The 57671-nt window shown below is 70.4% G+C and carries 45 protein-coding genes (2 of these 45 only partly in view); 20 read left to right on the forward strand and 25 right to left on the reverse strand.

The genetic code is table 11. The features are described from left to right. The 8 genes from ACFPMG_RS20165 to ACFPMG_RS20200 all read right to left on the reverse strand — a co-directional run. Positions 1–579, reverse strand: partial view of a hypothetical protein gene (locus ACFPMG_RS20165; RefSeq protein ID WP_376996916.1) — the 5' portion only. It extends 147 nt beyond the left edge of the window; only the first 579 of its 726 coding nucleotides appear in the window; the start codon lies at positions 577–579; its stop codon lies beyond the left edge, outside the window. Then, the gene (locus tag ACFPMG_RS20170) at positions 576–1040 is read right to left on the reverse strand and encodes a hypothetical protein (protein ID WP_376996917.1); all 465 of its coding nucleotides are present in this window, start codon (positions 1038–1040) and stop codon (positions 576–578) included. Before ACFPMG_RS20170 ends, ACFPMG_RS20165 begins: the two co-directional genes overlap by 4 nt. 1 nt (position 1041) lies before the next feature. Then, complete coding sequence (locus ACFPMG_RS20175) at positions 1042–1425, reverse strand: hypothetical protein (protein ID WP_376996919.1); 384 nt, start codon at positions 1423–1425, stop codon at positions 1042–1044. A 14-nt stretch (positions 1426–1439) separates the two neighbouring features. Then, positions 1440–4526 (reverse strand): ABC transporter substrate-binding protein, encoded by a 3087-nt coding sequence (locus tag ACFPMG_RS20180; protein WP_376996921.1) that lies wholly within the window; start codon positions 4524–4526, stop codon positions 1440–1442. Positions 4527–4731: 205 nt separating this feature from the next. Continuing rightward, positions 4732–6096, reverse strand: coding sequence for an HlyD family type I secretion periplasmic adaptor subunit (locus tag ACFPMG_RS20185; protein WP_376996923.1), 1365 nt, complete (start codon positions 6094–6096; stop codon positions 4732–4734). Then, positions 6093–7775 carry an ATP-binding cassette domain-containing protein gene (locus tag ACFPMG_RS20190; protein ID WP_376996925.1) on the reverse strand — a complete coding sequence of 561 codons (1683 nt, stop codon included), beginning with the start codon at positions 7773–7775 and terminating at the stop codon, positions 6093–6095. Before ACFPMG_RS20190 ends, ACFPMG_RS20185 begins: the two co-directional genes overlap by 4 nt. After that, on the reverse strand, positions 7772–9184 hold the full coding sequence (locus ACFPMG_RS20195; RefSeq protein ID WP_376996926.1) for a TolC family protein: 1413 nt from the start codon (positions 9182–9184) through the stop codon (positions 7772–7774). Before ACFPMG_RS20195 ends, ACFPMG_RS20190 begins: the two co-directional genes overlap by 4 nt. 134 nt (positions 9185–9318) lie before the next feature. Beyond that, positions 9319–17028 (reverse strand): hypothetical protein, encoded by a 7710-nt coding sequence (locus ACFPMG_RS20200; protein WP_376996927.1) that lies wholly within the window; start codon positions 17026–17028, stop codon positions 9319–9321. Between the two features lie 685 nt (positions 17029–17713). Between ACFPMG_RS20200 and ACFPMG_RS20205 the strand changes: the two genes are divergently transcribed. From ACFPMG_RS20205 to ACFPMG_RS20235, 7 genes are all read left to right on the forward strand, one after another. After that, complete coding sequence (locus ACFPMG_RS20205; protein WP_376996928.1) at positions 17714–20197, forward strand: TonB-dependent siderophore receptor; 2484 nt, start codon at positions 17714–17716, stop codon at positions 20195–20197. A gap of 30 nt (positions 20198–20227) precedes the next feature. Beyond that, positions 20228–20968 (forward strand): cobalt ABC transporter substrate-binding protein, encoded by a 741-nt coding sequence (locus ACFPMG_RS20210; protein ID WP_376996930.1) that lies wholly within the window; start codon positions 20228–20230, stop codon positions 20966–20968. Next, on the forward strand, positions 20965–21261 hold the full coding sequence (locus ACFPMG_RS20215; RefSeq protein WP_376996931.1) for a DUF3649 domain-containing protein: 297 nt from the start codon (positions 20965–20967) through the stop codon (positions 21259–21261). The genes ACFPMG_RS20210 and ACFPMG_RS20215 overlap by 4 nt, the downstream gene beginning before the upstream one ends. A gap of 13 nt (positions 21262–21274) precedes the next feature. Next, positions 21275–22897: a PepSY-associated TM helix domain-containing protein gene (locus ACFPMG_RS20220; RefSeq protein ID WP_376996932.1), complete on the forward strand. Its 1623-nt coding sequence runs from the start codon at positions 21275–21277 to the stop codon at positions 22895–22897. A 2-nt stretch (positions 22898–22899) separates the two neighbouring features. After that, a complete protein-coding gene (locus ACFPMG_RS20225; RefSeq protein ID WP_376996934.1) occupies positions 22900–23187 on the forward strand; it encodes a DUF3325 domain-containing protein in 288 nt (95 codons plus the stop codon). Positions 23188–23331: 144 nt separating this feature from the next. After that, a complete protein-coding gene (locus ACFPMG_RS20230) occupies positions 23332–25398 on the forward strand; it encodes a carbon starvation CstA family protein (protein WP_376996935.1) in 2067 nt (688 codons plus the stop codon). Positions 25399–25464: 66 nt separating this feature from the next. After that, positions 25465–25668: a YbdD/YjiX family protein gene (locus tag ACFPMG_RS20235; protein WP_014197888.1), complete on the forward strand. Its 204-nt coding sequence runs from the start codon at positions 25465–25467 to the stop codon at positions 25666–25668. Between the two features lie 138 nt (positions 25669–25806). Here ACFPMG_RS20235 and ACFPMG_RS20240 read toward each other — a convergent pair whose 3' ends face one another. Then, a complete protein-coding gene (locus tag ACFPMG_RS20240; protein ID WP_376996937.1) occupies positions 25807–26334 on the reverse strand; it encodes a cyclase dehydrase in 528 nt (175 codons plus the stop codon). 14 nt (positions 26335–26348) lie between these two features. Continuing rightward, positions 26349–27521: a zinc-dependent alcohol dehydrogenase gene (locus tag ACFPMG_RS20245; protein WP_376996939.1), complete on the reverse strand. Its 1173-nt coding sequence runs from the start codon at positions 27519–27521 to the stop codon at positions 26349–26351. A gap of 365 nt (positions 27522–27886) precedes the next feature. Here ACFPMG_RS20245 and ACFPMG_RS20250 point away from each other — a divergent pair, with 365 nt between their 5' ends. The 5 genes from ACFPMG_RS20250 (at position 27887) to ACFPMG_RS20270 (ending at position 31537) form a co-directional block, all read left to right on the forward strand. Continuing rightward, a complete protein-coding gene (locus tag ACFPMG_RS20250; RefSeq protein WP_040134628.1) occupies positions 27887–28564 on the forward strand; it encodes a GntR family transcriptional regulator in 678 nt (225 codons plus the stop codon). Between the two features lie 62 nt (positions 28565–28626). Then, positions 28627–29418, forward strand: coding sequence for a transporter substrate-binding domain-containing protein (locus tag ACFPMG_RS20255; RefSeq protein WP_376996941.1), 792 nt, complete (start codon positions 28627–28629; stop codon positions 29416–29418). 79 nt (positions 29419–29497) lie between these two features. Continuing rightward, complete coding sequence (locus ACFPMG_RS20260) at positions 29498–30169, forward strand: amino acid ABC transporter permease (RefSeq protein WP_137143492.1); 672 nt, start codon at positions 29498–29500, stop codon at positions 30167–30169. Then, complete coding sequence (locus ACFPMG_RS20265) at positions 30166–30825, forward strand: amino acid ABC transporter permease (protein WP_376996943.1); 660 nt, start codon at positions 30166–30168, stop codon at positions 30823–30825. Before ACFPMG_RS20260 ends, ACFPMG_RS20265 begins: the two co-directional genes overlap by 4 nt. Then, positions 30803–31537, forward strand: a complete 735-nt coding sequence (locus tag ACFPMG_RS20270; protein WP_376996945.1) for an amino acid ABC transporter ATP-binding protein — start codon at positions 30803–30805, stop codon at positions 31535–31537. Before ACFPMG_RS20265 ends, ACFPMG_RS20270 begins: the two co-directional genes overlap by 23 nt. A gap of 170 nt (positions 31538–31707) precedes the next feature. On the opposite strand, the gene ACFPMG_RS20275 is transcribed toward ACFPMG_RS20270, so the two are convergent. Next, positions 31708–32463 (reverse strand): SGNH/GDSL hydrolase family protein, encoded by a 756-nt coding sequence (locus ACFPMG_RS20275; protein WP_376996947.1) that lies wholly within the window; start codon positions 32461–32463, stop codon positions 31708–31710. A 255-nt stretch (positions 32464–32718) separates the two neighbouring features. Between ACFPMG_RS20275 and ACFPMG_RS20280 the strand changes: the two genes are divergently transcribed. Both ACFPMG_RS20280 and ACFPMG_RS20285 read left to right on the forward strand, forming a co-directional pair. Then, on the forward strand, positions 32719–34212 hold the full coding sequence (locus tag ACFPMG_RS20280; RefSeq protein ID WP_376996949.1) for a hypothetical protein: 1494 nt from the start codon (positions 32719–32721) through the stop codon (positions 34210–34212). After that, the gene (locus tag ACFPMG_RS20285) at positions 34209–34712 is read left to right on the forward strand and encodes a hypothetical protein (protein WP_376996951.1); all 504 of its coding nucleotides are present in this window, start codon (positions 34209–34211) and stop codon (positions 34710–34712) included. The genes ACFPMG_RS20280 and ACFPMG_RS20285 overlap by 4 nt, the downstream gene beginning before the upstream one ends. 5 nt (positions 34713–34717) lie before the next feature. Here the strand turns inward: ACFPMG_RS20285 and ACFPMG_RS20290 are convergent, their stop codons facing one another. The 7 genes from ACFPMG_RS20290 to ACFPMG_RS20320 all read right to left on the reverse strand — a co-directional run bounded on the left by ACFPMG_RS20290 (position 34718) and on the right by ACFPMG_RS20320 (position 43310). Continuing rightward, on the reverse strand, positions 34718–36805 hold the full coding sequence (locus ACFPMG_RS20290; RefSeq protein ID WP_376996952.1) for an NAD(+) synthase: 2088 nt from the start codon (positions 36803–36805) through the stop codon (positions 34718–34720). 158 nt (positions 36806–36963) lie between these two features. Continuing rightward, a complete protein-coding gene (locus tag ACFPMG_RS20295) occupies positions 36964–38658 on the reverse strand; it encodes a methyl-accepting chemotaxis protein (protein ID WP_376996953.1) in 1695 nt (564 codons plus the stop codon). Between the two features lie 30 nt (positions 38659–38688). Further along, positions 38689–39675: an ornithine cyclodeaminase family protein gene (locus tag ACFPMG_RS20300; protein WP_376996955.1), complete on the reverse strand. Its 987-nt coding sequence runs from the start codon at positions 39673–39675 to the stop codon at positions 38689–38691. Continuing rightward, positions 39672–40520: an alpha/beta hydrolase gene (locus tag ACFPMG_RS20305; protein ID WP_376996956.1), complete on the reverse strand. Its 849-nt coding sequence runs from the start codon at positions 40518–40520 to the stop codon at positions 39672–39674. Before ACFPMG_RS20305 ends, ACFPMG_RS20300 begins: the two co-directional genes overlap by 4 nt. Before the next feature lie 35 nt (positions 40521–40555). Then, complete coding sequence (locus ACFPMG_RS20310; RefSeq protein ID WP_014197869.1) at positions 40556–41326, reverse strand: ABC transporter ATP-binding protein; 771 nt, start codon at positions 41324–41326, stop codon at positions 40556–40558. A gap of 90 nt (positions 41327–41416) precedes the next feature. Next, complete coding sequence (locus ACFPMG_RS20315) at positions 41417–42421, reverse strand: ABC transporter substrate-binding protein (RefSeq protein WP_200528063.1); 1005 nt, start codon at positions 42419–42421, stop codon at positions 41417–41419. A gap of 67 nt (positions 42422–42488) precedes the next feature. Further along, positions 42489–43310, reverse strand: a complete 822-nt coding sequence (locus tag ACFPMG_RS20320; protein ID WP_376996958.1) for an ABC transporter permease — start codon at positions 43308–43310, stop codon at positions 42489–42491. A gap of 157 nt (positions 43311–43467) precedes the next feature. Between ACFPMG_RS20320 and ACFPMG_RS20325 the strand changes: the two genes are divergently transcribed. After that, positions 43468–44142 (forward strand): GntR family transcriptional regulator, encoded by a 675-nt coding sequence (locus tag ACFPMG_RS20325; protein WP_376996960.1) that lies wholly within the window; start codon positions 43468–43470, stop codon positions 44140–44142. A 22-nt stretch (positions 44143–44164) separates the two neighbouring features. Here ACFPMG_RS20325 and ACFPMG_RS20330 read toward each other — a convergent pair whose 3' ends face one another. Beyond that, positions 44165–44341, reverse strand: coding sequence for a hypothetical protein (locus ACFPMG_RS20330; RefSeq protein WP_188261687.1), 177 nt, complete (start codon positions 44339–44341; stop codon positions 44165–44167). A 99-nt stretch (positions 44342–44440) separates the two neighbouring features. On the opposite strand from ACFPMG_RS20330, the gene ACFPMG_RS20335 reads away from it, so the two are divergent. After that, positions 44441–44920 carry a VOC family protein gene (locus tag ACFPMG_RS20335; protein ID WP_376996961.1) on the forward strand — a complete coding sequence of 160 codons (480 nt, stop codon included), beginning with the start codon at positions 44441–44443 and terminating at the stop codon, positions 44918–44920. A 20-nt stretch (positions 44921–44940) separates the two neighbouring features. Here the strand turns inward: ACFPMG_RS20335 and ACFPMG_RS20340 are convergent, their stop codons facing one another. Continuing rightward, positions 44941–46368, reverse strand: coding sequence for an MFS transporter (locus ACFPMG_RS20340; RefSeq protein WP_376996962.1), 1428 nt, complete (start codon positions 46366–46368; stop codon positions 44941–44943). Between the two features lie 111 nt (positions 46369–46479). Here ACFPMG_RS20340 and ACFPMG_RS20345 point away from each other — a divergent pair, with 111 nt between their 5' ends. The 4 genes from ACFPMG_RS20345 (at position 46480) to ACFPMG_RS20360 (ending at position 52569) form a co-directional block, all read left to right on the forward strand. Next, entirely contained in the window at positions 46480–47388 is a 909-nt protein-coding gene (locus tag ACFPMG_RS20345; RefSeq protein ID WP_376996964.1) for a LysR family transcriptional regulator, read from the forward strand. Between the two features lie 102 nt (positions 47389–47490). Beyond that, a complete protein-coding gene (locus tag ACFPMG_RS20350; RefSeq protein WP_376996965.1) occupies positions 47491–49062 on the forward strand; it encodes an ABC transporter substrate-binding protein in 1572 nt (523 codons plus the stop codon). 10 nt (positions 49063–49072) lie between these two features. Next, on the forward strand, positions 49073–50020 hold the full coding sequence (locus ACFPMG_RS20355; protein ID WP_376996966.1) for an ABC transporter permease: 948 nt from the start codon (positions 49073–49075) through the stop codon (positions 50018–50020). Between the two features lie 8 nt (positions 50021–50028). Continuing rightward, the gene (locus ACFPMG_RS20360; protein ID WP_376996968.1) at positions 50029–52569 is read left to right on the forward strand and encodes a dipeptide ABC transporter ATP-binding protein; all 2541 of its coding nucleotides are present in this window, start codon (positions 50029–50031) and stop codon (positions 52567–52569) included. A gap of 5 nt (positions 52570–52574) precedes the next feature. Here the strand turns inward: ACFPMG_RS20360 and ACFPMG_RS20365 are convergent, their stop codons facing one another. From ACFPMG_RS20365 to ACFPMG_RS20385, 5 genes are all read right to left on the reverse strand, one after another. Next, a complete protein-coding gene (locus ACFPMG_RS20365) occupies positions 52575–53447 on the reverse strand; it encodes an IclR family transcriptional regulator (RefSeq protein ID WP_376996969.1) in 873 nt (290 codons plus the stop codon). Positions 53448–53532: 85 nt separating this feature from the next. Next, positions 53533–54453 carry a 4-hydroxy-tetrahydrodipicolinate synthase gene (gene dapA, locus ACFPMG_RS20370; RefSeq protein WP_376996971.1) on the reverse strand — a complete coding sequence of 307 codons (921 nt, stop codon included), beginning with the start codon at positions 54451–54453 and terminating at the stop codon, positions 53533–53535. A 49-nt stretch (positions 54454–54502) separates the two neighbouring features. Continuing rightward, the gene (locus tag ACFPMG_RS20375) at positions 54503–56287 is read right to left on the reverse strand and encodes an ABC transporter permease subunit (protein WP_376996973.1); all 1785 of its coding nucleotides are present in this window, start codon (positions 56285–56287) and stop codon (positions 54503–54505) included. 1 nt (position 56288) lies between these two features. Beyond that, positions 56289–57419, reverse strand: coding sequence for an ABC transporter ATP-binding protein (locus ACFPMG_RS20380; protein WP_376996975.1), 1131 nt, complete (start codon positions 57417–57419; stop codon positions 56289–56291). A gap of 133 nt (positions 57420–57552) precedes the next feature. After that, on the reverse strand, positions 57553–57671 hold the end of the coding sequence (locus tag ACFPMG_RS20385; RefSeq protein WP_376996976.1) for an ABC transporter substrate-binding protein. 964 nt of this gene lie beyond the right edge of the window; 119 of the gene's 1083 nt are visible here — the last part of the coding sequence; its start codon lies off the right edge, out of view — the gene reads right to left on this strand; the stop codon is at positions 57553–57555.

The following is a 57671-nucleotide window of genomic DNA, read 5'->3' on the forward strand; positions in this document are numbered from 1 at the left end:
CCGCCCGGACGGCGCGAGGTAGCCGGGCATGGCGCCATCGGGCGGTTCGCAGGCGCGCGGGCTGGGATGGCTGGCCGCGGCGCGCTCGCCTACGACGATGCGGTGCAGGGCGGGGCGGCGGGCGGTCGCCTGGGCGTCGTCGGGGAAGCCCAGCGCCAGCGCCGCGAGATAGACGGCGGCCAGCCCACGGTCGGCCTTGTTGCCCTGGCGGATCAGGTCGTCGGCCTGCACAAACAGGGTTTGCAGCGTGGCGTTCGCGCCGAACAGGCGGCTGGAGACCACGGCGTCGGCGGGCCGCGTCTGGGCCAGCGCGCGGTCGGCCAGCATGGCCATGGCGAAGACCGCCTTGACCACCGTGCCGTGCGCGCCCGGCCCCTGGGAGACGGCGGCGCCGCTCATGCCATGGAGCGTGGCGGTCAGCCGGTCGGCCACCGTCCCCGCCGGGGCCTGCGCGTCGGCGCAGCCGGCGAGCAGGTCCTCCTGGAAGGCGCGGAACAGGGCCAGCGTGCCGGCGGGCTTGGCCCCCGCGGGGGGCGCCTTCGCCGGGTTGGCTTGCGCCAGGGCGGGTTGGGCGGTCACGGCGTTCCCTCCGTCAGCGGGGCCACGGTGAAGGTGTCCCGTCCCAGCCGCACATCCAGGGCGCCGGCGCCGTCCAGCGCCTGCCGATGGGTGCCGGGTGCGCCGTACAGCGCGTAGACGAGGGTTTGGGTTGGGGTAGTGGCGAAGGGCGGCAGGCTGTGCAGCAGCACGCTCTGGCCCGGCACCATCTCCCAGGAGGCGATGGCGATGCGGTTTCCGGCCTCGGCGCTCAGCGTCTCGCGGTCGCGGAACCAGCCCGCGGCGTCAAGCCCGGCCAGCCGTCCGGCCAGCGCCGGGTCGGCCACCCGCACCACGTCGACGGCGACCGGGCGTCGCCCGTTGGCGTCGGGCTCGGCGACGATGCGCAGCACGGGCATGTTCGCGCGCCCCGTACCGGGGGCCGGGGCGCTCGCGGCGCAGCCGGCGAGCGTCAGGGCGAGAAGCATGGCGAGGCGCTTCATGTCAGCCACCGCCGCCGGGCGCCGACTGGCCGGCACAGACGTAGCCCGCCGGGGTGTGGCGGTACCAGTTGCCGGTCGCCTCGGCGCAGGGGGCGAGCACGCGGTCGTTGCGCTGCGGCTGCGCCGCCGGCGAGGGTGTGGCCGGTGCGGCGTCCACCTCGCGGGCACCGGCCGGACGGTTGGTGACGACGAAGCCGTCCTCGTCCTCCTCCACGATCATCACGTAGCGGGCGCGCTTGGCGGGGTAGCGGATGCCGACGTCGTAGTCGCCGTCGGCCACCTTCTCCAGGATCGCGCCGGGGCGGTCGCTGCCGAGCGGCGCGCAGCCCGTCCCGGCGAGCAGGACCGGCAGCAGCGCCGTCGCGGCGATCAGGGTTCGCATCATCGGAATGTTCCTGCTCATGCCGGAATCGCCCGGCGCTGGGCGTTGGTGGCGACCGCTGCGGGGCCGGCGGCCTCCATCAGGTCGGGCGGGGTCGGCTCGATGCCGGCCTCGGCCAGCGTGCGGTAGACGGACCGCCAGACCAGCTCCGGCACGACGAAGCTGGCGTCGTAATCCTCGACCCAGAAGAACAGGTTGTACTTGCACAGCCATTGCCCGTTGACGCCGCGGATGCCGTCGTAGCGGACGAAGGGCGGGCCGCCGGTGGCGCTGGGCATCACCTTGTCGGCGTTCTGCAGGGCGGTGGTCAGCAGGCCGCCCATCCGGCCGGGGTCGTGGCGGGCGTCGGCGTAATATTCCAGCTTCATCGACACCCGATCGACCGCGCTGAAATTGATGACGGTCGCCTCCGACACCTTGGCGTTGGGCATGGCGACGATGAAGCCGGCGACGTTGCGGATGCGCACCGTGCGCCACGTCATGTCGACCACGACGCCGCGCACCAGATCGGTGATCTGGATGCTGTCGCCGATCTGGAACGGCCGCTCGATGTTCAGGACGATGCCGGAGAAGACGTTGGCGATGTTGGCCTGGATGGCGAGGCCGATGACCATGCCGACGAGGCCGGAGGCGGCGAGCAGGCTGGTGATCGGCTGCTTCAGCACGAAGGCGATGATGCCGCAGCCGGCGAAGCCGAAGACGATCAGGGTGGAGAAGCGGCGGACGATGCCTGGGATCTTGCGCTGGGTGCGGATCTCCAGCGGGGTCCAGACGAAGCGCTCCAGCGTGCGGTCGACCAGGATGGCCGGCACGATCCACCACAGCACGTCGACGCCGTTCACCACCATGGCGATCCCGCTCGGCGGCAGCGTCGCCACCGCTTGGTCCAGCGCGATGTTGCCGGCGGACATCAGCAGCAGCGGCCAGGACAGGATGCGCATGAACAGCGTCTGGATCTTCCAGAACTGGCCGCGGTCGCGGCGGTCCATGAAGGCGGCGAAGACCGCCAGCACGGCGCTGAAGATGGCGATGTAAACGAAGAAGTCGCGGTGGATGAAGTCGCGCGCCGCCGGGGAGTCCGGTGCCGCGACCACGCCGAAATCGACGCGCGAGAAGTCCGGCTGCGGGCGCCCGAAGCCGACATAGTTGGGATCGCCCTCGCTGCCGACCGAGGCGACGTCCTGCGAGATCCAGGCGCGCGACAGGCGCCAGCCGGGCGACGGCGCCAGCACCCGCTTGGCGCGGAGCTGGTCGAGCAGGGTGGAGCTTTCGCTCTCGCCCTCCAGCGCGCGGCGGAAGCGGTCGGCGAGGCCGGGATCGGCGGCCGACGCGGTCTCCGCCGCGGCCATCGCCTTCAGCTTCTCCACGAAGTCGTTGGTGTCGACCAGCGACATGCCGAGCACGTCGGTGACGAACATCACCGTGTTGCGGTTCTGCGTCCGGTGGCGGAAGCTGACGCCGACCGTCTGGCTGCCGTAGGGCGGGCGCTGGTCGAAGACGTTCAGGGCGAAGCGCCCTTCGATCCGGTAGGCGACGTAGGTGGTGACCTCGCCGCGTTCCTCGCGGTAGGGCTTACCCAGCTCGACCGGCTTGACCGCGTTGGTGAAGACGACGTCCGCCGGGTTGAAGGCGCCGCGGTAGCGGAACCAGATCGTCAGGTTCAGCGTCGCCTCGTTGGCGTCCGGGTTCAGGTCGCGGATTTCATGGAGCTGGACGCCGGTGTAGATGACGTCCGTCTTGTACATGAAGCGGTCGTTGACGTAGAGCGCCCGGCCCTTGGTGACCTCCTCCAGGAAGTTGGAGACGCCGGCCTCGCGGATCGGCTGGAGCTGGGTCAGCGCCGCCACCGGGTTCAGGCCGTTGTAGGAGGCCATCATCACCGGCAGGGTCGCTTGGCCGCGGCTGTCGAAGGTCCAGGTGCCGACCGTGCCCTGGAAGGCGGTCTCGGCGCGGTCGTGATCCGCGATGGCGCGACGCAACGCCTCGCCGTCCGGCTTGCCGGTGGTGACGTTGGTCTTCGCGATGGCTCCGGCGATCAGGTCCACGCCGTCTGCGCCCAGCGCCGCCGCCCAGTCGGGCACCGCGTTGAAGCGCTTCACATACTGGCCGTAGAAGCGCTGCGCCCGCTCGTTCGCCGTGTCGAACAGCACGGGCGAGGACACCAGCAGGCCGTGGCCGTAGGCTTCCGGGGTCAGCGCCTTGGGGTTGGCCTGCGCCTGGGCGACGATCTCGGTGCGGAAGGCCGACGAGGCCATCTCCGAGCTGCCGGCGATCAGGTTGCGCACCCCGGCGTCGCGCAGCGCCACCACCACCCGCGCGCTGTCCACCGCCGACCCGATGACGACGACGGCGCCGGTCGGCATCTTCTCCTTGACCGCCTGGGCCAGCGCCGGCAGGGCGGACGCACCGCCGCGGCCCGGCGCGAAGGTCCATTGGCCGACCAGCTTGGTGCCGAAGCGCTGGAGGATCGCGTCGAACTGCCCGGCCTGCGATGCCGCCTGCTCGCTGTCCTCGCGGACGATGGCGACGGTCGGCTCGCCGACCACGTTGCGCACGTAGTTGGCGAGGAAGCGCGTCTCGTGCGTGCGGTCCAGCGTGATGCTGAACAGCCAGGGGCTCGGGGCGGCGTCGGCCGGGCGGACCAGCGGGCGCGGGGCGATCAGCGGGATCTGCCGCTGGGCGTAGATCGCCGTGGCGCTGTCTGCGGCGTCCGGCGTGTGGCCGATCACCGCGAGGACGGAGGGATCGTTGGAGACGCGCCGGGCGATCTCCAGCGACTTGCCCTTGTCGCCCTCGTCGTCGATGGGCTTGACCACCACGGGACGGCCGGCGATGCCGCCCGCCGCGTTGATGGTGTCGGCGCGCAACGCCGCTCCCTTGCGCAGGGCCAGCCCCAGCGCCGCGTCCGGCCCGCTGAGCGGCCCGACGACGGCGACGGTCAACGGCTCGCGCGCGCTGTCGCCGAGGAAGCCGGCGCGGACGACCAGGGAAACCAGCACGGTGACGAGCATCGCCGCCGCCAGGATCAGCGCGAAGCGCGCCTTTTTGGTCAGGTGCGACCAGCGCAGCGGCGGCCGGGAGCGGGGCTGGAGCGAGCTCAGCATGGGGTGTCCGTTTGGCGGTGGGCGGTCGTTTCCCTCTCCCGCCCCGGGAGAGGGAAGGGGCCCGCGAAGCGGGAAGGGTGAGGGTGAATGCAAGGATCGGGCGGTCGCGCCGTTGGACGACCCTCACCCTCCCCATGCTTCCGCATGGGGCCCCTCCCTCTCCCGGGGCGGGAGAGGGAAACGATGGCAGTCGGACCGGCCATCCTCATTGCTCCTGCATCGCGTGCTGGAGGCCGTTGAGGACCGGCGAGAACACGTAATCGAGGATGGTGCGCCGCCCGGTCAGGATGCTGCAGGTCACGCGCACGCCGGGGAACAGCTCGTAGGTCTTGCCGCCGTAGTCGAAACGGGTCACCGGCAGCTCGACGCGGACCTTGTAGTAGGACTGCTTGTTGGCGTCGAGCAGCGTGTCCGGGCTGATCGTCCGCACCCGCCCCTCGATGTGGCCGAAGCGCGAGGCGTCGCCGCCGGCCAGCGTCACCACCACCGGCTGGTCGGGGCGGACATAGCCGATGTCCTGCACCGGCAGACGGGCGTCCACCACCAGCTTGCCGTCGCGCGGCACCAGCTCCACCACCGTCTCGCCGGCCTTGACGACGGCGCCCTTGGTGGAAACGGCCAGCGTCTTGACGATGCCGTCCATGGGTGCGCGCAGGCTGCTGCGGTCCAGACTGTCCTGGTAGCGGGTCAGGCGCTGCGACAGCTCGTCGTGGTTGCGGCGGGCCTCGTCGAGGGCGTTGCGGCTCTCCTCCTCGTACTTGCGGCCGATCCACACCAGCTTGCTGCGCGCCTCGGCCAGCGCCGCCTCGGCCTGGGCCAGCGTGGCGCGGTCCTCGGCGATGGCGCTGCTGACGCGGGCGTCGTCGCGCAGCAGCTCCAGATGCTTCATGCGGTTGGTGATCTCGCGCTTCAGCAGGGTCTCGCTGATGGAGAGCTGCTCGCGGATCAACCCCTGCGCCACCTGGGAGCCGCCGATGCGCGCCCGCACGGCGGCCACCTGCTGCTCGCGCTGGGCGATGTCCTGGCGCTGGATGTCGAGGTCGGAGGCCAGCCGGTCGCGGCGGGCGCGGAACAGGTCGCGGGTCTGCGCCACCAGATCGGGCCGCTCGCGCAGCAGCCGCTCGGGGAAGTCGATGGCCTCGCGGCGCCCGACCTCCGCCTCCAGCCGCGCGGTGTCGGCGGACAGCGAGCCGAGGCGCAGCTTCAGCTCCTCCAGGTCGGCGCGGATCTTGGTCTGGTCCAGCTCGACCAGCGTCTGGCCGGCGGTGACCGAATCGCCTTCCTGCACCAGGATGTCGCGGACGATGCCACCTTCGAAATGCTGGACCGACTGGTTGTAGGACAGCGGCACCACGTCGCCCGGCGCGCTGCTGGAGACGTTCAGCTCGGCGATGGCGGCCCAGCCGAGTGCCGCGAGGAAAGCGGCGATGCTGACCGCGAACAGGCCGTCGCCGAAGCGGCTTTCCGTGTCCGCGGGTTCCGTTCCAAGAAGGGGAGTGGGAATGGCGGGCGGCACGGACGCGGCGGGGCCGGCGGCGAGCTTTCGGGTCAGCAGGGGAAGCGGCTTCATGGCGTCACCAGCCCCGCCGCTTCGCGGGCGGCCACTGTGCTGTTCGGTTGGTCGAGGTCGAGCACCAGCGAGGCGCCCTGGAGGATGCGCGGGTCGTGGGACGCGATGATCACCGTGTGGCCGCTCCGCGCCAGCTCGATCAGCGTGCGGTAGACGGTGGCGGTGCCTTCCGAGTCCAGCCCGTCGGTCGGCTCGTCGAGCAGGATCAGGCGCCCGCCGACCGCCAGGGCGCGGGCCAGCGCCAGCCGGCGGCGGTGGCCGGTCGGCAGCTCGTGGCCGAAGTTGCGCAGCGGCGTGTCGAGGCCCTGGGCGCAGTCGGCCACCGTGCGGTCGGCCCCGGCGCGGTGCAGGACGGCGTGAAGCTCCGTCTCCGACAGGCGTGGGTTGGCGAGCAGCAGGTTCTCGCGGATCGTGCGGTTGAGGAACACCGGCTCCTGCGGCAGCAGCCCGATCTGCTGGCGCCACCAGGAGGGGGCGAATTTGCGGATGTCCACCCCGTCGGCCAGCACGGCGCCCTCCTGCGGGTCGGCCAGACCGGCGATCAGGCGGATCAGCGTCGATTTGCCCGAGCCGTTGCGCCCCTTCAGCACCAGGATGTTGCCGGCGGGCACCGACAGGGTCAGCCGGCGCAGCAGCGGCGTGACGCCGCCCGGCGGGGTGAAGGTCAGGTCGCGCAGCTCCAGCGTGCCGGCGTAGCGGGGCAGGCTGGTGCCGCCGGTCGGCTCGACCGCGGTGCGGGCGAACTGCTCCAGCCGGACCTGCGCCTGCCGGGCCATCGCCAGGGACTCGCCGATCTGGGCCAGCCGGGTGAAGGGGGCCAGCGCGCGGCCGACCAGCAGGTTGATGCCGATCAGCGACCCGACGTCCAGCTCGCCGCGCACCACCAGGACGGCGCCGGTGGCGATCACCGCGACGCCCTGGAGCGCCTGGAGGCTCTGCGCCGCCGACTGGGCGCGGCCCTGGCGCATCGACATGCGCTCGCGGACCACGCGCAGCGCCTTGGCCGCGCGCTGCCAGTCGCCCAGCAGCGGCTTGGCGCCGCCGAACAGGGCGACCGCGTCGCGCCCGACGATGGCGGTGGTGACCAGCCCCTGGGCGTCGGCGCCGGCTTGGGCGAGGTCGCGCCCGACCGCGCGCATGTCCGCCTGGGCCAGCAGCCCGGCGGCGATGGCCAGCAGCGTGAAGAGGAGGCAGATCGCCGCCAGCGGCCAGGAGATCAGCGCCACCACGAGGATGAAGCCGAGCGCGAAGGGCAGGTCGAACAGCGTCGCGAGGTTGGCGGAGCCGAGCGCGGAGTCGATCTGCTCCGGCGCCCGCAGCGCCTCACGCCGGGCCGCGTCGCCCTCCGCCGATCCGGCGCCGCTGCGCGCGGTCATCAGGATGCCGAAGGCCCCGGTGGTCAGACGCTCGTGCTCGGCCCGCCCGATGCGCCCGGCGATGCCCAGCCGGACGTGGCGGAACAGATGCTCGAAGGCGATGGACAGGACGACGCCGACGGTCAGCGCCGCCAGCGTGGAGTCGACGCCGTGCGTCACGTAGCGGTTCAGCACCAGCATCGTGTAGAAGGACGAGGCCAGCCCGAGCAGGTTCGCCGCCAGCGACGCCGCGAAGACGCGGGCGGTCAGCCGCAGGTTGGCGCGCAGCCGCAGCACCAGAAGCCCGATGGCGCCGCCGCTCATCGCTGGTCTCCCGTGCCGCGCCGGGCCGGATCGCGTTGGGCCGGATCGCGCCCGCCCTGGTCGCGGAAGGCGCCGCGGCCCGGCGCGGTCAGCTTCGGCATCGGCTTGGTCTGGATGTCGGTGGCGTTCAGCCGGCCCATGGCGGCGAGCAGCCGGTAGCCGGCCAGCACCAGTTCCGTCTCCGCCGCCGCGGCGTCGCTGCGCGCGTTGATCAGCGTCGTCTCCCCCGACAGGATGTCGATCAGCGACCGGGTGCCCAGCTCGCGCTCCGACCGCGCCACGTCGAGGAAGCCGGCGGCGAGGCTCGCCTGATCGTTGAGCAGTTGCACCTGGGCGCGGGCGCTTTCCAGCCGGTTCCAGCTGTTGCGGACGGTCTCCAGCACCGTGCGCTCCTGGTCGGCCCAGGTGGCGTCGGCGGCCCGCAGGTCGGCCTCGGCCAGACGGATGCTGTTGAGCGCGGTCAGGCCGGTGTTCAGCGAGAAGGTGACCTGGAGCTTGAACAGCAGCTCGTTCTGCCGCCCAGACTGGCCGGCGACGTCGCGCTTGATGTTGTGTTCCACGAAGCCGTCGATCCGCGGGTAGAGGGTGCGGCCGCGCACCGAGGTCACCGCCTCCTGCGCCGCCGCGGTGGTCAGGGCCAGTTCCTGAAGGCGCGGGTTGTGGCGGCGCGCCTCCTCCACCGCCGCATCCATCGAGACGGGCAGGCCGGCGCGGGTCATCGCCAGGACCTGGGCGTTGCTGACCTGGAAGGGGACATGGCCGAAGAAGGCCTGGAAGCGGCTCTGCGCATTCTGCGTCGCCTCCTCCGCCGCGACGCGGCGGGCCTGGGCGCCGGCCAGCTGGCTCTTGGCCTGGAGAACGTCGGTGGAGAAGCCGAAACCCTCCTGAAGCCGCACCTCCTCAAGCCCGGTCTGGCGGCGGATGTTGTCTTCGGACTGGCGGGCGAAGGCGAGCAGCTGATGGGCGCGGACGAGGCTGGCGTAGGCGGTGAGCCCCTCTACCAGCAGCTCCTGCCGGGTGCGCTCCACCGCGATGTCGGCGCGGACCAGCGTCACCTGGGCGCGCCGTATGTCGGCGTTGGTCGCGTCGAAGTCCCAGATCAGCTGCGTCGCCCGCGCCGAAAACTGCGAGGCGTTCATGTCCGTGTTGGGCAGGCCCGCCGGCTTGGTCGTGCTCTCGCGCCCGCCGTTGGCCGACAGGCTCAGCGTCGGGAACCAGCCGCCATGGCTGACCCGCAGGGCGTTGCGGGCCCCGTCGGCGGCGGCCTCCGCCCCGCGCAGGCGGTCGTGGGTCTCCGTCGCCTTGCCGATCAGCGCCACCACCTCGTCGCGCGGAGCTGCAACTAGAGATTGTGGCGCTCCGGTCAGGAGCGGAAGCGCAACCGTGGCGATAAGACAAAGCTTGTGCATGAGGGTCCTGGAGATCGCCGCATGTCTAAGCCATTCGGCTTACAGCGATGATGATCTTAGTCGAGAACTCTCATACTCATTTAGGACAAAACAGTATCCAAATACCTAAAAATGCGTCGAATTCTGTCGGTCGCTCATGAATTTTCTGCGACCGGCACAATCGTCGATGCATGGGTTGTGGTGTGGTGTGTATCCGCGGTGTGAAGCGCCATCGCCCAGTCTCCGTTGTGCGCATCAAGACTGTTTTGCACAACCGGAGCAGTGTCCGGCAGGCCCAGGCCGGAGGAGAGAAGTGCTGCGTAATCGAAGCGCCCGTGGTCAGCCTGAGGCGCTGCGGCCAGCGGCTGGCTGTGCAACTGCGCCGCGACGGTGGCCTGCGCGTCGAAGGCGACGCCGGCCACCAGCCGGCTGCTGCCGTCGGCCATGGTCATGCTGGTGGTGCCGAGGATCTGGTTGCCGGCCAGAGTCGTGTCGGTCGGGGTGGCCGTGGTGGCGATGGAAAGGATGCCAGCGTCGGCCAGCGTGCGCAGCTCGCCCGGCTGGCTCACCCCGTCGCCGTCGGCGTCCTGCCAGACCTGGAGCGTGGCGAAGCTCTCGTCCGCGGCGTCGATGCGCCCGTCGCGGTTGCTGTCGAGCGAGGCGAGCGCCTCCAAGCTGCTGTTGAAGCCTTTTCCGAAATGTTCCGACACCAGCTCGCGCCCGTCGTCGATCTGCCCGTTGTGGTTGTCGTCGCGCACCAGCAGGGCGTTGCCCTTGCCGACCCAGCCGGTGCGGTCGGCCACGCCGTCGCCGCTGACGTCGAACAGGACGCCGTCGGTCAGCGCCCGCAGGGCCAGCCCGTCGCCGGCCATGTCCAGCACGATGGGGTCGCTGGCGACGGTGGTCAGCTTGATGTTGTCGACGCGCAGGATCGGGTTGACGCTGTTGTCGCTGGTGTCGGAGGTACCGAAGCCCAGCGACAGGGTGCTGTTGGCCGGGATCACGACGCTGAATTTCCCGCTGGCGCTCGCGTCCTTGGCGAGCAGCGTGACCACGCCGTTGACGCTGACGAAGGCGAAGTCGTGATAGCCGGGGTCGGAGAAGACGAAGGTCCAGTCGAAGGTCAGCGTCGTGTCCTTCGTCACCGTGACGGAGGTGGCCAGCTTCATCGCGTTGCCGAAGGACGGGATGGTCCCGGTCGCCGTGGCGATGGAGCCGTGGGCAAGGCCGAGGAAGTCCTCGAGCTGGGTCGGCGTCCGGCCGGCCGCGGAGGTCAGGGTGCCCTCATGCCCGTCGCCCGTCGCACCCACCGTGGCGCCGCCGGTGTGGCTCCAGCCGGTCAGTCCCTTGTCGAAGGTGCCGTTGGGGATCAGCACGCCGGGATGCAGGGTGACGGTGTCGGTCGCGGTGGAGAAGGCGCTGCCGTCGCCGATGGTGACGGCGACCTTGGAGCCGGCGCTGCCGGTGGTCTGGTCCCAGGCCCGGATGGTCAGGGCGCCGTTGACGGTGGCCGGCACCGCGGCGTTGGGCTGGAAGTAGAGCCGGTCGGTGGCGCGCAGAAGAAGGGCGGAATCGCTGTCGTTGACCGCGCCGACGAGGTTCCAGGTCGCGCCGTTGTCGGTGGAGAACCACCAGCGGCCATAGCTCTCGTTGGTGCCGGTCAGGGCGACGCCGACGACGGCCCCGGCGTCCGTGTCGGTGACGTTGGCGGGGCCGCTGCCGTTCAGCCCGACCAGCTTGGACACCGCGAAGCCGACCGTTCCCGCGGTGGGGGCGGCCAGGGCCTCCGCCGCCACGGTCACGTCGAGGTTGGTATCGATCAGGATGGGGGAGGCGTTCGGCGGCGCCACGGTGACGCCGATGGAGGCGGTTGCCGACAGCGGCCCGCCGGCCCCGCCGTTGCCGAGATCGTTCACGACGATCCGGATGGCGTCGGCCCCGGTGTAGGAACTGGCCGTGTAGAGAAGCCCGTTGGCGGCGCCGAGCAGACCATTGATGGTGGCGAGCGTCGCGCGGATGGTGACGCTGTCCGTTCCGTTGCCGGTGATGACGGCGTCCCATCCGGCGCCGGCCAGAGTCAGCGTGCCGTGGCCGGCGGTCAGCGTCACCAGCATCGGCAGCGCGCCGGCATCGACGTCGGACACCGACAGGCCGGTGACCGCCACCGCCACGCCCTTCATCGTCGCCAGCGCCGTCGTGCCGGCGGTGATCTGCGGCGCGTCGTTGACGGGGGTGACGGTGCCGGTCAGGGCGATGGTGTCGGCGCTGTAAACGGTGCTGCCGCCGACGCCGGCCGTCAGGTCGACGCGGCCGCCGGTGACGACGGGGGCGCCGCCGTCTTCGATCAGCCGGACGGTCAGGGCCGGGGTGGCGCCGTTCCAGTCGGCGGCGGGAAGGAAGCGCAGCATCGCGTCGGCGGCGACGACCAGCGCCGAGCCTTCCGTGACCGCGCCCACGGTGATCCAGGCGAAGCCCGACCAGTACTGCCAGACGCCCTGCCCGGCGGTCGCCGCGTTGCCGACGATGGCGACGCCGGCGAAGCCGTTGGCGGAGGAGCCGCCCGCTACCGCGTCCGCCGGGTCGGAGAACAGGTGACCGAACAGGGCGGTGACGCTGGTGCCCGTCGGATTGATGGTGTCCTCGGCGATGGTCGGCAGGGTCGCCGTCGTGCCCGTCGCCACCGGGGCGTCGTTGACAGGGGTGAGGGTGCCCGTCAGGGCGATGGTCCCGGCGCTGTAGGCGGTGCTGCCGCCGACGCTCGTCGCGTCGACCCGCGCGCCGCTGGCGATCGGGCCGTGCGACGTGTCGACCAGCCGGACGGTCAGGGCCGGCGTGGTGCCGTTCCAATTGGCGGCGGGAACGAAGCGCAGCGCCGTGTTCGCCGCCAGCAGCAGGCCGTTGCCGCCGCTGACCGCGCCGATGTCGGCCCAGGCCGCCCCGGTCCAGAACTGCCACGCCCCCTGCGCCACGGTGGCGGCGTTGCCGACCACCACCACGCCGGCCAGCGTGTTGGCCGCCGACCCGCCGCTCACCGCGTCGGCGGCGTCGGAGAACAGGTGACCGAACAGGCTGGAGACGGTGGTGCCCGTGGGGTTGGCGGTGTCCTCAGCGATGGTCGGCAGCGTTGCCGCCGTGCCCGTCGCCACGGGGGCGTCGTTGACCGGGGTGACCGAGGTGGTCAGGGCGACGGTGCCGGCGCTGTAGCGGCTGTCGCCGCCCACGCTCGCCAGGGCGACCCGCCCGCCGCTGGTCACGGCCCCTTGGGAGTCGTCGATCAGCCGGACGGTCAAAGCCGGGGTGGTGCCGTTCCAGTTGGCGGCGGGAGCGAAGCGCAACGCCGTGTTCGCCGCCAGCAGCAGGGCGTTGCCGTCCGAGGCCGCCCCCACGGCGGTCCAGCCCGTGCCGGTCCAGTACTGCCAGACGCCTTGCGCGGTCGCCGCGTTGCCGACGATGGCGATCCCGGCGAAACCGTTGGCGGCGGACCCGCCGCTCACGGCGTCCGCCGGGTCGGAGAACAGATGGGCGAACAGGCTGGTGACCGTGGCGCCTGCCGGGTTGACGGTGTCCTCGGCGACGGTCGGCAGGGTGGCGGTCGTTCCGGTGGCGACCGGCGCGTCGTTGACCGGAGTGACGGTTCCGGTCAGGGCGATAGTGCCGGCGCTGTAAATAGTGCTGCCGCCGACGCCACCGGTCAGGTCGACGCGGTTGCCGGTGACCAGCGGAGCGCCGCCATCCTCGACCAGCCGGATCGTCAGGGTCGGGGTGATGCCGTTCCAGTTGGCGGCGGGAACGAAGCGCAGCGCCGTATCGGCGGCCAGCAGCAGCCCGTTGGCGTCGCTTGCCGCGCCGATGCCGGCCCAGGCGGTGCCGGTCCAGTACTGCCACGTTCCCTGCGCCACGGTGGCGGCGTTCCCGACCACCACCACGCCGGCCAGCGTGTTGGCCGCCGACCCGCCGCTCACCGCGTCGGCGGCGTCGGAGAACAGGTGACCGAACAGGCTGGAGACGGTGGTTCCCGCCGGGTTGGCGGTGTCCTCCGCGATGGTCGGCAGGGTGGCCGTGCCGCCCGTCGCCACGGGGGCGTCGTTGACCGCGTTCACGGCGGTGGTCAGGGCGATGGTCCCGGCGCTGTAGCGGCTGTCTCCGCCGGCACCCGTCACGTCCGTCCGCTCGCCGCTGGTGACCGGGCCTTGCGAATCATCGATCAGGCGAACCGTCAGGCTCGGCGGCACGCCGTTCCAGTCGGCGGCGGGCAGGAAGCGCAGCTTGGCGTCGGCGGCCAGCAGCAGGGCGTTGCCGTCCGACACCGTTCCCACGGCGGCCCAGGCCGTACCGGTCCAATACTGCCAAGCACCCTGCGCGGTCGTCGCGTTGCCGACGATGGCGATCCCGGCGAAGCTGTCCGCAGCGGAGCCGCCCGCCACGGCGTCCGCCGGGTCGGAGAACAGGTGGGCAAACAGGCTGGTGACCGTGGCACCGGACGGGTCGGTGGCGTCTTCCGCAATGGTCGGCAGGGCGGCGGTCGTTCCGGTGACGATCGGCGCGTCGTTGATGGGGGTGACGGTTCCGGTCAGCGCGATGGTCCCGGCGCTGTAGACGGTGCTGCCGCCGACGCCACCGGTCAGGTCGACGCGGTTGCCGGTGATCAGCGGCGCGGCGCCATCCTCGACCAGCCGGATCGTCAGGGTCGGGGTGATGCCGTTCCAGTTGGCGGCGGGAACGAAGCGCAACGCCGTGTTGGCGGCCAGCAGCAGCCCGTTGGCGTCGCTTGCCGCGCCGATGTCGGCCCAGGCCGTGCCGGTCCAATATTGCCACGTTCCTTGCGTCACGGTGGCGGCGTTGCCGACCACCACCACGCCGGCCAGCGTGTCGGCCGCCGACCCGCCAGTCACCGCGTCGGCGGCGTCGGAGAACAGATGACCGAACAAGGCGGAGACGGTGGTTCCCGCCGGGTTGGCGGTGTCCTCCGCGATGGTCGGCAGGGTGGCCGTGCCGCCCGTCGCCACGGGGGCGTCGTTGACCGCGTTCACGGCGGTGGTCAGGGCGATGGTGGCAAGGCTGTAGCGGCTGTCTCCGCCGGCACCCGTCACGTCCGTCCGCTCGCCGCTGGTCACGGCCCCTTGCGAATCATCGATCAGGCGAACCGTCAGGCTCGGCGGCACGCCGTTCCAGTCGGCGGCGGGCAGGAAGCGCAGCTTGGCGTCGACGGACAGCAGCAGGGCGTTGCCGTCCGACACCGTTCCCACGGCGGCCCAAGCGGTGCCAGTCCAATACTGCCATTGCCCCTGGGCGGCGTCCGCCGGGTTGACGACCACCGCCACGCCGGCGAGGCCGTTGCCGGCGGAGCCGAACACCGCGTCGGTAGGGTCGGAGAACAGTCCGCCGAACAGCATCGCCACGCCGGCGCCCGCCGGGTTGGCGCTGTCTTCCGTAATGGCGGCCAGGACAGCCTGTGTGCCGGTCGCCATCGGGGCGCCGTTCACCGGGGTCACCTCCAGCGTCAACGGGGCGACGCCCGCCGACAGCGGGGTGGTGCCGCCGATGCCGCTCAGCGTGAACAGCCGGTGCTCGGCGCCGCTGAACCCGTCGGCCCACTCGCTGTTCACCGCTCGCAGTCCGAGCGACGGGGTGGTGCCGTTCCAGTTGGCGGCCGGCAGGAAGCGCAGCAGGGCGCCGCCCGGAAGCACGAGGGCCGAGTTGTCGCCGATCGCGCCCACCTCCAGCCATGCGCCGCCGTCCACGCTGTACTGCCAGACACCGGACGGGGAATCCGGGTTGGCCACCACGGCGACGCCGATCACGCTGCTTCCGGCCTCGCCGGGCCGGAACATCGCCTCGATCAAATGGAAGACGGCGAAACCGGCCGGAGCCGCGGTGCCTTCGGCAATCGCCAAGGCCTTCGCGAAGGCCGCCGCGTCGAAGCTGGCGGAGAGGGTGGGCGCCGCCACCGGCGGCACCGTCACTGGCGGAGCGTTGGCCGCAGCCTCGAGCGCGCGGGCAACCTGCTGCTGGATTTGCGCGGCGACGGCAAAGGGATCGCTGGCCAGCGCTTTGGCGACCGACGGGGCGGTGGCGGGCGTGGTGCTGGCCGACGGTGCGGGAGCCGTGGCGCCGGGCGTGGCGGTCTCGGCGCTCTTGGCTGTTCCGGCCACGTCGAAGCTGATCGCCTTCAGGGCCGCTTCGCTTCCCATGCTGGATTTGGCCGGCGCGGACGACGCTTCGCCCTTCACCGGTGCTGCGTCGGGGGTGGCATCGGCGGTGGGTTTGTCGCCGGCTTCGCCCTTCGCCTCCTCCTTGGCGCCATCTTCCTTGGCGCCTTCCTTCTCGCTGCCCTCCTCCTTGCCCTCCGCCGGGGCTTCGGCGACTTGCTCGGCGGGCTTGCCCTGGGCGCTGTCGGTGTTCTGGGCGGCCATTTCGCCATCGCTCTTGGCCGACTCCCCGGCGGGCGGGGGGGTGGCGAGATCGGCCAGCGCCTTGTTCTCGGCGGAAACGGGAACTTCGCTGCCCTGGGCGTTCTGCTGCACCGTCTCCGCGGTCTGGCGGGCGGCGGCGAGCGCCTGTCCGGGGGCGCGCCCGTCCGCCAGCGCCTGACCCAGAGCGGCGTTGAAGGCGGCGCCGGACCCGCCCAGCGCCTGCACCGCCTGCTGCACGTTCTGCCCGCTGGCCAGCGCCGCGATCAGCCCGTCACTCTTGACGCCCTTCGCCGTTTCCGCCGACAGGGCCATCGCGGTGGACACGGTCTGCTGCGCCGACCCCAGCGCGCCGGCCATCTCCTGCCCGCTGGACAAGGCCCGTCCCAAGGCGTCGCCGAAGCCGCCGGCCGCCGTGCCATCGAGACCGGCGGCGGTGGCGAAGGTCTTGACGGTGGCCGCCACATTCTGGCCGGACGACAGCGAGGCGACCAGCGCGTCCGCCGGCTTCGCCGGCACGGCGGCGGCCTCCTGCCGGGACGCCATCTCCGTCTGCGCCCGGGCCGAGGCGCCGAGCGCCGCGTCGGGTTGCGCGCCCTGCGCCAGCGCGTCGTTCAGGACGCTGGTGAAGGCGGGGTTGCCGGTCAGCGCGCCTTCCGCCCCGTCCGTCTTTCCGGCGGCGAGGGCGCCGAGCAGGCGCGCGCCGTCGGTCTGCTCGACCGCGACGGACGTGCTTTGAACCGCGCTGGCGGTGCTCAACGCCTGCGCCTCGGCAATGGCGCCGGCAGCGTCGGCGCCGCTGGACAGCGCCTGCTCCAGCGCCTCGGCGAAGTGACCGCCCGATCCGGGGCCGAGCGCCGTCACCGCGTCCTGCACCCCCACGCCGGAGGCGAGCGCCGCGGCGAGCTTGTCGGACGGCGAGACGGGAACGGCCTCCGGCGCCGCCAGGGCGGTGGGGGGAGCGGTCAAGGCCTGCGACAGGGCGGCGATCGGGTCGGCGGCGCCTGCGGGGCGGGCCGCCGGATCCATCACCCCGTTGAACAATGCCGCCGACAGGTCGGACGCCGTCTTGGGATCGCCCGCACCGCCCGATCCGAGTCCCTGCCCCTGGGCCAGGGCGACGGCCAGGCGCTGCTCTCCGGTCAGTTCCGCGGTTTCCTGGGCCGCCTGGGCCATGCGCGCCGCGGTGCCGGCGGCGATCCGGCTCGCCTGGGCGATCGCATCATCGGGCGTGGCGCTGGTGCCGATCCCCGCCGCGACGTTGCGCATCCAGCCGTCCGCCACGCTGCCGGCAGCGCCTTCCGGCAGGCCCTGGCCGGTCAGCGCCGCCGCCAGCTTTTCCTGCACGGCCTTCAGCGCGCCGGGGTCGCCGCCCAGCAGCACCGCCGCCGCTTCGGAGGCCAGGGCATCGGGAATGGTCAGGAGCGGAGCAGTGGCGTCCAGGGTATCCGGCATGGTGGCCCTCTCGCCGTCGCGGCGGTCGCGTATCGGGAAGGCCAATAACAAAGTGATTTGTTAAAGAAATTCTGAACGCTGCCGATCTTTCGGCTGATTGGAAGTTAATTCTTCTGGAATTGATGGTGACGCAACAACGAAATTTCCGCAGGAAGGGGATGGTTACTGCATGAATTTTGGTTCATGCCGAAACAAATTGTCAATTATTGACGCATTTGAGGACTCGGTTGTAAAAGGAGCGGAGTTGATTTTATGAAAAGTGGTGTTCGGGAACGGCGCCGTCCGCACGGATGGAGCAGGAGGCCGTCCGGATGGTGCCGATGCGTCCGCCGGCCAGGAAATCCGCCGCGGTTCTGCGCTGGCTCACGGTCCTGCTCATCCTGACGCGGTTTCCGGAGTTGCGGCCATGGCGATCGCTCCGTTTCCGGAGCTGTCATTCATCGGATCATCCCGCCTCTTTGGTCCTCGCCTGCAAAATTCCCATAGGAAAATCACGGACATAAAGATGCGAACGATCACCGGGAGGGTGACGTTGCCCCCTTGCGCAATCCGTCGCCCGATGCTTAGAATGAAAATCATTCGCATTCGAGCGATCAGCGCAGACGTTTGGCTTTTTGTGAACGGACAGAGTGCCGGTCGCTGACGCTACGCCACATATACACCTTTTGGTAGAGGAAGTTTGTCGATGTCTCAATCTTGCGGCAAGGACGCTCCACGCCTGACCGTCCGCCGCCGCGGCGTTGCGCACAATCTCCTTGCACCGGGTCTGCGCCCGGTCGCCATGGCCGTTTGCTTTGCCAGTGCCACCCTCGCGGGCGGCCTTCCCTTCGCTCCGGCCGCGCAGGCCCAGACGGCGGCGGCCCGTACGATCGACGCCAACGTGCCGCCGGGGCCGCTGGATGCCGCCCTGCGCAGCTTCGCCGCACAGGCCGGGGTGAGCATCGCCGTGGACCCGGCGCAGGTCCGGGGCAAAACCTCCCCGGGGCTGCGCGGAACGACGACGGTCGAGGACGGCTTCCGCCGCCTGCTGGACGGCAGCGGTTATCAGATCGCGGGCACGTCCTCGGGGTATGGCCTTGTCGCGCAAGGGTCCACGCCGGTCGTGAACGCCCCGGCCGGGGCGACGGTGCTGCCCTCCGTCCAGGTTTCGGCCAACGCCGGCGCGCTGCCGGGCGAGCCGCCGCCGCCCTACGCCGGCGGTCAGGTGGCGCGCGGCGGGACCTTGGGCCTGCTGGGCACGAAGAACACGCTGGACACGCCCTTCAGCACGACCAACTACACCTCCGAGCTGATCGAGAACCAGCAGGCGCGCACGGCCGCGGACACGCTGGTCAACGATTCGTCGGTGCGCACGACCACCGGCGGCAACGGCTTCGACGACACGTTCCAGATCCGCGGCTTCGCCGTTCCGTCGGGCGACGTCGGCTTCAACGGCATGTACGGGCTGGTGTCCTCCAACCGCGTGCCGTCGCAGATCATCGAGCGGATCGAGCTGCTGAAGGGGCCGGGCGCGCTGATGAACGGCATCGCCCCCGGCGGCAGCATCGGCGGCGGCATCAACATCCTCAGCAAGCGCGCCGGCGACCAGCCGCTGACCCGCGTGACCGGGCTCTACCAGAGCGACGCCAACTTCGGCGTCCATGTCGACACCGGGCGCCGCTTCGGCGAGAACAACGCCTGGGGGGTGCGCTTCAACGGCCTGCTGCGCGGCGGCGAAGCCTCGATCGAGGACGGCGACGTGAAGACCGGCCTCGGCTCGCTGGCGGTGGATTACCGGGGCGAGCGGCTGCGCTGGTCGCTCGACGGCATCATCCAGCGCGACGACACCGACAATTTCCGCCCGCAGATCAGCATCCTGTCCACGACGACGGCCATCCCGTCGCCGCCCGACGCGCGCAGCAACTGGTACCCGAACACCAAGCTGGTCCAGAAGGACAAGACCATCGCCTCGAACATCGAGTTCGACGTGACGGACTGGCTGACCGCCTACGCCGGCATCGGCTACCGCGACGGCACCAACGATCAGGTGTTCCCGCAGTCCAACCCCGCCGTGAACGCGCTCGGCAACTTCACGGTCCGCAACTCCTACTACGACTCCTACAGCGAGACGGTCAGCGGCACGGCCGGCGCGCGGCTGCGCTTCGAGACGGGTCCCGTCCGCCATCAGGTCAACATCGGCTACACCGGCTTCCAGCGGGAGGAGGGCAACGCCTACATCCAGGCCGCCGGCTCGGCCCCGTCGAACATCTACAACCCGGCGCCGCTGCCGGTCATCACCGCGCCGCGCACCGATCCGCGCAAGTCGGCCGAGACGACGCTCAGCAGCATCGCCATCGCCGACACGCTGTCCTTCGTCAACGACCGCGTCCTGCTGACGCTCGGCGTGCGCGACCAGACGGTGAAGGTGAAGGGCTACAGCACGACGACCGGCGCGCAGACCAGCAACTACAACGCCAGCGCCACGACGCCGCTCGCCGGTCTGGTCGTCAAGCCGCTGGAGAACGTCGCGGTCTACGGCAACTACGCCGAGGGCCTGTCGCGCGGCACCATCGTCGGCGCCGGCTACGCCAACACCGGCGCGGTGCTCGAACCCTACAAGTCGAAGCAGCTCGAAGGCGGCGTCAAGGTCGACTGGGGGACCATCACGACCACCGCCGCGGTGTTCCAGATCACCCGCCCCAGCTCGATCCGCACCGCGTCCAACGAGCTGGCCTACGACGGCGAGCAGCGCAACCGCGGCCTGGAACTGTCCGCCTACGGCGAGATCCTGCCCGGCCTGCGCGCCATGGCCAGCGCGACCTTCCTGAAGCCGGAGCTGACGAAGACCGCCGTCGCCTCGGAAGAGGGCAACGACGCCGCCGGCGTGCCGGACAAGAGCTTCTCCGCCAGCCTGGATTGGGACACCCCGTGGGTCGAGGGCCTCGCCCTCAACGGGCGCGTGATCTACACGTCCGGCTCCTACCTGACCAACGCCAACACGCTGCGTTTCGACGGCTGGACCCGCTTCGACATCGGTGCCCGCTACACCACCGACGTGTCGGGCAAGCCGGTCGTGCTGCGCGCCAGCGTCGAGAACCTCTTCGACAAGGAGTACTGGCTGACCACCGGCACCTACGTGACCGTCGGTTCGCCGCGGACGGTGCTGCTGTCCGCCACGGTCGATTTCTAAATCCGCCAAGCCATTCCTTTGGATGACGTCATGAACAAACTGTCGCTCGCCTTCATCGCCGCGCTGGGCTTCGCCATGCCCGCCGCCATGCCCGCCCAGGCCCACCAGATCTGGATCGAGCAGCCCGAGCAGGGCAACGCCATGATCCGCTTCGGGGAATTCGGCGAGAATCTGCGCGAGGCCTCGCCCGGCCTGCTCGACAAGTTCGGCAAGCCGGCCGGCACGCTGCTCTCCGCCAAGGGCGAGCAGAAGGCCGAGGCCGCCAAGACCGCCGACGGCTTCACGCTGCCCTTCAAGGCCGCCAACGGCGAGAGCATCGTCGCCGAGGACACGCTCTACCCGCTCTACAGCTGGAAGCAGGGCGACAAGGAGACCACCAACTGGTTCCACCCCGCCGCGCGCCTGATAACCGGCTTCGCCGAGCAGGCGCCGAAGCTGACGCTGGATCTGGTGCCCACCGGCACGCCCGGCCAGTTCAAGCTGGTCTTCCGGGGCCAGCCCAAGGCCAAGACCAAGGTGATGCTGGTCACCCAGTCCGGCTGGGCCAAGGAGGCGCACAGCGACGAGCAGGGTCTGGTCACCTTCGACCTGCCGTGGAAGGGCACCTACGTGGCCGAGGTCAGCCTGAACGAGCGCACCCCCGGCGAGCGCCAGGGCGCCAACGGTGCGGAGAAGTATGATGGCGTCAGCTACGTCACCACGGTGACCTACGTCCACCCCGACGGTCTGGCGCCGGTCCCCGCCGGCCCGGCGGCGACGCCCAACAAATGACCTCCGTGGCCGGACGGGTCCGTTCTGCCCTTGATGCTTGGGGTGGCCCGCTCGTCTCGCGCATAGCCGCCGCCCTGTTCGGCGGCTATGCGCTGGCCGCGCTCGCGAGCGTGGCGGTGCTGGCGCTTCCCATGAGCACGCCGCAGGCGGTGCTCACCGGCGAGATGGCGAGTTTCCTCGTCTACGCCGCCGCCATTATCTGGGTCTTCGCGGTCCGCAGCGCGCTGCGCGCCTGGGCGGGCCTGCTTGTCGTGGCCGCGCCGCTGCTGCTGGCGGCGTGGTCGGTCTGGTGATGGGGAGCCGAGCGTGACGACAGACCAGCAAGCGCGCCCCGACGGCCGCGGCCTCCGCCAGAGCATGTCCGACCTGCACACGTGGGTCGGGCTGCTTCTCGGCTGGGTGCTCTACGCGATGTTCCTCACCGGGACGGTGTCCTACTTCAAGGACGAGCTGTCGCAATGGATGCGTCCCGAACTGCCGGCGCAGAGCGGGGTTCCGGATCAGGCCCAGGTGGCCCAGCGGGTGGCCGACGAACTGGTCGCCCTGGTGCCGGGCAGCCCGCAATGGAGCCTGCGCCTGCCGGACGCCCGCAACAACAGCGTCTACGCCTTCTGGCGCACCGCCGGGGCGGCTCCCGGCCGGCGCGGTTTCGGCGAGGGCAACTTCGACCCGGCGACGGGGCAGACGGTGTCGTCGCGCGCGACGCTGGGCGGCGACTTCTTCTACCGCTTCCATTTCCAGTTCCATTACATGCCGGTGGTGTGGGGGCGCTGGCTCGCCGGCATCGCGGCCATGTTCATGCTGGTGGCCATCGTCAGCGGGGTCATCACCCACAAGAAGATCTTCGTCGATTTCTTCACCTTCCGCTGGGGCAAGGGGCAGCGCTCCTGGCTCGACGCGCACAACGCGCTGTCGGTGTTCGGGCTGCCGTTCCACGCCATGATCACCTACACCGGGCTGGTGACGCTGATGGCGCTCTACATGCCCTGGGGCCAGCAGGCGGGGATCAAGACCGCGGCGGAGCGCCAGCAGCTCAACGCCGAACTCAGCGCTTTCATCCAGCCGGGCAAGCCCAGCGGCGAGGCAGCACCCCTCGCCTCGATCGAGGGCATGGTGCGCCACGCCCAGGAGCGTTGGGGCCGCGACGGCGTCGGGCGGGTCACCGCCACCCATCCGGGCGACGCGGCGTCGCGGGTGGCGGTGGCGCGCGGTGACGGCGGGCGCGTCTCGATGAGCCCGCAATATCTGGAGTTCGAAGGGACCACCGGCAAACTGCTGGCCGTCCATGAAGGGGTGGGGCCGGCGGCGGAGACCCGCGGCGTGCTCTACGCCCTGCATCTGGGGCGCTTCAGCGACTCGGTGACGCGCTGGCTCTATTTCCTCGTCAGCCTCGCCGGCACCGCGATGGTGGGCACCGGTCTGGTGATGTGGACGGTGAAGCGCCGGCAGAAGCTGCCCGATCCGGCCCGGCCGCACGTCGGATTCCACATCGTGGAGCGGCTGAACATCGCCAGCATCGCCGGCCTGTCGGTCGCCATGGCGGCCTTCCTGTGGGCCAACCGCCTGCTGCCGGAGACTCTGGCGGACCGCGCCAACTGGGAGATCCACGGCTTCTTCATCGTCTGGGCGCTGACGCTGCTGCACGGCGTGCTGCGTCCGGCGAAGAAGGCCTGGGTCGAGCAGTTGTGGCTGGCCGCGGCGCTGCTGGCGCTGCTGCCCGTGCTCAACGCCGCGACCACGCATCGGCCTTTCTGGCGCAGTTTGACCGAAGGCGATTGGGTGTTCATCGGCATGGACCTGATGTGCTGGGCGCTGGCGGCGCTTCACGCCGTTCTGGCGGTCCGCACGCTCCGCCACCAGCCCAAGACGCGGCCTGTCCGCAAGCCGGTCAACGAATCCGCCAGCGGCGCCATTCTGCGCGAGGGATGAGCATGATCCACCTGTCGTCCTTCATCCTGTGCCTGACCGGGTTCGCCGCGCTGGCCTTCGCGATGGACCGTCCGCAGCATGACCTGTTCGGACGGTCCCTGCCGGCCCCCGCGACGCTCGCCCTGCGCGTCGGCGGGGCGGTTTCCCTGCTCGGGGCGCTGGGCCTCCTCGTGACGTGGCAGGGCTGGGGACTCGGCCTCGTCATGTTCAGCGGCCACACCAGCCTCGGCGCCGGCGTCGTCCATGGCGCCCTGATCGTCCGAGGGCGGTGGGCAGCCCGCCCAAATTGAGGGTATGCCTTATTTTTGACCCATTTTGTCGCGACCGGCGAGTTTGCTCTTCCCGTTCGGGCGTGATGAGAGGATGATTCTCCATCGTTTTCATCAGGTTCATCGTGCTTTTCAACGATTGCGAATCGTTCGGGAGGAGTACGCATGCCCCGCATCCTCAATCACGCGCCGTGGCTGATCCTCGCCGTGCTGGGCGCCTTTGCGCTCGGCACCGTCGCCCTGGCGCGCGGCGAGACCATCAACGCCCTCTGGCTGGTCGTGGCCGCCGTCTGTACTTACCTGGTGTCCTACCGCTACTACAGCCTGTTCATCGCCACCCGCGTCATGCGGCTGGACCCGGCGCGCCCGACTCCGGCGATGCGCCACAACGACGGGTTGGACTACGTTCCGACCAACCAGTACGTCCTGTTCGGCCATCACTTCGCGGCCATCGCCGGCGCCGGCCCGCTCGTCGGCCCGGTGCTGGCGGCCCAGATGGGCTACCTGCCGGGCATGCTGTGGATTCTGGCCGGCGTGGTGGTCGCCGGGGCGGTCCAGGACTTCATGATCCTGTTCGTCTCGATGCGCCGCGACGGGCGGTCGCTCGGTGAGCTGATCAAGGCCGAGTTGGGGGACATCCCCGGCGTCATCGCGCTGTTCGGCACCTTCATGATCATGGTCATCATCCTGGCGGTGCTGGCCCTGGTCGTGGTCAAGGCGTTGACCAACAGCCCGTGGGGCTTCTTCACGGTCGCCGCCACCGTGCCGATCGCCCTGTTCATGGGCATCTACATGCGCTTCCTGCGCCCCGGCCGGATCGGCGAGATCTCCATCATCGGCTTCTTCCTGCTGATCGCTGCCATCCTGCTCGGCGGGCAGGTGGCGCAGAGCGAGACGTGGGCGCCGGTCTTCACGCTGACCGGCGTGCAGATCACCTGGATCCTGATCGGCTACGGCTTCGTGGCGTCGGTGTTGCCGGTGTGGCTGCTGCTGGCCCCGCGCGACTACCTGTCGACCTTCCTCAAGGTCGGCACCATCGTGATGCTGGCGCTGTGCATCCTGCTCGTCGCACCGCCGATGAAGATGCCCAGCGTCACCCGCTTCGTCGACGGCACCGGCCCGGTGTGGTCGGGCAGCCTGTTCCCGTTCCTGTTCATCACCATCGCCTGCGGCGCGGTGTCGGGCTTCCACGCCCTGATCTCCTCCGGCACCACGCCGAAGATGGTGGAGAACGAACTTCACACCCGCTTCATCGGCTACGGGGGCATGCTGACGGAGTCCTTCGTCGCCATCATGGCGCTGGTCGCCGCCTCCTGCATCGAGCCGGGCATCTACTTCGCCATGAACAGCCCGCCCGCGCTGCTCGGCACCACGGCGGAGTCGGCGGCCCAGGTCATCAACAACTGGGGCTTCGTCATCACGCCGGAGATGATCACCCAGACGGCGCAGGACGTCGGCGAGGTGAGCATCCTGTCGCGGGCCGGCGGCGCGCCGACCCTGGCGGTCGGCATGGCGCAGATCTTCTCCGAGCTGTTCGGCGGCAAGGGCATGATGGCCTTCTGGTACCATTTCGCAATCCTGTTCGAGGCGCTGTTCATCCTGACCGCCGTCGACGCCGGCACCCGCGCCGGGCGGTTCATGCTGCAGGATCTGCTGGGCGTTTTCTTCAAGCCGTTGCAGCGGACGGCGTCCTGGGCCGGCAACCTGATCGCCACCGGCCTGTGCGTCGCCGCCTGGGGTTACATCCTCTATCAGGGCGTGATCGATCCGCTGGGCGGCATCAACACCTTCTGGCCTCTGTTCGGTATCTCCAACCAGATGCTGGCGGGGATCGCGCTGATCCTGGCGACGGTGGTGCTGTTCCGGATGAAGCGCGAACGCTACGCCTGGGTGACCATGGTGCCGGCGGCGTGGCTGCTGATCTGCACCCTGACCGCGGGCGTGCAGAAGGTCTTCCACAGCAACCCGGCGATCGGCTTCCTCGCCCACGCCGAGCGGTTCAGCACCGCCGCCAACGAGGGCCGGCTGCTCGCTCCGGCGACCTCGATGGAGCAGATGCGGCAGGTGATCTTCAACGATTACCTGGACGCGGCGCTGGCGTCGCTGTTCGTGCTGGTGGTGCTGGCGGTGCTGGTCTTCGGCGTCCTGTCCTGCCTGAAGGCGCTGCGCAGCGACCGCCCGACCACCCGGGAAATCCCGACCGGCGGCGCCACCGCGCGGGCGGGGGATTGAGTATGGGTACACCGTTCCCTCACTCCTTCGGGAGTGAGGGATCGATCTATTGGAAAAGGGCGACGGATGAGCGGCTTGAAAAGCAACCTCAGCCGGTTCCGCGGTTATTTCGAGCAGACGGCCAAGCTCATGATCGGGGTGCCGGATTACGACACCTATCTGGAGCACATGCGGACCCGGCACCCCGACCAGCCGGCGATGACCTACACAGAGTTCCTCGACAACCGTCTGCAGGCCCGTTACGGCGCCGGCAAGGCGGGGTGCTGTTGAGCGGATGTTGTCCCCTCTCCCCTCTGGGGAGAGGGTTAGGGTGAGGGGGTTGCCCTTTTGCCGGACGCACCGTCACGCGCAACCCCTTCACCGGCCCTTCGGGCCACCCTCTCCCCCGAGGGGAGAGGGTTATTCATGCTAATTCGCCCCCGCGGGCTCGAAGCGCAGGATGGCCGGGGTCCGCATGTCGGCGGGAATCGGGGCGTCCTTGGCGGCGCCGCGCATGGCGGCGGGCGGGCGCGGCAGGCCGCTGCGGTCGCTGTAGTCGCGGGGCGGAGTCCAGGCCGTCGCCTCATCCCGGTGCAGCATCGCCGTGCACAGCATGTCGAGCGCTGTCATCGCCGCGACCGCGCCCAGCGCCGTGGCGACGTTTTCCCGGCGCGGGTTGCCGTCGTGATGCGCCGTCGCCAGCGTGGCGAGGTCCAGCGCGTCCCCGGAAATCCGCCCCCACATCCACGGACGGGCGTCGCCCATCGCCAGCAGCCCGACGCCGGTCGCCACCTCGCGCGCGCCGTAGGCACGGATCAGCCCGGCCTGCTCCTCCATGCCCATCCAGCGGGCGAGGCGCCGGGCGGCAACCAGTTCGGCCACGCCCAGCCCGATGCTGAACCACCCCAAACCACGGGCCATCCGGTCGGCGGACGAATTCCTGCGGTAATACGCCATGGTGCGCCTCCCTGTTACGGCTTGAGCACGACCTTGATGCAGCCGTCCCGCTTGTCGCGGAAGGTCTCGTACATGCCCGGCCCGTCGGCCAGACCTACGGTGTGGGTGATGACGAAGGACGGGTCGATCTGGCCCTCCTGGATGCGGCGCAGCAGGTCGTCGGTCCAGCGGTTGACGTGGGTCTGGCCCATGCGCCAAGTCAGGCCCTTGTTCATCGACATGCCGAAGGGGACCTTGTCGATCAGCCCGCCATAGACGCCGGGGATCGACAGCGTGCCGGCGGGGCGGCAGACATACATCATCTCACGCAGCACATGGGCGCGGTCGGATTCCAGAGCCAGCGCCTGCTTGGCGCGGTCGTACATGGAATCGAGCGTGGCGGTGGCGTGCGCCTCCATGCCGACGGCGTCGATGCACTTCTCCGGACCCTTGCCGCCGGTCAGCTCGTTCAGCCGCTCGACGACGCTTTCCTCCTCGAAATTGATGGTGATGGCGCCGCCGGCCTTGGCCATGGACAGGCGTTCGGGCACGCGGTCGATGGCGATGACCTGCTTGGCGCCCAGAAGGATGGCGCTGCGGATCGTCATCTGCCCGACCGGGCCGCAGCCCCAGATCGCCACCGTGTCGGTCGGCTGGATGTCGCACTGCGCCGCCGCCTGCCAGCCGGTGGGGAAGATGTCGCCGAGGAACAGCACCTGCTCGTCGGTCAGCCCGTCGGGGATCTTCACGTGGGTGCGGTCGGCGAAGGGGACGCGCACGTATTCCGCCTGCCCGCCCGGATAGCCGCCGGTCAGGTGGGTGTAGCCGAACAGCCCGGCGGTGGTGTGGCCGAACAGCTTGTCGGCCATCGCCTTGTTGCGGTTGGAGCGCTCACAGACCGAATAGTTGCCGCGGCGGCACTGGTCGCACTCGCCGCACCAGATGGTGAAGGGAACAACGACGCGGTCGCCGACCTTCAGGGCGCTCCTGGCCTCGGCTCCGACATCGACGACTTCGCCCATGAACTCGTGGCCCAGGATGTCGCCCTTCTCCATGCCGGGCATGAAGTGGTCGTAGAGGTGCAGATCCGAACCGCAGATGGCGCAGGACGTGACCTTGACGATGGCGTCGCGGGGCTGCTCGATCTCCGGGTCGGGGACGGTGTCGTAACGGACATCGGCGGTGCCGTGCCAGACCAGGGCTTTCATGCGGGGCTTCTCCGTAGCGGGTGGTGGCAAAGGGGGGCGGGCGTTTCAATGGCCACTCCGGTGACGATGGCAAGGGAATGGGTGGCTGCACGAGCCATGGGAACGGTCCTCTTTGCGAAGCGGGAGAGTCCCCCAGCCCAACTGAAGATGGCAGGCGTTGGTTCCGCCTTTTCCGCCGCCGCCCTTTGCCATCCGGGGCAAGCGAAACGAAGCGGTGCCGCAGAAAAGTGCATAAGGCTTAATCAGGTCGGCCTCATGCCCAATTTTTGATCGCAACAAGGGACGGGCCCCAGCGTTTTCGCGCCTTTCCGGTTGGCACGCCGCTTGCTCAACAGTCTTGTATACAAGATTGGTGCGGCAGCCTGATGACCCAGCTTCCCGACAGCATCGAAGACAGCGTGATCTCCGCCATCCTGGGCGGGCGGCTGCGGCCCGGCACCCGTCTGGGCGAGGCGAAGCTGGCCGAGGTCTACGGCGTGTCCCGCACCCGCGTGCGGGAAGCGATGATGCGGCTGGAGACGCGCGGCATCGTCCATGTCAGCGCCCGGCGCGGCTGGTTCGTCGTCGAACCCTCGGCGACGGAGGCGCGGGCCGCCTTCCAGGCGCGGCGGGTCATCGAGACCGGGATGCTGCGCGATCTGCACACGCTTCCGGGGGACGCCGTCGCCCACCTGCGCGCCCATGTCGAGGAGGAGCGCGAGGCGCTGCACACCGGCCATGTCGGGTCGCGCACCTGCCTGCTCGGCGACTTCCACATCCATCTCGCCCACGCCTTCGGCAACGCCTTCCTGACCGACATCCTGCGCGACCTGACCGCGCGCACGACGCTGGTCTCGATGCTCTACCAGTCCGACCAGGACGCCGCGGCGTCCAGCGACGACCACGCCGGCATCGTGACGCTGCTGGCCGACGGCGACTACGCCGGGGCGGCGCGGCTGATGGACGAGCACATCCGGCGCGTCGAGGACGGCCTCGACCTCGCCGCTGCCCCCGATCCCCTGGCCGGCCTGCGCGAGATCCTCTCGCCCGGCGCCCCCGCCTGACCCCTTTCACGCAACCCATTCCATCCAGAACCGGCCCATCCAGCCAAAAAGGAGTTAGAGACATGAAGCGCAGGACCCTGCTCGCCCTGGCCGTCGCCGCCGTCGCCGGTCTTTCCATCGCCCAGGCCCCGGCCGCGCGGGCCGACGCCCTTCAGGACATCACCGCGCGCGGCACGCTGCGCGTCGCCGTCCCGCAGGACTTCCCGCCCTTCGGCTCGGTCGGCCCGGACATGGCCCCGCTCGGCTACGACATCGACGTGGCGAAGCTGATCGGCGCCAAGATGGGCGTGAAGGTGGAGCTGGTGCCGGTGACCAGCGCCAACCGCATCCCCTTCCTGCAGACCAACAAGGTCGATCTGGTGATCTCCAGCCTCGGCAAGAACGCCGAGCGCGAGAAGGTCATCGACTTCACCGACGCCTACGCGCCCTTCTTCAACGGCGTCTTCGCCCCGGCCGGCGTGACCGCCTCCAAGCCGGAGGAGCTGGCCGGCAAGACGATCGGCGTGACCCGCGGCGCCATCGAGGATCTGGAACTGACCAAGATCGCCCCGGCCGACGCGGTCATCAAGCGCTACGAGGACAACAACGGCACCATCTCCGCTTTCCTGTCCGGTCAGGTCGAGGTGGTGGCGACCGGCAACGTCGTGGCGGCGGCGATCCTCGCCCGCAACCCGCCGAAGCGGCCGGAGCTGAAGTTCCTCATCAAGAACTCCCCCTGCTTCATCGGCCTGAGCAAGGAGCAGCCCGCCCTGCTGGAGAAGCTGAACGGCATCCTGGCAGCGGCCAAGGCCGACGGCTCGCTGAACGCCATCGCGCAGAAGTGGCTGTCCGCCGACCTGCCGAAGGACCTCTGACGACGATGGGGCCGGGGCGCCGCGGGTGGCTTCGGCCGCCACGGCGCCCCGGCGTACGGGGGGCTGACCGGAGGGCCGCATGACCTACCGCTTCGATTATTCGTGGATCGCCGAATACTGGCCCGTCATCCTGAAGGGGCTGGTGACGACGGTCGAACTGACCCTGATCGGCACGCTGTTCGGGGTGGCGCTGGGCATCGCCTGCGCCTGGACGCGGTCGCTCGGGCCGCGCTGGCTGCGCCCGCCGGTCGTCGCCTATGTCGAGCTGATCCGCAACACGCCCTTCCTGATCCAGCTCTTCTTCATCTTCTTCGGCCTGCCGTCGCTCGGCGTGCAGATGACCGAGTTCCAGGCGGCGGTGCTGGCGATGGTCATCAACCTCGGCGCCTACAGCGGCGAGATCATCCGCGCCGGCATCGAGGCCACCCCGCGCGGCCAGTTCGAGGCCGGGGCCAGCCTCGCCATGACGCGGTTCGAGACCTTCCGCCACGTCGTGCTGATCCCGGCGCTGCAACGGATCTGGCCGGCGCTGTCGTCGCAGATCGTCATCGTCATGCTCGGCTCGGCGGTGGTGTCGCAGATCGCGGCGGAGGACATCACCTTCGCCGCCAACTTCATCCAGTCGCGGACCTTCCGCGCCTTCGAGAGCTATTTCCTGACCACCGGCCTCTATCTGCTGCTGGCGCTGGCGCTGCGGCAGGCGCTGCGCGGCGTCGGGCGGATGCTGTTCCCGCGGAGGGCCGCGCGATGATGACCTTCACCCTGTGGGACATCCTGCGCAACCTGCTGCTGGCGGCGCGCTGGACGGTGGTCCTCTCGCTCGTCTCCTTCATCGGCGGCGGCCTGCTGGGGATGGCGCTGCTCTATCTGCGGATCGGCAAGGCGCGGGCCGGACAAATGTTCGTCCAGGGCTACGTCGAGCTGTTCCAGGGCACACCGCTGCTGATGCAGCTCTTCCTCGCCTTCTTCGGGCTCGGCCTGTTCGGCATCGACGTCCCGGCCTGGCTGGCCGCCGGGCTGGCGCTGATCCTGTGGACGGCGGCCTTCCTGGTGGAGATCTGGCGCGGCTGTGTGGAATCGGTCGCCCGTGGCCAGTGGGAGGCGTCGGCCAGCCTCGGCATGGGCTACGTCCAGCAGATGCGCTACGTGATCCTGCCCCAGGCGGTGCGGGTCGCCGTCCCGCCCACCGTCGGTTTCTCGGTGCAGGTGGTGAAGGGGACGGCGCTGACCTCGATCATCGGCTTCGTGGAGCTGTCCAAGGCCGGCACGGTCGTCACCAACGCGACCTTCGAACCCTTCAACGTCTACGGGCTGGTCGCCCTGATCTACTTCGCGCTGTGCTGGCCCCTGTCCAAGAGCAGCCAGATTCTGGAAAGGAAGCTCAATGTCGCTCATCGCAATCACTGAGGTGAAGAAGCGCTTCGGCGACGTCGAAGTCCTGAAGGGGATCAATCTGGACGTCGAGCGCGGCGAGGTCGTCGCCATCATCGGCAAGAGCGGCTCGGGCAAGAGCACGCTTCTGCGCTGCGTCAACGGGCTGGAGATGATCGACGACGGCTCGATCATGGTGGCCGGCGCCCAGCTCATCAACGACGACCTGCACCTGAAGGCGCTGCGGCTGAAGGTCGGCATGATCTTCCAGCAGTTCAACCTGTTCCCGCACCTGTCGGCGGGGTGCAACGTCATGCTGTCGCAGATGGTCGTCAAGAAGACGCCGGCGCGCGAAGCGGAGGCGATGGCCCGCCGCATGCTGGAGCGGGTGGGCTTGGGCCACAAGTTCGACGCCTACCCCGACCAGCTCTCTGGTGGGCAGCAGCAGCGCGTTGCCATCGCGCGGGCGCTGTCCATGCAGCCGATGGCCCTGCTGTGCGACGAGATCACCTCGGCCCTCGACCCGGAGCTGGTGAACGAGGTGCTGGCCGTGGTGAAGGAGCTGGCCGCCGACGGCATGACGCTGATGATGGTGACCCACGAGATGCGCTTCGCCCGCGAGGTCTGCGACCGTGTGGTCTTCATGCACCAGGGCCGCGTACACGAGATCGGCCCGCCCGAGGAGGTGTTCGGCAACCCCCGCACCCCGGAACTCCGGCAGTTCCTGGGGGCGCAACTGGTCGTCTGACGGGTGGGGATATCCCCTCTCCCGCCCCGGGAAAGGGAAGGGGCCCGCGCCGCAGGCGTGGGAAGGGTGAGGGTGCTGCCGAGGATTGGTGTCTTGATCCTTGCACGACCCTCACCCGGCGCCTTTGGCGCCACCCTCTCCCGGGGCGGGAGAGGGACGTTTAGAGACGCTCAGCGCGCCGCGGTCTTCTCGCTGACCACCCGCGGGGTGTCGATCATGTCGGCGACGAACTCCGCCAAGCAGCGGTAGCTGAGATCCTTCAGGTGGAGGCCGTCGGTGCTCAGCACCTGATCGGCGGCGAAGTGGCGGCTTTCCAGCCACCACGCCATGATGCGGTAGCGGTCGAGCACCGGCACGTCGAGTTCCCGGCCGAGTGCCACCACGGTGGACGCGTAGGCGGGGTAGGACTCGACCTTGGCCTCGCCGGGGAAGGACTGCGGGTTCATCAGGATGACGTCCGCGCCGGTCTTGCGGATTTGGGCGATGCCGTCGCGCAGGGTGGCGGCGAAGGTGTCGAGCGGCACCTTCTGGAAGCTGTCGTTGGTCCCGACCTGCCAGACCACGAGGTCCGGCTTGGCGGCCAGCACGTCCTTGTCGAAGCGGACGAGGTTGGCCCCCGCCGTCTCGCCGCCGATGCCCTTGTTCAGGACCTGGATGGCCGAGGCGGCGTGACGCTGCTCCAGAATGGCGTCGAGCTGGGCGGGGTAGGTGGCGGTGATGGTGGTGGCCCCGACGCCCTCCGTGCTGGACGACCCCATCGCGACGACCGTCAGCGGGTGCCCGGCGGCCAAAGCGGCCCGGCTGTGCACCAGCCCGGCGGCGGCGGAATCCGCACCGGGCGGGACCGGGCAAAGCGCCGACGCCGCAGCGGCGCCGCTCCACAAAACCCAAGCGGCCATCAGTCCGCCAAGCACCCGTCCCGTCATGAGCCACGCTCCCCTGGTTCGCCTCGTCGAGGCACGCTGTCTGAGGGCATGGTCGGGCGGTCATGGTTAATGCATCGCTAAGCGGGGAAGCGGCTAACCCCTCTTCGCTCCCCGTCAAAAGGGATGCCGCGGCGCGGAGCCCCGGGGGCAGGAGCCGCCGCCGCTCGGCAATGTAACCGCGAAACCAAGCCGCCGTGGTGCTGTTCATCAGGATGGGCATCCTGCCCCTGTCCGTCGCTTCGCGTGGTTGAAGGCATGCATCTGGCTGATCTGTTCGTTGCGCTGCGGCACCAATTGGATCGAGACCCGAACGAGACCGAACGCGCCGCACAGCGTCTGGAATTCGCGCCGGACGATGCGAGAGGTGTGCTGCGCCGGCTGATGGCGCTGGTGGAGGCTGACGACGGCACCGACGCTCTCAAGGCCTGGGTCGCCTCGTCCGACGAGTGGACGCCGCTGGACCGGTGCGTGCTGGCGGCCCAGGCCATCGACCAATGGTTCGCGCCGCTGGCCTCGCGCCACCTGTCGCGAAGCGCGCTGTCCGATGGTCATCTGCGGGCGCGGCAATGGTACAAGCGGCACGGGCGCCTCAACGGCGACGCCGCCGAGGGGCAACTCATCCTGCGGCCCGGCCTGTTCGACCGCTCGGTGAACATCCGGGAGGTCACGCCCCTGCGCAAGTCCTTCGACGTGGCCGACCTGTTCCACACCCTCCTCCTGCTGCCGCCGACCCTCGCGGCGGAGTGCCCCCATGGGGAGGACGGCGAGCGGCCCGTCTCGCTGGCCTTCCATCGCATCGCCGAGGTCGCCGACCAGTGCCCCAGCGATCCCGATTGGACGCCCGTCGTCGGCGTCGTCCCGCTCGCCCTCGCCGAGGACGACCTCGCCATCCGGACCTTTTCCAAGGATGGTGCGGACTGGTATGCCGCCATCCCCGGCGATCTCGGCGCCCGTGCAGCGTCGGCCATCGACGCTCTGGCCGCCGAAGGGGCGACCGTCATCGTGTTTCCCGAGGTGACCGCCGGTCCCGCGACGCTCGGCGCCATCCAGGCGGCGGTGCGGCGCCACGCGGTGGACGGCCCGATCCGCTACGTCCTCGTCGGCGTCCGTCAGGGCGGCGAGGCGGACGCCAAGCCGCGCAGCACGGCGGTCCTGCTCGACCGGACGGGGGCCGAGATTGTCCGCCAGACCAAGCTGCACTGCTGGGACCTCGACGCCGACCAGTGCCGCTCCTACGACGTGCGCGGTCCGGACGGGCGGCTGCTCGACGCGGCGAAGGAGTTCATCGCGCCGGGGGATGGCGTCACCATCGTCGAGCTGCCCAACATGGGCCGGCTGGCGGTGATGATCTGCGAGGATCTCGGGCGCGAGCAGCCGGCGGCGTGGCTGTGCCGGGCCAAGCTGCTGGACTGGATCGTCACCCCGGTGATGGACGCCGGCCTGACGGAGGAGCGGTGGCAGGCCCAGGCCGGCGACGAGTCCTCCCGCGCCGGGTCGTGCCGGGTGGTGGTGGCGAACAGCATGGCCGTCTCGCACCGCTTCAACCGCGTCCGCGACGCCGACGGGGAGGAGGACAAGCGCATCACCGACTGCGGGGTGGCGCTGTTCTTCCAGCCGCGCGCCGATCCGGCGCAATCCTCGCGCATCCGCCGGCTGTCTCTTCCCATCGACGCGCCGGAGCCTGCTTGCGTCGCGGCGCGCTGGGAACCGCAAGGCTGGCCGGAGCTGAAGACGGAGGGCTGTCCATGAGCGGGGAGGCGTATCGGGCTTTGGCCGACGACATTCGAACGGCCGTCGAGGTCGGCCGCTGGGACGAGGCCGACGCGGACCTGGATACCCTGGCCGAAGAGGCGGCGCTGTGCCTCGTGCAGGACCGCACCGCCGACCTCGCCGCCCTGGCGCGGGAGGTTGCCCGCTGCCACACGGCGCTGGCGTTGCGCGAGGACCGCGGCCCCGAGGTGATGCACCGGCTGGGGCAACTCCGCGCCATCGCCGCGATGGTCGCCGCCGGCCGGGCGAACCGGCCTGCCCGCAGCACGGCGGCGCTCGCCCAGGCCGGAACGCCGACCGCGGCGGTGCTGCGCGCCCTGGCGGACGGAGCGAAATCGGGGCCGGCGCTGGTCGAGGCGACGGGCCTCTCGCACGACGCGGTGGCCCGCGCCCTGCCGGAACTGCGCGCCGCCGGGCTGGTCCGTTCCTGGCCGGCCGGGCGGCTGGTGATGAACGAACGGACCGGCGCCGCGGGGTAGGGCGGCTACTCCTTGGGCACCTCGCGCTCCAGCTCCTCCAGCCAGATGCGGGCGTTGCCGTCGGACGGCGCGCGCCAGTCGCCGCGCGGCGACAGCGAGCCGCCCGCGGTCACCTTCGGCCCGTTGGGCATGGCCGAGCGCTTGAACTGGCTGAAGCCGAAGAAGCGCTGGATGAAGACGCGCAGCCAGGAATGGATTTCGGCCAGCGTGTAGGCGCTGCGCTTCTCCACCGGATAGCCCGCCGGCCAGTCGCCACGCGCCGGATCGGACCAGGCGTGCAGGGCGAGGAAGGCGATCTTCGACGGGCGCAGGCCATAGCGCAGCGTGTGGAACAGATGAAAGTCCTGAAGCTCGTAGGGACCCACGACGGCCTCCGAACTCTGCAGGGCACGGTCGCTGCCGGCGGGGACCAGTTCCGGCGAAATCTCGGTCGCCAGGATGTCGCCCAGCGTGCCCAGAACCTCGTCCGGAAACTGGCGGGAGCCGATCACCCAGCGGATCAAATGCTGGATCAGCGACTTCGGGACGCCCGAATTGACGTTGTAATGGGCCATCTGGTCGCCGACGCCGTAGGTGCACCAGCCCAGCGCCAGTTCGGACAGATCGCCGGTGCCCAACACGATGCCGCCCCGCTGGTTGGCGAGGCGGAACAGGTAGTCGGTGCGCAGACCCGCCTGGACGTTCTCGAAGGTCACGTCGTACACCGCCTCGCCGCGGGCGAAGGGGTGGTCCATGTCCTTGAGCATCTGGTTGGCGGCGGGGCGGATGTCGAGTTCATGGTGCGACACGCCGAGCGCGCTCATCAGGCGGATCGCGTTGCCCTTGGTCTTGTCGCTGGTGCCGAAGCCCGGCATCGTGAAGGCGAGGATGTCGGTGCGCGGCCGGTCGAGCAGGTCCATGGCGCGGGCGGCGACGATCAGGGCGTGGGTGGAATCCAGCCCGCCCGACACGCCGATCACGATGCGCGGCATGCCCGTCGCCCGCAGCCGCTGGACCAGCCCGGCGACCTGGATGTTGTAGGCCTCGTAGCAGTCGAGCTCCAGACGCTCCCGCGCCGCCGGGACGAAGGGGAAGCGGGGCACGTTGCGGCGCAGCCCCAGGTCCCCGCCGGGCGGATCGACGCGGAAGGCAACCCGCCGGAAAACCGTCCCGTGCAGGCGGCGGTTGTCGTCGAAGGTGCCCATGCGCAGCCGTTCCTGGCGCAGAACGTCGAGGTCGACGTCGGCGACGGCCATCTGGGCGCCCTTGGGAAAGCGCTCGGTCTCGACCAGCGTCTCGCCGTTCTCGAAGATCGACGCCTGCCCGTCCCAGGCCAGATCGGTGGTCGATTCCCCGGCCCCGGCGGAGGAATAGAGATAGGCGGCGATGCAGCGCGCCGATTGCGACTTGCAGAGCAGGCGGCGGGTCTCCGCCTTGCCGATGGTGATGTTGCTGGCCGACAGGTTCGCCAGCACCGTCGCCCCGGCCAGCGCCGCTTCGGAGCTGGGCGGGACGGCGACCCAGAGGTCCTCGCAGACCTCGGCGTGGACCACCAGCCCGTCGAGGTCCTCCGCCTGGAACAGCAGGTCGGGGCCGAAGGGGGCGTCGAGGGCGCCGTCTTGGGCGCCGTCCCGGGCGCCGATGCGGATCGTCCCGCCCTCGGTGCCGGCGCCGGAGGCGAAATGGCGGCGCTCGTAGAATTCCCGGTAATTGGGAAGATGGACCTTCGGCACCACGCCCAGCAGCCGGCCGCGATGCACGGCGACCGCCGTGTTGTAGACTCGGCCGGCGTGGCGCAGCGGCGCGCCGACGAGGATCATCGGCATCAGGTCGCGCGATTGCTCCACCAGATGGACGACGGCCTTCTCCACGGCGTCGAGCAGGCAGTCCTGGAGGAACAGGTCGTCGATGGCGTAGCCGGACAGCGCCAGTTCGGGGAACAGCGCGACGGCGACCGCCTGTTCGTCGCACTCCCGCACGCTGTCGAGCACCGCGGCGGCGTTCGCCATGGGATCGGCGATCGTGCAGGGCGTCGTGCAGGCGGCGACCCGGGCCATCCCATGGCGGTAGAGTGATCCAAAGCTCAGGGTCCGAGCCGCGCCGTCAACCGTCATCGTGATCCTCTCCCAACCGGTCCCGCGGTAAATCCCACAGGAGGGAAACCGGCGGAGGCCGCCGGTCGTCTCGCCCGCCGCATTCTGGCGGTTGCCGGCGCGCCGCTCAACCCATTGATCAGGGCCGATTGATCACGGCCGATGGATTGAGGAAGGGATCAGGCCGTCTTCACCTCGGCGATGAAGGCGTCGACGCTGCCCTTGAGGGCCACGGCGCGGCCGGCCACCTCGCGGGCGGATTGCAGGACCTGCGCCGATCCGGCGGCGGTCGATTCGGAGGCGACGCGCAGCGTGCCGATGGTCCCGGTCACCTCCGCCGTGCCCTGCGCCGCCTGGACGGCGTTGCGGCCGATCTCGGCGGTGGCCGCACCCTGCTGCTCGACGGCGGCGGCGACGGCGGTCGCCATCTCGTTCAGGCGGAAGATCACCGTGGCGATGGTCTGGATGGCCGACACCGCGCCGCCGATGGTCTCCTGCATCGCCCCGACCTGGCCGCGGATCTCGTCGGTCGCCTGCGCCGTCTGGTTGGCGAGCTGCTTGACCTCGCTCGCCACCACGGCGAAGCCCTTGCCGGCCTCCCCGGCGCGGGCGGCCTCGATGGTCGCGTTCAGGGCCAGCAGGTTGGTCTGGCTGGCGATGCCCTGGATGAGGTCGATCACCTCGTTGATGCGCTGGCCGGACTCGGTCAGGGCGCCGACGCGTTCCTGAGCTTGCTGGGCCTGCCGCGACGCCTCGTCGGCGAAGCCGCGCGCCTCGTTCATCTGGCGCGACACCTCCTGAACGGTGGAGGTCATCTCCTCCGTCGCGGCGGCGACCGTCTGAACGTTGGCGGCGGTCTGTTCGGCGGCCGCACCCACGACGGTCATCCGTTCCGACGCCTGCTCCGCCCCGGCGGACAGGGAGTTGGCGGTGGCCTCCAGCGCGGCGGCGGCGTCCTTCATGACGTGCAGGGCTTCGCCGACCTCGCGGTCGAAGCGCAGGATCGTCGCGCCGACCGCCTCGGCGCGGTCGAGCTTGTGCCGGGCCTCGGCCTCCTGCTCCGCCTGGATGCGCTGGCGGTCGAGCGCGTTGTCCTTGAAGACGGCGAGCGCCCGCGCGATGTCGCCGACCTCGTCGCGGCGATCGGCGCCGCTGATGACCACCGTCAGGTCGCCGCCGGACAGACGGCGTAGGCAGGACACCGCCTCGACGATGGGGGTGACGATGCCGCGCGCCGACAGCCAGCGCCCGATCAGCCCGCTGGCGAGGATGCCGAGCAGGGCGACCGCGGCGATCAGCCATGTGGTCCGGTCGGCCAGCGCTTCCGCCTCCTCGGAGATCCGCGCCGTCTTGGCGACGGTGAGGCCGTTGTAGTCCTGGACGGCGCGGATCAGCGCCTCCACCTGCTCCTGGCTGCCGGACACGTTGTTCAGCACCTCGCGCCGGGCGTAGGTGATGCCCATGTCGGCGTGCTTCTTCGCCGCCGCCACCGTGGCGTCCAGGCTGCTGACATAGGCGGCGTATTGCGTCTCGATGCCGTCCAGCAAGGGGCGCTGTTGCGCGTCGGCGGCGGAGCGGGCGTGCTCCAGATGGGCGCGGACCTCGGCCTTGCGGTCGGCGACGACCGCCTCGATGCTGGCGACGCTGGCAGGGTTGGCGCCCATCTGGTACTCGGCGCGGCTCAGCTCGACCAGATAGCGGTTCAGCCGGGCACCCTGCGTCGCCTCGCGCCCCGCGTCCTCGACCCGGTTCAGCTCTCCGCCGAGCGTGGCGAGGCCGTAGCCGCTGACCAGGGCGGTGGACACCGAAACGGTGCCCAGCACCACGACGATGCCGAGAATCTTCCCGGCGATGCGCACATTCTTCAACTGCATGTCGGCCTCGGGCGGCGCCCTGTTTGGGTGTTAACGCGCTAAATCGATGCGGTGGATGGTGGAACCGGCTTCGGTCCCGGCGTCGCTATCGACGGCGCGGACGGCCCAGGCGGCGATCGCCAGATCCTGGATGCCCATGCCGGTGCAATCGAAGACGGTGATCTCGCCCGCATGGGCGCGGCGGGGCGCCTTGCCCTCCAGCACGTCGGACAGCGTGCCGCGGATGGACTCGCGGGTCAGGCCGTGCGCCAGCGCGTGCTGGCATTCGCCGAGGGCCGAGGCCTGCGCCCAGTCGTCCACCCAGACGGCGCCGCCGAGGAGGATCGCCGGGTCCAGCTCCTGCTTGCCCGCGGTGTCGGCGCCCATGGCGCAGATGTGCGTGCCGGGGCGGACCCAGCCGGCCTGGACCACCGGCTCGCGCGCCGTGGTCAGGGTGATCAGCACGTCGGCGCTGCGCGCCGCAATCTCGGCATCCACGACCTCGACGGGCAGCCGCCCGGCGAAGGAGGCCGCCAGTTCCTCGGCCCGCGCGCGGTCGCGGTTGGCCACCAGGATGCGGTCGAAGGGGCGCACCAGAAGCGCCGCCTCCAGATGGTGCGCGGCCTGCCCGCCGGTGCCGATCAGGGCGAGCACGCGCGCGTCGGGCCGGGCCAGCTCGCGGATGCCGATGGCGCAGGCGGCGGCGGTGCGCAGCCCGGTCAGGTGATTGGAGCTGACCAGCGCCGTCGGGCAGCCGGTCTCCGGGTCGGTCAGCACGGTGGTGGACTGGTGGTTGGTCAGGCCGCGGGCGCGGTTGCCCGTCCAGTAGCCGCCGATCTTCAGCCCGAGCAGCCCGATGGCGAGGTCGCCGCCAGCCTTGATGCCGTAGACGTCCGGTCCCGGCAGCAGACGTTCGCGGACCACCGGGAAGTTGCGCGCCTGCCCGCGGGACACCTCGCGGAAGGCCATGTCCATGGCGTCGATGGCGTTGGCGGGGGACACCAGACGGCGGGCGGCGGTTTCATCGATGACGATCATGCTTGCACTCCAGCCGCATTCAGCACCAGACGCGACAGCGCGTCGTCCGGCCTTTCCATCCGTGCCATGATCGAGAAGTGATCCTCCCCGGCCAGCGTGTGATAGGTGCAGCGTGAGCCGCGGCACTGGCACAGCGTGGCGAAGTCGCGCGACTGGGCGATCCAGGCGGGCGTCTCCGCCGAGCCGACGACGACCGTCAGGGCCGTGGCGGTGAAGGGCGGGTGGCGCATCGGGCTGACCCCGTCGACCATCTCCGGGCGCAGCCCGATGGTCTCGTTGACGGTGATGTCCAGCACCGGCGCCAGCTCGTAGATGCCGCTGATCAGGACGGCGGCCTTGATGGCGCCATCCTCCAGCCGGTCCGCCCCGGCGTCGGCGGCCAGCGCCATGGCGATCAGATGCGCCCCGGCGGAATGGCCCGACACGGTGAGGCGGTCGGGATCGCCGCCCAGCGAGGCGGCGTTGCGGTGGATCCAGCGCAGCCCCTCGCGGGTGCGCCGCGCGATCTCCGGCAGGGTCGCCGCCGGGCACAGGTCGTAGTTCATGACCACGGTCGTCACCCCGCGCGGCACCAGCGCGTCGGCGACGTAGCTGTAGTCGGCCTTGTCCCGCCCGCGCCAGTAGCCGCCGTGCAGGAAGACGTGCAGCGGGGCGCCGGGCGCGGCCGCCGGAAACACGTCGAGCGTGGAGAGCGGGCTGTCGCCGTAGGCGATGTCGTACCGTCCGGCGTTCCGTTCCCGAGCGGCGCGGCTCAACGCGGCGGCGCGCTCGGCGTGGCGCGCGAAGTCGGGGACGGAATGGCGGGGGTTGTACTGCCACTCGTGATCGTCAGGGACGACTGACACGATGGGACCTCCTGGGTTCCGGAGAAGGGGGGCGCTCAGACCAGATCCATCAGCTGGGTCCACAGCTGGTGCCGCTTGGCGACGTACTCCGGCGTGTCGCGCAGCGCCTCGCCCAGGCTGGCGCGCGGGCGCGGGATGTCGATGGGCACGATCTCGCGGATGCGGCCGGGGCGGGGCGACATGACCACCACCCGGTCGGCGAGGCAGACGGCCTCGTCCACGCTGTGGGTGACGAAGAGGATCGTCTTGCCCATGCGCTCGGTCAGGCCGAGCATCTCGTTCTGCAAAATCTCGCGGGTCAGCGCGTCGAGCGCGCCGAACGGCTCGTCCAGCAGCATGATCTCCGGCTCGATCGCCAGGGCGCGGGCGATGCCGACGCGCTGCTGCATGCCGCCGGAGAGCTGGTGCGGGAAGCGGTCGCCGAAACCTTTCAGCCCGACGGTGGCGAGCACGCGCTCCGTCGTCTCGCCGTGGCGGGCGGCGGGGATGCCCTTGGCCTCCAGCGCGAAGCCGATGTTCTGGGCGGCGGTCAGCCAGGGCAGCAGGCCGTACTGCTGGAAGACGAAGCCGCGGTCGTGGCCGGGGCCGGTGACCGGCTTGCCGTCGATGCGGATCTCGCCGCTGGTCGCCGTCTCCAGCCCCTGGATGATGCGCAGCAGCGTGGTCTTGCCGCAGCCGCTGGGCCCGACGAAGGCGATGAACTCACCCTCCTCCACGTCCAGGTCGACGCCGTCGAGCGCCGTCATCGACGGCCCTCCGGACACCGGGAAACGCTTGGTCAGGTTGCGGACGGACAGCTTGGGCATGGGACGGCACCGGGTCTTGAAGCGGGACGGCGGGCGGAATGGGGCAAAGCGGGGGAGGGGGCCGGCGGTGCGACGCCGGCCCCGACGGGATTACGGCTGCTTGTAGGTGCCGATCTCCGCCAGCACCTCCTGGACGATGCTGGTGTCCAGCACCTTCTCGGCCGGGTGGACGGCCTTCTGCAGGCCGCCTTCGACGTTCAGCTCCTGCATGTACTTGGCCTGATCGGCGGTGACGGTGCCGTTCGGGTTCCAGATGCCGCCGACCTTGTAGAACTCGTAGAATTCGGCGAGCTGCTCGTCGTTGTAGTCGAAGTGCTTCTTCGCGACGTCCAGCGCGCCCTTCTCGTTGTCGAAGATCCAGCGGGTCGCCTCCAGCTCCGCCTTGACGAAGCGCTTCAGCACGTCGCGCTTCTTGGCGATGGTCTGGTCGTTCACGTCCCAGGGGGTCATCACGTAGTTGGGCAGCTTCTTGGAGACGACGAACAGCACCTTGGCGTTCTTGTCGTGCGCGGCCTTCGGGTCGTAGTTGGAGACGGTCGCGTCGATGGTGCCGGTCAGGATGCCGTTGATGCGCGCCGAGGAGCCCTTCAGCGAGACCCACTGGACCGACTTGATCTGATCCTCGCTCATGCCGGCCTGGCGCATCAGGGCGGTGATGACGACGTGCGGCAGCGAGCCGGGGGAGGAGATGCCGACCTTCTTGCCCGGCAGATCGGTGACGTCTTTCACGCCCGACGCGGCGTTGGCGTAGAAGGCGTAATGCAGGCCGGTGTGGACGCCGCCGATGGTCTTCAGCGTGCCGCCCTTGTCGGCCGCCGCCAGCGTCTCCGACATGCCGGCCTGGCTGATGTCCAGCTCCCCGGCGATCAGCGAGCGCACGGGGATGGAGCTGTCGGCGATGTGCACCAGCTCCACCGTCAGGCCGTTCTTCTCGTAGAAGCCCTGGTCCTGCGCGACGAACTCGACGAGGTTCAGGAACATCTTGGCCGGCATGCCGATCTTCAGCGCGTCGGCGGCGAGCGCGGCGGTGCTCATCGCCACGGAGAAGGCACCCGCCAGCAGGGCGGCCTTCAGCGAACGGGACATCATGCTCATGATCCCTCTTCCTTCCTCAAATCCGGTGTGGTGTGGGGCGCGTGTGGTGCGGGGGGAGGCGGGCCGGTCAGCGGCGGCGCCAGCGGCCGAAACGCTCTTCGACCTTTTGAACGAGAACCGTCAGCGCGTTGGCGAGCAGGGCCACCACCAGGACCGGGGCGAAGGCCTTGGCCGTCTCGAACGCGTTGGTGTAGTTGATGATCAGGCCGCCGAGGCCGGAGATGGAGGTCAGGAACTCCGCCACGATCATCGCGATGATGCCGCGGCCGAGCGCGATGCGCAGGCCGCTCGCCACGTAGGGCAGGGCGTAGGGCGCGATGATCTGGCGGTAGACCATGAACCGCGAGGCCATGAAGGCCTTGCCGATGTCCAGATAATGCCGGTCGACGTTCTTCACGCCGGTGACCGTGTTGATGATCACCGGGAAGACCGCGAAGAGGATGATGATCGTGATCTTGGCGAGGAAGCCGATGCCCACCCACAGCATCAGGATGGGGATCAGCGCCACCAGCGGCATGGCGTAGAGCGCGTTGATGTAGGGATCGAGGATCACCTCCACCGTGCGGTTCGTGCCCATCGCGAAGCCGACCACGATGCCGATGACCGAGGCGATGACGAAGCCCAGGACGAAGGTCGACATGCTGTCCAGCGTCGCCGAGAGCAGTTCGCCGTTCAGCAGCAGCTCCCACGTCGCCACGGCGATGTCGCTGGGCACCGCGACCAGCAGCTTGTTCGCGTCGCGCGCCGCGAATTCCCAGACGGCGAGCAGCAGGACCAGCGTGCCGATTTGAAGCAGCCGCTCGCGGCGCCTCTGCCGGTTGGGGTCGGACGCGGCCTCAGGCTCGCCGGCGCTTTTTGTAACGGCGCTCGCTTGTGCACTCCGCTGCACGCCTGCCTCCTGTGTGCGAGGTGATGGTATGGTGTGGTGGGTGTGGCGTTTGGCCCTCTGGGCCGCCGCCTTGGATCGTCGTTGATACGTATGCTAATCGAAGGTGGTAGTGTGGCGCAAGCAGATCGTCATACTGTCTGACAAGAAGAGAAATTTTATGTCAAATTTGCCGATAAATATTGTCCGCGTCGCCGCTCCCCTGCGTCAGCAGGTGATCGACCTGTTGCGCGCGGCCATCGCCGACGGGCGCTATTCCCCCGGCGACCGGCTGGTCGAACGCGAACTGTGCGAGACGTTGCAGGTCAGCCGCCCGATCCTGCGGGAGGCCCTGCGCCAGCTGGAGGCGGAGGGGCTGGTCCACAACGTGCCCCAGCGCGGGTTGGAGGTGGTGACCCTGACGGCGGAGGATGTCCGGCAGATCTATCAGGTGCGCGGGGCGCTGGAGAGCTTGGCGGCGGCGGAGTTCATCGCCCAGGCCAGCCCGGAGCAGTGGGCGGTCCTCGCTGACGCCATGGCGGCCTTCGAGGCGGCGGCGGCGGAAGGCGTGCCGTCGCGCATCCGCACGGCGAAGACGATGTTCTACGATACGCTGATCGCCGGCTGCGGCAACCCGACGATGGCGCAGATCCTCAAGGCGCTGCACAACCGCATCCAGCTGCTGCGCGGGGTGTCGCTGGCCGAGCCGGGGCGGCTGCCCAACACGATCCGCGAAATCCGCGAGATCTTCGAGGCGATGACCACCCGCGACACGGTGCGCACGCGCCAGCTCTACGACGAGCACATCGCCAGCGCCGCCCGCGTGACCATGCAGGCTTTAGCCGCCGGACGATGAGGGCTGGGCGGTTAAGGGTTGGTCAGGCGCCGCCGATGCCCTCGGTGAATGTCTCGCCGGTCTTGGGGTCGATGTCCTCGCCGGTTCCCGGCGTGCCGGGCGCGGCCTCGTCACGGTCGCTGGCCGGTTTCTTGCTGTCGGGGTCGTAGCTGCGCGGGGGATGGATGCCGGCGTCGTCCGGCTTCTTCGGGTCGCTCATGCGCCACCTCTGCGAAAGGGATTGCAACCTTCCCGTCAACAAGGGCGGGGGCGTATCCTCACGCGCATCGGCAACGCACCGACAGGGAAGGGACACCCCATGACGACCGCCAAGAACACCATCTGCCTCTGGTACGACAAGGACGCGGAGGCCGCCGCCCGCTTCTACGCCACGGTCTTTCCCGACAGTTCGGTAGGGGCCGTTCACCGCGCGCCCGGCGACTACCCGTCCGGCAAGGCGGGCGACGTGCTGACGGTTCAGTTCACGGTGGCCGGCATTCCCTGCCTCGGCCTCAACGGCGGGCCGACGTTCCAGCACAACGAGGCCTTCTCGTTCCAGATCGCCACCGACGACCAGGAGGAGACCGACCGCTACTGGAACGCCATCGTCGGCAACGGCGGGCAGGAAAGCGCCTGCGGCTGGTGCAAGGACCGCTGGGGCGTCTCCTGGCAGATCACCCCGCGCGTGCTGACCGAAGCGCTGGCGGCTGGCGGTGACGAAGCCAAGCGCGCGTTCGAGGCGATGATGGGCATGACGAAGATCGACGTCGCCGCGATCGAGGCCGCGCGGCGCGGGTGACGGTCCCCGGAGGGCCGGGCTCAGCGGCCGGGGGCCGGCGCCTCGACGGCCTCCACGGCCTCCGCCGCGCCGCGCGGGGGAACGCGCAGCAGGCTGGTCAGGCCGCCCGCCAGGGTGAGGGCGGCGGCCACGGCGAGGCCGAGGCGCGGCGCGGCCTCCGGGCCGGACAGCTGCGAGAACAGCACCGTCATGAGCACCGCGCCGGCGGTCTGCCCGACCAGACGCGCGGTGCCCTGCATCCCTCCGGCGGCGCCGCTGCGCGTCTTGGGCACGGTCAGCAGCATGTTGCGGTTGTTGGGCGTCTGGAACAGACCGAAGCCGAAACCGCACATCACCATGAAGACCAGCAGAGGCCGCGGGTCCTGCCCGAGTGGCCAGACCGCGGTCAGGGCAAGGCCGGCGGCGAGGAGCAGGCCGCCCACGGCGCACAGCCAGCCCGTGCCCACGCGGTCGGACAGCCGGCCCGCGATGGGGGCGGCGACGGCGGTCGCCAGCGGCCACGGCACCAGGAACAGCCCCGCCGTGACGATGCCTTGGCCGAGCCCGTGCTGCAGGTAGAAGGGCAGGGCCACGGTGCCGGCCATCTGGCCGGTGAAGCAGAGGACGGAGGCGACCACCGACAGGCGGAAGGAGCGCACCCGCAGCAGATCGAGCGGCACCAGTGGTGCCTCGCGTTCCTTTTCGCGCCGGACCAGTCCGGCAAGGCAGAGCGCCGCGGCCAGCAGCAGCGCGCCGCCGCGCAGGGGCTGCGCCGCGACGGCCTCGGCCCCCATCACCAGGGCAGCAAAGAACCCGGCGTTGAGGGCGACGCTGACGGGATCGAGGCGGCGCCTGGTTCCCGCGACGGCGGGCAGCGCGCGGGCGGTCGCCAGAACCACGATCCCGACCGGGATGTTGACCGCGAACAGAAACGGCCAGGGGGCGACAGCGAGGATGCCCGCCCCGATCGTCGGTCCCGCCGCCGAGGCCAAGGCGATGGCCAGGGCGTTCCAGCCGATGGCGGCGCCGAGCAGCCGCTGTGGATAGACGAAGCGCAGCAGCGCGACGCCCAGCGCCATCACCGCCGCGCCGCCGAGCCCTTGCACGAAGCGCGCGGCGATCAGCCAGGGCAGCGTCGGCGCCAGGGCGCAGCCGGCGGAGGCCGCGGTGAACAGCAGCACCCCACCGGTGAACACCCGGCGGTGCCCGAGACTCTCGCCGAGGGCGCCGACGGGCAGGAGCGCGATCACCAGGGCCAGTTGGTAGGCGGTGATGATCCAGACGGTGTCGGCGGGCGGAACCCCGAGGGTGCCGGCGACGGTCGGCAGGGCGATGTTGGCGATGGCGCCGTCGAGCACGACGAGCACGATCGCGGCGATGACGGACGCGGCGGCCACGGCGCGGCGGGGCATGGGCAGCCCGTCGGGATGCGGGGAATCAGGTGTTCGGGCGATGGTGGAACGGGGCATCGGCGTCTCCAACAGGGGTTGGATCAATGTCGCTCTCCGCTTGGCATGGCGGAAGACGCCGCCTGTGCAGGTTATTCCTGCATGGGACGCCCTGTGTTAGCCTCGGCCCCCATGGCCGATCCCGATCTCAACCTGCTCATCGCTCTCGACGCGCTGCTCACGGAGGGCAGCGTCGTCAAGGCGGCGCGGCAGCTCGGCCTCAGCGAGTCCGCGATGAGCCGCACCCTGGCGCGCCTGCGCGCCGTCACCGGCGACCCGCTGCTCGTCCGGGCCGGGCGCGGCCTCGTCCCGACGCCGCGGGCCATCCAGCTGCGGGAGCGGGTGCCCGGCCTCGCCGAGGAGGTCCGCGCGGTGCTGCGTCCGGCGGAGGCCATCGACATCGCCCGGCTGGAGCGCAGCTTCACCCTGCGCGCCAGCGAGAGCTTCATCGAGGTCTACGCCGCCAAGCTGGTCGGCCGCGTCGCCGCCGAAGCCTCCGGCGTCCTGCTGCGCTTCGCGCCACGGGGCAACCGTGACGCGCAGGCGTTGCGCGACGGGCTGATCGACCTCGACATCGGCGTGCATTCGGAAACCACGCCGGAGCTGAAGGTGCAGAGCCTGCTCCGCGACCGGCTGGTCGCCGCCGTGCGGGAGGACCATCCGCTGACCCGGCGGGCGACGGTGACGCCGGAACAGTACGCCGCCTGCGGTCATGTGCTGACCTCGCGGCGCGGGTTGGTGCGGGACCGGGTGGACGAGGCGCTGGCCGCCCTCGGCCTCGCCCGCAAGGTGGTGGCGGTGGTGCCGAGCTTCCCGGCGGCGCTGGCGATCGTCCGCGCCTCCGACCTGACCGCGCTGGTGTCCGAACGTCAGCTCGCCGCTGGCGTGGCCGGGGTGCGCACCTTGCCGCTTCCCGCCGGTCTGGCGACCGTCCTGGGCGAGGTCGTGGTGACGCAGATGTGGCACCCCCGGCAGGACGCCGACCCGGCCCATCGCTGGCTGCGCGGGCGGATTCTCGCGGCCTGCCGCGAGCCGGCCTGACCCCCAACGCACCGCCGGTGATTGCGGCTGAGCGGAAGCGACGCAACAACGCCGCCCTCCCGGCATTGATACGGTCGGATCGACTTCGACGGCTGGGACGCAATGACCGGATTCCGACGCGCGCTCGCGGGCTTGCTCCTCGGCGCCCTTCTCGCCTTGCCGGGCGCGCCTCTCCGGGCGGCGCCGGTGCCGAAGGACGTGCTGGTCGTCGGCCAGATCGCCGAACCGGCGTCGCTGGACCCGGCGGTCAGCACCGCCACCAACGACTTCCGCATCCTGGTCAACCTCTATGAAGGGCTGGTCCGCTACCGGCCGGGAACCCTGGACGTCGAGCCCGCGCTGGCCGAGCGGTGGACCGTCTCCGACGATGGCCTCACCTACCGCTTCACGCTGCGTCCGGGCGTCACCTTCCACGACGGCACGCCCTGCGACGCCCTGGCGGTGAAGTTCAACTTCGACCGCATGCTGGACAAGGCGCACCCCGCCGCCGACACCGGTCCCTTCCCGCTGGCCTTCTTCTTCGCGGCCATCGAGCGGGTCGAGGCGCCGGACCCGCTCACCGTCCGCATCACGCTGACGGAGCCCTTCGCGCCCTTCCTCTCCAACCTCGCCTACCCGACGGGGCTGATCGTCTCGCCCACCGCCGTGATGAAGGAAGGCCGGGGGTTCGGCCGGCGGCCGGTCGGCACCGGCCCCTTCCGCTTCGTCGAGTGGCAGGGCAGCCGGCGCCTGACCATCGAGCGCAACCCGGACTATTGGGGCACGCCGGCCAAGCTGCGCGCGGTGATCTTCCGCCCGGTGAGCGACCCCAACACCCGCGCGATGGAGATGCTGGCAGGCGGCCTGGACGTGATGGTGGAGGTGCCGGCCGACGCGCTGTCCCAGTTCCGCGACGGCGACGGTTTCCGGGTGCACGAGCAGGCAGGGCCGCATCTCTGGTTCCTGATCCTGAACACCCGGCATGGGCCGCTGAAGGACCGGCGCGTCCGGCAGGCGGTGAATTACGCCATCGACAAGGGGGCCATCGCCGACAGCATTTTGCAGGGCACGGCGATCCCGGCCCGCGGCCCCACCGCACCCGCCTTCGACTGGGCCGCCGACCCCGCGGCCACGGGCTATCCCTACGACCCGGACAAGGCGCGGGCGCTGCTCAAGGAGGCCGGGGCGGAGGGGGCCAAGCTCACCTTCTATGTCGCGGAGGGCGGGTCAGGGATGCTCGACCCCGCCGCCATGGGGGCGGCGATCCAGGCGAACCTCGCCGCCGTGGGGCTGTCGGTCACCATCGAAACCTACGAGTGGAACAGCTTCCTGGCGCGGGTGAACGGCGGGCTGGGCGAGGCGGCGGACATGGCCGAGATGGCCTGGATGACCAACGATCCCGATACCCTGCCGTACCTGACCCTGCGCTCCGGCGCCCTGCCGGAGGCCGGCGGCTTCAACTCCGGCTACTACGCGAATCCGGAGCTTGACCGCCTGCTCGAACGGGCGCGGCGCAGCGGCGACCGGGCCGAGCGGGGGGCGCTCTACCGGCAGGCCGAGCGGATCATCGTGGAGGACGCGCCCTGGGCCTTCGTGGCGCACTGGAAGCAGAACGCCGTCACCACCGCGGCGGTGCGGGGATTCGCGCTTGAGCCGTCCTTCTCCCTGCTGCTCGACCGCGTGTCGAAGGATTGAGGGGGCGCCCGTGGGGTCCTATATCCTCAGCCGCCTCGCGGCGCTCGTCCCCGTGCTGTTCGGGCTCAGCCTGATCGTCTTCCTGATCATGGCGCTGATCCCCGGCGACCCGGCGACCGCGATCCTCGGCCCCTACGCGACGCCCGAGAACGTGGCGCGGCTCCGCCAGGACCTCGGCCTCGATCACAGCCTGCCGGTGCGCTACGCGACGTGGCTCGGCAACGTGCTGGCGGGCGATCTCGGCCGTTCCTCCAGCCTCAACCGGCCGGTCCTCGACGAGGTGACGGAGCGCTTCGCCGCTACGCTGGTGCTGGCCGGTGCCGCGCTGGTGCTGGCGTCGGTGCTCGGGCTGCTGGCCGGCGTCCTGTCCGCCGTGCGGCAGTTCGGCCTCGCCGACAAGCTGGTGACGCTGGCCGTGCTGGTGGGGATCTCCATGCCGACCTTCTGGCTCGGCCTGCTGCTGATCCTGGTCTTCGCCGTCCGCTGGCGTCTGCTGCCGGTGAGCGGCATGGTCTCCATCTACGGCGGCGGGGACCTGCCGGACCTGCTGTGGCATCTGGCGCTGCCCGCCGCGACGCTCGCCATCGTGGCCGCCGGGGTGATCGCCCGGCTGACGCGCTCGGCCATGCTGGAGGTGCTGCGCCAGGACTTCGTCCGCACCGCCCGCGCCAAGGGGCTGACGGAGCGGCGCGTGGTGTTCGGCCACGCGCTGCGGGCCGCCATGGTGACGGTGATCCCGGTGATCGGCATCCAGGCCGGCTTCGTCCTGGGCGGGGCGGTCTACATCGAGACGGTGTTCCAATGGCCGGGCATCGGCCGCATGCTGGTCAACGCCATCGCGACGCGCGACGTGCTGCTGGTCCAGGGCGGCGTCCTGGTGGTCGCGGCCAGCTACGTGCTGTTCAACCTGCTGGCCGACATCCTGCAACGCCTGCTCGACCCGAGGATCGCGCCATGAGGGGCGCCATGAGGGACGGCTTGGCCCTGCTGCGCCGCGTGATGCGCAACCGGCTGGCGGCGCTGGGGCTCGTGCTGCTGGGGCTGATCGTCCTGGTTGCGCTCGCCGCGCCCATCCTGCCGCTGGCCGACCCGGACGCCATCGATCCCGCCCGGCGCCTGCTGCCGCCCTTCAGCGCCGGGACGTGGCTCGGCACCGACACGCTGGGACGCGACGTGCTGGCCCGGCTGGTCTGGGGGACGCGGCTGAGCCTGGGCGTCGGCGTCGCGGCCTCCCTCCTCGCCGCGCTGGTCGGGTCGGCCATCGGCCTCGTCGCCGGCTACGCGGGCGGGCGCACGGACGGCGTGCTGATGCGCGGCATCGATGTGCTGATGGCCTTCCCCTACCTGCTGCTGGCGCTCGCCATCGTGGCGGCGCTGGGGCCGGGGCTGCTCAACGCGCTGTACGCCGTGGTGGTCGCCAACATTCCCTTCTTCGCGCGCAACGTCCGCGGCGCCACCGCCGGCCTGCGCCGCCGGGAGTTCGTGGACGCGGCGCGCCTGTCCGGCCTGGGCGGGACGCGCATCCTGCTGGGCGAGGTGCTGCCCAACGTCCTGCCGGTGATCATCATCACCGCCTCGACCACCGTGGGCTGGATGATCCTGGAGACCGCCGGCCTGTCCTTCCTGGGGCTGGGCTCGCAGCCGCCGCAGGCCGATCTCGGCTCGATGCTGAGCGAGGGGCGCAAGGCGCTGATCACCGCGCCGCACGTCGCGGCGGTGCCGGGGCTGGTCATCTTCCTGATCGTGATGAGCTTGAACCTGATCGGCGACGGGCTGCGCGACGCGCTCGACCCGCGCCTGCGCTCCGGCATCCCCGGCGCGCCGGGCGCCGCCACGCGGGTGGCGCGCACCACCGAAGACGACATGGGCGACGGGACGGCGGCCCCCGGCGCGCTGCTCCACGTCACCGGCCTGCGCACGGCCTTCGACACGGCGAACGGTCCGGAGGACGCGGTGAAGGGCGTCGACCTGCGCGTCGCCCCCGGCGAATGCCTGGGCATCATCGGCGAGTCCGGGTCCGGCAAGTCGGTCACGGCGCTGTCCATCGCGCGCCTCGTCGCCTCGCCGCCGGGGGTGGTGCGCGGCGGCGCGGTGCGGTTCGGCGGGGACGATCTGCTGGCGCTGCCGGTCGGGGCGTTGCAACGGCTGCGCGGCGGGCGGATTGCCTATGTCTTCCAAGACCCGCTGACGACTCTCCATCCGCTGATGCCGGTCGGCGCGCAGGTGGCCGAGGCGCTGCGCGCCCATCGCCCGGTGCCGCGGGCCGAAGCCGACCGGCGGGTGGTGGAGCTGTTCGCCGCGGTGAAGCTGCCCGACCCGGCCACCCTCGTCCACGCCTACCCGCACGAGTTGTCGGGCGGGCAGCGCCAGCGGGTCGGCATCGCCATGGCGCTGGCCAACGACCCGGAACTGATCATCGCCGACGAGCCGACCACCGCGCTCGACGTCACCGTCCAGGCCGAGATCCTGGATCTGCTGGACGATCTGCGCCGCCGCCGCCGCCTCTCCGTCGTCTTCATCAGCCACGATTTCGGCGTCATCGCCCGACTCTGCGACCGGGTGGCCGTGATGTTCCAGGGGGAAATCGTCGAGGAGGGCGATACCCGCAGCGTTCTCACCCGGCCGCGGCACGACTACACCCGGCGCCTGCTCGCCGCCGTGCCGGTGCCCGGGCGCTCACGGCGCCTGGAAACACCGCCGCGGGGGGCGTCGTCGGTGGGTTGGGCGGTCGAGGTCCGCGATCTGGTCAAGACCTATGCCGCGCGCCGTTCCCTGTTCGGGCGGTCGCGCCCGGCGGTCATGGCCTTGAAAGCCGTGTCGCTGCGGGTGGCCTTTGGAGAGACGCTGGGGATCGTCGGGGAGTCCGGCAGCGGCAAGTCGACGCTCGCCCGCAGCCTTGTCGGGCTGAGCCCTCCGACCGGCGGGACCGTCCTGCTCGACGGCCGCCCCCTCGCCGAGCTGGCCGCCGGAGGTCCGCGGGCGCTGGGCCGGACGGTGCAGTATGTCTTCCAGGACCCACTGTCCTCGCTCAACCCGCGCAAGACGATCCGGCGCACCCTGTCGGCGCCGCTGCGCTTCCTGACTGGCGTGCCCGCCGGGGAGCGGGAGGAGCGGCTGGCCGAGCTGATGCGGTCGGTCGACCTCGACCCCGCCATCCTGGACCGCTACCCGCACGAGCTGTCGGGCGGGCAGGCGCAGCGCGTCGCCATCGCGCGGGCGCTCGCCGCCGGGGCGAGGATCATCGTGCTCGACGAGGCGGTCTCCGCGCTGGACGTGTCGGTGCAGGCGCAGGTGCTGCAGCTCCTGGCGGCGCTGAAGGAGCGGCACGGGCTGACCTACCTGTTCATCAGCCACGACCTCGCCGTGGTCGAGGCGATCGCCGACCGGGTCGTGGTGATGGCCGCCGGCGCCATCGTCGAGGAAGGTCCGAGCGGGCGCCTGTTCGCCGCGCCGGAGCACCCCTACACGCGCCGGCTGATCGCCGCCGTGCCGACGCTTCCGTCCTGATGCCGTTACCGCGGGTAGCCGGCGAATTTGTTGACGGAGATCGAGGTTGCCGCCACCAGCACATGCCGGGCGAGTTCCTGCTCGGCCGTCTCCGGCGTCCAGCGGGTGGTGGGGACGGAGATGTTCAGGCCGGCGACCGCGTGCCCATGCTCGTCGGTGATGGCGGCGGCGACCGAGATGTCGCCCATCACCGTCTCGTTGGTCACCACGGCGTAGCCTTTTTCCGCCGCCTCCTGCACGCGGGCGCGCAGCCGGCCGGGGTCGTTCACGGTGAAGGGGGTGAGCGGGCGGAGGTCGGTGCGGGCCAGGATCTCCTCCCGCTCCTCCTCCGACAGGCGCGACAGGATGGCGGTGCCCGACGCGGTGAAGTAGGCGGGCAGCCGGCTGCCGACCATGATGTCGATGTTCACCAGATGCCGGCCGGGGAAGCGGGCGACGAAGACGATCTCGTGACCGTCCAGCTCCTGAAGGTTGGCGGTCTCGCCGACGCTCCGGCTGATCTCCAGCAGGTAGGGCGACGCCTTCTCGATCAGCTCGTTCGCCCGCAGGTAGTTGTAGGAGAACTGGAGCATCTTCGGGCTGAGCGCGTAGTTGCGCGTGCCGTGGACGCGCCGCAGATAGCCGAGCGTCTCCAGCGTGTAGACCAGCCGCTGGGCGGCGCTGCGGTCCAGCCCCGCCGCCTTGGCGATCTCGGACAGCGGCATCTGCCGGTGCGGGCCGTCGAAGGCGTGCAGGATCTGGAAGGTCTTCTCGGTCGAACCGACGAACAGCGAGGATTCGCGCGGGTCGGCCTTCGGCTTCACGGCCGGCGCGGTACCGGCCTGTTGGCCCTCCCCATCCGCCACGCCGCCCGTCCTGGTGGTCTTTCCGGCCTTCATCGGTGCTCGTCCTCGCGTCGTCGGCATGGTTCGCCTACGCATAGCATCCGGCGCGCCGGATGCCACGCGCAAGCGTTGCTACCGGTCAGGCCACCGCGGCCGCCGGCAGTCCTTCATAGGTGGTCAGAAGGCGCGACAGTTCGCTTTTCAGCGCGTCGCGCAGCTCCGGCCGCGGCTCGCGCAGCGGCGCCAGCATCGCCGGGGCGTTCACGCCGATCAGGTCCATCACCGACTTCATCGGGCCGGGGTTGGTCTCGGCGAAGGCGAGGTTCATCATCGGGATGAGGGTGCGATGGACCTCCAGCGCCTCGGAGGTCTTGCCGGACGAGGCGAGGTCGAAGACCAGGCGCCAGGCGCGCGGCAGGAGGTTGGCCGTGACCACGATGCCGCCCTTGGCCCCGGCGGCCACATGCAGCGGGAACAGCGTGTCCTCGCCGCTCAGCATGGCGAAGGACGGGTCCAGCCCGGCCATCGTGCGCAGGAAGTGGTACATGTCGGTGTTGCAGGCCTTCATGCCGACGATCCGCTCGTGGCGCGACAGCTCGTGCAGCACCTCCGGATCGACGGCGATGCGGGTGCGGTAGGGGATCTCGTAGATCAGGATCGGCACCGGCGACTCGTCGGCGTAGCGCAGGAAGTAGTCGCGGATGCCGGCCTGGGTCGGGTTGGTGTAGTAGGGCGTCAGGACCAGCAGGCCGTCCACGCCGGCCGCCGCGAAATCGCGGCCGGCGGCCAGGGCGTCGTGATAGCCGGTGTCGAGGACGCCGGCGATGACCGGCTTCCTGCCGGCCATCGCCTCGACCGTCAACGCGGCGAAGCGGTTGCGCTCGGCCCGCGCCAGCGCGCCGTACTCGCCGGTGCCGCCCAGCGGAACCACCCCGTCGATCCCCTGGCGGTTCAGCCAGGAGAACAGCGCCTTCGACGCCGCGACGTCGATGGTGCCGTCGGCGGTCACCGGCGTCGGGGTGGCGGGCAGAATGCCGCGGAGTTTGGTGGCGTCGAGCATGATGTATCCTTGGAAGTGCGAAGAGGTGGAGCGTCGGTTCCGGTGCGGATCAGGAGGCTAGGCTGCGTCGGCGCAGCCGGTCCGCGGCGTAGATCAGCACCGCGACGAAGACGAGAAGACCGGTCGACACCGCCGCGATGACGGGGGAGACCTGCAGCGTCACCTCGTCCCAGAACTGCTTGGGCAGGGTGGCGCTGAGACCGCCCGACGAGAACAGCGAGATGGTCAGCTCGTCGAAGGAGGTGGCGAAGGCGAACAGGAAGGACGACAGCATGCCGGCCCCCAGGATCGGGAAGGTGACGTGGCGCAGTGCGGCCAGCGGGCGGGCTCCCAGGCTCTGCGCCGCGAGGTCGAGCCGGGTGTCGTAGTTGCGCAGCACCGCCGTCATCGTCATCACCACATAGGGGACGGCGACGACCGTGTGGCCGATCACCAGACCCAGGATGGTGCCGACCAGCCCCATCTGGGCGAACAGGTAGAACATGCCGACGGCGATGATCATGCGCGGCACGATCACCGGCGACAGGATGAAGGCCAGCATCGCGCCCTTGCCCCGCATCCGGCTGCGCACCATCAGGAAGGCCGCCGGCACGCCGATCGCCATCGAGAGAAGGCCGGTGCCGAAGGCCACCACCAGCGAGCGGGTCAGCGCCTGCATCCACAGCGGCGATTGGAAGAGCTGTTCGTACCATTGCAGCGAGAAGCCGGTGGGCGGCCAGGCCAGACCGGCCTCGCCGAAGGACAGCGGGATCATCAGGAAGGCCGGCAGGCTGATCAGCACCAGCATCGTCCACACCAGCGTCCGCAGGCCGGCCGACGGCATCTCGCCGGTGCCGCGCGGGCGGCGGCGCGGGAACAGGCCGATCAAGGCATCGCTCGCGGCGCCCAGCAGCCCGAGCACCCGGCCGCCCAGCCGCCGCATGGCGGTGTCGCGGTTGTGCGCGGCCCCCGCGGTCTCGCCGGTCAGCGTCGCGAAGCCGAAGACGCGGTCGTAGAGCACGAAGACGGCCAGCACCACCGTCAGCAGCAGCACCGAGATGGCGCCCGCCAGGCCCCAGTTCAGCGTCTGCTGGATCTGGTCGATGATGAGCTGGGTGATCATCGTCTCGCGCCGCCCGCCGAGCAGGGCCGGCACGATGAAGAAGCCGATGGCCGTCACGAAGACCATGATCGCGGCGGCGGCGACGCCGGGCAGCGACAGCGGGAAATAGACGGTCCAGAAGGCGGTGCCGGGGCGCGCGCCGAGCGTGCTGGCGGCGCGGGGCAGGGTGCGGTCGATGTTCTCCATCACCGCCAGCATGGTCATCACCGCCAGCGGCAGCATGGCGTGGACCATGCCGACCAGCACCGAGCCGAAGCCGTAGAGCAGGTCGACCGGCCGGTCGATGATGCCGAGCGACATCAGCGTGCCGTTGATGACGCCGTTGCGGCCGAGGATGATGACCCAGGCGAAGGCGCGCACCAGGAAGCTGGTCCAGAAGGCCAGCAGCACCCAGAAGATCAGGCGGCTCTTCGCCGGTCCCTTGGTGACGGAGATCAGGTAGGCGATGGGGTAGGCCCCGGCCACCGCGACCAGCGTCGTCGCCAGCGAGATCTTCAGCGTGATCCACAGCACGGTGACGTAGAGGCTGGACGAGAAGAGCTGCTGGTAGGGCGCCAGCGTGAAGCCCTGGCCGTTGTAGACGCTGAGCGCCAGGAGCTGGCCGACCGGGAAGACCAGGAAGACGGTGAGGAGCAGGACGATGGGGGCGCCCATCAGCACCGGCTTGCGCCAGGCCGGTGGGGCGCCGCGCCGTGGGGCGGCGTGGGGCATGGTCATGATCTGGTCGCTCATGTCAGGCCGCCTTGGCCGTGGTTGCGGGCATGGCCGCCGGACCGCGGTCCGCGATCACCACGGCGTCGCGGCTGTCCCAGGACAGCGCCAGCACGTCGTCGATGCGGATCGCCTCGGCCTCGTTGCGGGTGGCGAAGGCGGCGACCAGCGGCGGCAGGGCGTCGTCGAGCGGCTGCATGTAGACCTTGGTCAGGCTGCCGGTGACCATCACGTCGGACACCCGGCCCATCACGGCCGGCTCATCCCCCGAGGGACGGGCGATGGTCAGGTTCTGCGGCCGCACCATCACCCGCACCGGGGAGCCCGGCGGCAGATCCTGGCCGTTGACCAGCGCGCGGCCCGGGATGCCGGTGCTCCCCAGCCGGATTTCCGCCTCGTCGCCCAGCCGCGGCCCCAGCGAGGCCGGCAGCAGGTTGGATTCGCCGAGGAAGTCGGCGACGAACAGGGTGCGCGGGCGGAAATAGAGGTCGGCCGGCGTGCCCAGCTGCTCGATGCGGCCGGAATTCATCAGGCAGATGCGATCGGACATCGTCATCGCCTCTTCCTGGTCGTGGGTGACGTAGACCACCGTCGTTCCCAGCTCGCGGTGCAGATGCTTGATCTCGAGCTGCATGTGCTCGCGCAGCTTCTTGTCGAGGGCGCCCAGCGGCTCGTCCATCAGGATGATCGACGGCTTGTAGACCATGCAGCGGGCCAGGGCGACGCGCTGCTGCTGGCCGCCCGACAGCTCGCGCGGGTAGCGCCCGGCGATGTGCGGCAGGTGGACCATCTCCAGCGCCTCGCGCGCCCGCTTCTTCGCCTCGGCCTCCGGGATCTTCCGCATCTTCAGGGGGAAGGCGATGTTCTCGGCGATCGTCATGTGCGGGAACAGGGCGTAGTTCTGGAACACCACGCCGATGTCGCGCTCGTAGGGCGGGGCGTAGGTCACGTCCTGCGCGCCGATGCGCACGATTCCTTCATCGGGCGGAACCAGCCCGGCGAGCAGACTGAGCAGCGTCGTCTTGCCCGAGCCCGACGGGCCGAGCAGGGTCAGGAATTCACCGTCGGCGACCACGAGATCCGTGGGGGCGAGCGCCACGAAATCGCCGTAGCGCTTGGCGAGGCCCTGGACGGTTAGGCTGGACGACGACATGGCAGGTCTCCTCGCGTCGAAAGGGGAGTGGGGAAAAATGCGGGAGCCCCGCGACCGGCACCGCCATGCAGGCAGAGGGGGCCGGTCGCGGGTCTTCAGGGACGGGTCTTTAAGGACGTGGCGTCGCGGCGCCTCAGCTCAGCAGCCAAGCGTTGTAGCGCTCGAGCGCCTTCTGCTGGTTGTCCAGCCAGAACTGCGCGTTGATCTTGACGCCCTTCTCGATGTTCGCCGGGAAGGTCGGGCAGTTGGGGG

Origin of the sequence: Azospirillum himalayense, assembly GCF_042657465.1 — a bacterium.
GTDB lineage: Bacteria > Pseudomonadota > Alphaproteobacteria > Azospirillales > Azospirillaceae > Azospirillum > Azospirillum himalayense.

Excerpts from the sequence above, each read along its gene's own strand:
- ACFPMG_RS20215 (WP_376996931.1), top strand. The coding sequence starts at position 20,965 with ATGACCTCCGTGGCCGGACGGGTCCGTTCTGCCCTTGATGCTTGGGGT.
- ACFPMG_RS20325 (WP_376996960.1), top strand. The coding sequence starts at position 43,468 with ATGTCAAATTTGCCGATAAATATTGTCCGCGTCGCCGCTCCCCTGCGT.
- ACFPMG_RS20265 (WP_376996943.1), top strand. The coding sequence starts at position 30,166 with ATGATGACCTTCACCCTGTGGGACATCCTGCGCAACCTGCTGCTGGCG.
- ACFPMG_RS20345 (WP_376996964.1), top strand. The coding sequence starts at position 46,480 with ATGGCCGATCCCGATCTCAACCTGCTCATCGCTCTCGACGCGCTGCTC.
- ACFPMG_RS20275 (WP_376996947.1), bottom strand. The coding sequence starts at position 32,463 with ATGACGGGACGGGTGCTTGGCGGACTGATGGCCGCTTGGGTTTTGTGG.
- ACFPMG_RS20380 (WP_376996975.1), bottom strand. The coding sequence starts at position 57,419 with ATGTCGTCGTCCAGCCTAACCGTCCAGGGCCTCGCCAAGCGCTACGGC.
- ACFPMG_RS20280 (WP_376996949.1), top strand. The coding sequence starts at position 32,719 with ATGCATCTGGCTGATCTGTTCGTTGCGCTGCGGCACCAATTGGATCGA.
- ACFPMG_RS20250 (WP_040134628.1), top strand. The coding sequence starts at position 27,887 with ATGACCCAGCTTCCCGACAGCATCGAAGACAGCGTGATCTCCGCCATC.
- ACFPMG_RS20375 (WP_376996973.1), bottom strand. The coding sequence starts at position 56,287 with ATGAGCGACCAGATCATGACCATGCCCCACGCCGCCCCACGGCGCGGC.
- ACFPMG_RS20260 (WP_137143492.1), top strand. The coding sequence starts at position 29,498 with ATGACCTACCGCTTCGATTATTCGTGGATCGCCGAATACTGGCCCGTC.
- ACFPMG_RS20335 (WP_376996961.1), top strand. The coding sequence starts at position 44,441 with ATGACGACCGCCAAGAACACCATCTGCCTCTGGTACGACAAGGACGCG.
- ACFPMG_RS20185 (WP_376996923.1), bottom strand. The coding sequence starts at position 6,096 with ATGAAGCCGCTTCCCCTGCTGACCCGAAAGCTCGCCGCCGGCCCCGCC.
- ACFPMG_RS20195 (WP_376996926.1), bottom strand. The coding sequence starts at position 9,184 with ATGCACAAGCTTTGTCTTATCGCCACGGTTGCGCTTCCGCTCCTGACC.
- ACFPMG_RS20255 (WP_376996941.1), top strand. The coding sequence starts at position 28,627 with ATGAAGCGCAGGACCCTGCTCGCCCTGGCCGTCGCCGCCGTCGCCGGT.
- ACFPMG_RS20170 (WP_376996917.1), bottom strand. The coding sequence starts at position 1,040 with ATGAAGCGCCTCGCCATGCTTCTCGCCCTGACGCTCGCCGGCTGCGCC.
- ACFPMG_RS20175 (WP_376996919.1), bottom strand. The coding sequence starts at position 1,425 with ATGATGCGAACCCTGATCGCCGCGACGGCGCTGCTGCCGGTCCTGCTC.
- ACFPMG_RS20295 (WP_376996953.1), bottom strand. The coding sequence starts at position 38,658 with ATGCAGTTGAAGAATGTGCGCATCGCCGGGAAGATTCTCGGCATCGTC.
- ACFPMG_RS20230 (WP_376996935.1), top strand. The coding sequence starts at position 23,332 with ATGCCCCGCATCCTCAATCACGCGCCGTGGCTGATCCTCGCCGTGCTG.
- ACFPMG_RS20340 (WP_376996962.1), bottom strand. The coding sequence starts at position 46,368 with ATGCCCCGTTCCACCATCGCCCGAACACCTGATTCCCCGCATCCCGAC.
- ACFPMG_RS20205 (WP_376996928.1), top strand. The coding sequence starts at position 17,714 with ATGTCTCAATCTTGCGGCAAGGACGCTCCACGCCTGACCGTCCGCCGC.
- ACFPMG_RS20360 (WP_376996968.1), top strand. The coding sequence starts at position 50,029 with ATGAGGGACGGCTTGGCCCTGCTGCGCCGCGTGATGCGCAACCGGCTG.
- ACFPMG_RS20290 (WP_376996952.1), bottom strand. The coding sequence starts at position 36,805 with ATGACGGTTGACGGCGCGGCTCGGACCCTGAGCTTTGGATCACTCTAC.
- ACFPMG_RS20225 (WP_376996934.1), top strand. The coding sequence starts at position 22,900 with ATGATCCACCTGTCGTCCTTCATCCTGTGCCTGACCGGGTTCGCCGCG.
- ACFPMG_RS20365 (WP_376996969.1), bottom strand. The coding sequence starts at position 53,447 with ATGAAGGCCGGAAAGACCACCAGGACGGGCGGCGTGGCGGATGGGGAG.
- ACFPMG_RS20315 (WP_200528063.1), bottom strand. The coding sequence starts at position 42,421 with ATGAGCATGATGTCCCGTTCGCTGAAGGCCGCCCTGCTGGCGGGTGCC.
- ACFPMG_RS20240 (WP_376996937.1), bottom strand. The coding sequence starts at position 26,334 with ATGGCGTATTACCGCAGGAATTCGTCCGCCGACCGGATGGCCCGTGGT.
- ACFPMG_RS20270 (WP_376996945.1), top strand. The coding sequence starts at position 30,803 with ATGTCGCTCATCGCAATCACTGAGGTGAAGAAGCGCTTCGGCGACGTC.
- ACFPMG_RS20350 (WP_376996965.1), top strand. The coding sequence starts at position 47,491 with ATGACCGGATTCCGACGCGCGCTCGCGGGCTTGCTCCTCGGCGCCCTT.
- ACFPMG_RS20200 (WP_376996927.1), bottom strand. The coding sequence starts at position 17,028 with ATGCCGGATACCCTGGACGCCACTGCTCCGCTCCTGACCATTCCCGAT.
- ACFPMG_RS20330 (WP_188261687.1), bottom strand. The coding sequence starts at position 44,341 with ATGAGCGACCCGAAGAAGCCGGACGACGCCGGCATCCATCCCCCGCGC.
- ACFPMG_RS20300 (WP_376996955.1), bottom strand. The coding sequence starts at position 39,675 with ATGATCGTCATCGATGAAACCGCCGCCCGCCGTCTGGTGTCCCCCGCC.
- ACFPMG_RS20235 (WP_014197888.1), top strand. The coding sequence starts at position 25,465 with ATGAGCGGCTTGAAAAGCAACCTCAGCCGGTTCCGCGGTTATTTCGAG.
- ACFPMG_RS20310 (WP_014197869.1), bottom strand. The coding sequence starts at position 41,326 with ATGCCCAAGCTGTCCGTCCGCAACCTGACCAAGCGTTTCCCGGTGTCC.
- ACFPMG_RS20190 (WP_376996925.1), bottom strand. The coding sequence starts at position 7,775 with ATGAGCGGCGGCGCCATCGGGCTTCTGGTGCTGCGGCTGCGCGCCAAC.
- ACFPMG_RS20180 (WP_376996921.1), bottom strand. The coding sequence starts at position 4,526 with ATGCTGAGCTCGCTCCAGCCCCGCTCCCGGCCGCCGCTGCGCTGGTCG.
- ACFPMG_RS20285 (WP_376996951.1), top strand. The coding sequence starts at position 34,209 with ATGAGCGGGGAGGCGTATCGGGCTTTGGCCGACGACATTCGAACGGCC.
- ACFPMG_RS20245 (WP_376996939.1), bottom strand. The coding sequence starts at position 27,521 with ATGAAAGCCCTGGTCTGGCACGGCACCGCCGATGTCCGTTACGACACC.
- dapA (WP_376996971.1), bottom strand. The coding sequence starts at position 54,453 with ATGCTCGACGCCACCAAACTCCGCGGCATTCTGCCCGCCACCCCGACG.
- ACFPMG_RS20210 (WP_376996930.1), top strand. The coding sequence starts at position 20,228 with ATGAACAAACTGTCGCTCGCCTTCATCGCCGCGCTGGGCTTCGCCATG.